Annotated in this window: 61 protein-coding genes and 7 tRNA genes; 13 read left to right on the top strand and 55 right to left on the bottom strand. The window is 61.3% G+C overall.

Annotated features, from left to right (window positions below; all coding sequences use genetic code 11):
- Positions 1–142 precede the first annotated feature (142 nt).
- Positions 143–1432: a hypothetical protein gene (locus QP045_RS00345; protein WP_422512967.1), complete on the top strand. Its 1290-nt coding sequence runs from the start codon at positions 143–145 to the stop codon at positions 1430–1432.
- A 127-nt stretch (positions 1433–1559) separates the two neighbouring features.
- Here QP045_RS00345 and dnaN read toward each other — a convergent pair whose 3' ends face one another.
- The 5 genes from dnaN to QP045_RS00370 form a co-directional block, all read right to left on the bottom strand.
- On the bottom strand, positions 1560–2663 hold the full coding sequence (gene dnaN, locus QP045_RS00350) for a DNA polymerase III subunit beta (protein ID WP_422512968.1): 1104 nt from the start codon (positions 2661–2663) through the stop codon (positions 1560–1562).
- 72 nt (positions 2664–2735) lie between these two features.
- Complete coding sequence (locus QP045_RS00355; RefSeq protein ID WP_422512969.1) at positions 2736–3359, bottom strand: 5' nucleotidase, NT5C type; 624 nt, start codon at positions 3357–3359, stop codon at positions 2736–2738.
- Between the two features lie 68 nt (positions 3360–3427).
- Positions 3428–4354 carry a 3'-5' exonuclease gene (locus QP045_RS00360; RefSeq protein ID WP_422512970.1) on the bottom strand — a complete coding sequence of 309 codons (927 nt, stop codon included), beginning with the start codon at positions 4352–4354 and terminating at the stop codon, positions 3428–3430.
- A gap of 31 nt (positions 4355–4385) precedes the next feature.
- The gene (locus tag QP045_RS00365) at positions 4386–4685 is read right to left on the bottom strand and encodes a hypothetical protein (RefSeq protein ID WP_422512971.1); all 300 of its coding nucleotides are present in this window, start codon (positions 4683–4685) and stop codon (positions 4386–4388) included.
- A gap of 93 nt (positions 4686–4778) precedes the next feature.
- Positions 4779–5330 carry a hypothetical protein gene (locus tag QP045_RS00370; RefSeq protein ID WP_422512972.1) on the bottom strand — a complete coding sequence of 184 codons (552 nt, stop codon included), beginning with the start codon at positions 5328–5330 and terminating at the stop codon, positions 4779–4781.
- 108 nt (positions 5331–5438) lie between these two features.
- On the opposite strand from QP045_RS00370, the gene QP045_RS00375 reads away from it, so the two are divergent.
- Genes QP045_RS00375 through QP045_RS00385 form a run of 3 tightly spaced genes read left to right on the top strand, consistent with a single transcriptional unit; the run spans position 5439 to position 10812 of the window.
- Complete coding sequence (locus QP045_RS00375; protein WP_422512973.1) at positions 5439–5951, top strand: hypothetical protein; 513 nt, start codon at positions 5439–5441, stop codon at positions 5949–5951.
- Positions 5952–5962: 11 nt separating this feature from the next.
- A complete protein-coding gene (locus QP045_RS00380; protein ID WP_422512974.1) occupies positions 5963–9784 on the top strand; it encodes a hypothetical protein in 3822 nt (1273 codons plus the stop codon).
- Positions 9785–9837: 53 nt separating this feature from the next.
- On the top strand, positions 9838–10812 hold the full coding sequence (locus tag QP045_RS00385; RefSeq protein WP_422512975.1) for a hypothetical protein: 975 nt from the start codon (positions 9838–9840) through the stop codon (positions 10810–10812).
- On the opposite strand, the gene QP045_RS00390 is transcribed toward QP045_RS00385, so the two are convergent.
- Positions 10813–11436, bottom strand: a complete 624-nt coding sequence (locus tag QP045_RS00390; protein WP_422512976.1) for a hypothetical protein — start codon at positions 11434–11436, stop codon at positions 10813–10815.
- A gap of 58 nt (positions 11437–11494) precedes the next feature.
- Between QP045_RS00390 and QP045_RS00395 the strand changes: the two genes are divergently transcribed.
- Both QP045_RS00395 and QP045_RS00400 read left to right on the top strand, forming a co-directional pair.
- Entirely contained in the window at positions 11495–12295 is an 801-nt protein-coding gene (locus tag QP045_RS00395; protein WP_422512977.1) for a hypothetical protein, read from the top strand.
- A 56-nt stretch (positions 12296–12351) separates the two neighbouring features.
- Positions 12352–13212 (top strand): hypothetical protein, encoded by an 861-nt coding sequence (locus QP045_RS00400; protein WP_422512978.1) that lies wholly within the window; start codon positions 12352–12354, stop codon positions 13210–13212.
- Here QP045_RS00400 and QP045_RS00405 read toward each other — a convergent pair.
- From QP045_RS00405 to QP045_RS00540, 28 genes are all read right to left on the bottom strand, one after another.
- Positions 13202–13378, bottom strand: coding sequence for a hypothetical protein (locus QP045_RS00405; RefSeq protein ID WP_422512979.1), 177 nt, complete (start codon positions 13376–13378; stop codon positions 13202–13204). The genes QP045_RS00400 and QP045_RS00405 overlap by 11 nt on opposite strands.
- Before the next feature lie 483 nt (positions 13379–13861).
- Positions 13862–14464: a hypothetical protein gene (locus QP045_RS00410; RefSeq protein ID WP_422512980.1), complete on the bottom strand. Its 603-nt coding sequence runs from the start codon at positions 14462–14464 to the stop codon at positions 13862–13864.
- 214 nt (positions 14465–14678) lie between these two features.
- The gene (locus QP045_RS00415) at positions 14679–15101 is read right to left on the bottom strand and encodes a hypothetical protein (RefSeq protein WP_422512981.1); all 423 of its coding nucleotides are present in this window, start codon (positions 15099–15101) and stop codon (positions 14679–14681) included.
- Entirely contained in the window at positions 15098–15757 is a 660-nt protein-coding gene (locus QP045_RS00420; protein WP_422512982.1) for a DUF1643 domain-containing protein, read from the bottom strand. Before QP045_RS00420 ends, QP045_RS00415 begins: the two co-directional genes overlap by 4 nt.
- Positions 15758–15775: 18 nt before the next feature.
- Complete coding sequence (locus tag QP045_RS00425; protein WP_422512983.1) at positions 15776–16465, bottom strand: RES family NAD+ phosphorylase; 690 nt, start codon at positions 16463–16465, stop codon at positions 15776–15778.
- A gap of 23 nt (positions 16466–16488) precedes the next feature.
- Positions 16489–16860 carry a hypothetical protein gene (locus QP045_RS00430; RefSeq protein ID WP_422512984.1) on the bottom strand — a complete coding sequence of 124 codons (372 nt, stop codon included), beginning with the start codon at positions 16858–16860 and terminating at the stop codon, positions 16489–16491.
- A gap of 45 nt (positions 16861–16905) precedes the next feature.
- Positions 16906–18159, bottom strand: coding sequence for a phosphoadenosine phosphosulfate reductase family protein (locus tag QP045_RS00435; RefSeq protein ID WP_422512985.1), 1254 nt, complete (start codon positions 18157–18159; stop codon positions 16906–16908).
- Positions 18152–18442 (bottom strand): hypothetical protein, encoded by a 291-nt coding sequence (locus tag QP045_RS00440; RefSeq protein WP_422512986.1) that lies wholly within the window; start codon positions 18440–18442, stop codon positions 18152–18154. The genes QP045_RS00435 and QP045_RS00440 overlap by 8 nt, the downstream gene beginning before the upstream one ends.
- 132 nt (positions 18443–18574) lie before the next feature.
- Positions 18575–18943 carry a hypothetical protein gene (locus QP045_RS00445; RefSeq protein ID WP_422512987.1) on the bottom strand — a complete coding sequence of 123 codons (369 nt, stop codon included), beginning with the start codon at positions 18941–18943 and terminating at the stop codon, positions 18575–18577.
- Positions 18944–18991: 48 nt separating this feature from the next.
- Positions 18992–19067, bottom strand: a tRNA-Trp gene (locus tag QP045_RS00450).
- 21 nt (positions 19068–19088) lie between these two features.
- Positions 19089–19165: transfer RNA gene (locus QP045_RS00455), tRNA-Trp, on the bottom strand.
- 27 nt (positions 19166–19192) lie between these two features.
- A tRNA-Met gene (locus tag QP045_RS00460) sits at positions 19193–19267 on the bottom strand.
- 18 nt (positions 19268–19285) lie between these two features.
- A tRNA-Thr gene (locus tag QP045_RS00465) sits at positions 19286–19362 on the bottom strand.
- Positions 19363–19506: 144 nt separating this feature from the next.
- The gene (locus QP045_RS00470) at positions 19507–20829 is read right to left on the bottom strand and encodes a hypothetical protein (RefSeq protein WP_422512988.1); all 1323 of its coding nucleotides are present in this window, start codon (positions 20827–20829) and stop codon (positions 19507–19509) included.
- A gap of 268 nt (positions 20830–21097) precedes the next feature.
- Positions 21098–21280: a hypothetical protein gene (locus QP045_RS00475; protein WP_422512989.1), complete on the bottom strand. Its 183-nt coding sequence runs from the start codon at positions 21278–21280 to the stop codon at positions 21098–21100.
- Between the two features lie 48 nt (positions 21281–21328).
- Positions 21329–23053 carry a hypothetical protein gene (locus QP045_RS00480; RefSeq protein ID WP_422512990.1) on the bottom strand — a complete coding sequence of 575 codons (1725 nt, stop codon included), beginning with the start codon at positions 23051–23053 and terminating at the stop codon, positions 21329–21331.
- Positions 23054–23473: 420 nt separating this feature from the next.
- Positions 23474–24343, bottom strand: a complete 870-nt coding sequence (locus QP045_RS00485) for a hypothetical protein (protein WP_422512991.1) — start codon at positions 24341–24343, stop codon at positions 23474–23476.
- Positions 24344–24634: 291 nt separating this feature from the next.
- Complete coding sequence (locus QP045_RS00490) at positions 24635–25828, bottom strand: DNA cytosine methyltransferase (RefSeq protein WP_422512992.1); 1194 nt, start codon at positions 25826–25828, stop codon at positions 24635–24637.
- A gap of 163 nt (positions 25829–25991) precedes the next feature.
- Entirely contained in the window at positions 25992–26663 is a 672-nt protein-coding gene (gene tmk, locus QP045_RS00495; protein WP_422512993.1) for a dTMP kinase, read from the bottom strand.
- 65 nt (positions 26664–26728) lie between these two features.
- Positions 26729–27226: a hypothetical protein gene (locus QP045_RS00500; RefSeq protein ID WP_422512994.1), complete on the bottom strand. Its 498-nt coding sequence runs from the start codon at positions 27224–27226 to the stop codon at positions 26729–26731.
- Positions 27227–27384: 158 nt separating this feature from the next.
- Positions 27385–27792 (bottom strand): hypothetical protein, encoded by a 408-nt coding sequence (locus QP045_RS00505; protein WP_422512995.1) that lies wholly within the window; start codon positions 27790–27792, stop codon positions 27385–27387.
- A 123-nt stretch (positions 27793–27915) separates the two neighbouring features.
- Positions 27916–29490 carry a hypothetical protein gene (locus QP045_RS00510; protein ID WP_422512996.1) on the bottom strand — a complete coding sequence of 525 codons (1575 nt, stop codon included), beginning with the start codon at positions 29488–29490 and terminating at the stop codon, positions 27916–27918.
- 301 nt (positions 29491–29791) lie between these two features.
- Positions 29792–30361 (bottom strand): hypothetical protein, encoded by a 570-nt coding sequence (locus tag QP045_RS00515; protein WP_422512997.1) that lies wholly within the window; start codon positions 30359–30361, stop codon positions 29792–29794.
- 61 nt (positions 30362–30422) lie between these two features.
- Positions 30423–31799, bottom strand: a complete 1377-nt coding sequence (locus QP045_RS00520) for a hypothetical protein (RefSeq protein ID WP_422512998.1) — start codon at positions 31797–31799, stop codon at positions 30423–30425.
- Between the two features lie 749 nt (positions 31800–32548).
- Positions 32549–32716: a hypothetical protein gene (locus QP045_RS00525; protein WP_422512999.1), complete on the bottom strand. Its 168-nt coding sequence runs from the start codon at positions 32714–32716 to the stop codon at positions 32549–32551.
- A 131-nt stretch (positions 32717–32847) separates the two neighbouring features.
- Complete coding sequence (locus tag QP045_RS00530; protein WP_422513000.1) at positions 32848–34092, bottom strand: hypothetical protein; 1245 nt, start codon at positions 34090–34092, stop codon at positions 32848–32850.
- 422 nt (positions 34093–34514) lie between these two features.
- Positions 34515–35909, bottom strand: coding sequence for a hypothetical protein (locus QP045_RS00535; RefSeq protein ID WP_422513001.1), 1395 nt, complete (start codon positions 35907–35909; stop codon positions 34515–34517).
- Between the two features lies 1 nt (position 35910).
- A complete protein-coding gene (locus QP045_RS00540) occupies positions 35911–36186 on the bottom strand; it encodes a hypothetical protein (RefSeq protein ID WP_422513002.1) in 276 nt (91 codons plus the stop codon).
- 582 nt (positions 36187–36768) lie between these two features.
- Here QP045_RS00540 and QP045_RS00545 point away from each other — a divergent pair.
- The 3 genes from QP045_RS00545 to QP045_RS00555 all read left to right on the top strand — a co-directional run bounded on the left by QP045_RS00545 (position 36769) and on the right by QP045_RS00555 (position 37063).
- A tRNA-Ile gene (locus QP045_RS00545) sits at positions 36769–36843 on the top strand.
- Between the two features lie 11 nt (positions 36844–36854).
- Positions 36855–36929, top strand: a tRNA-Phe gene (locus QP045_RS00550).
- Between the two features lie 57 nt (positions 36930–36986).
- Positions 36987–37063, top strand: a tRNA-Cys gene (locus QP045_RS00555).
- 64 nt (positions 37064–37127) lie between these two features.
- On the opposite strand, the gene QP045_RS00560 is transcribed toward QP045_RS00555, so the two are convergent.
- On the bottom strand, positions 37128–37490 hold the full coding sequence (locus QP045_RS00560) for a hypothetical protein (RefSeq protein WP_422513003.1): 363 nt from the start codon (positions 37488–37490) through the stop codon (positions 37128–37130).
- Positions 37491–37670: 180 nt separating this feature from the next.
- Between QP045_RS00560 and QP045_RS00565 the strand changes: the two genes are divergently transcribed.
- On the top strand, positions 37671–37871 hold the full coding sequence (locus QP045_RS00565) for a YdcH family protein (protein WP_422513004.1): 201 nt from the start codon (positions 37671–37673) through the stop codon (positions 37869–37871).
- 25 nt (positions 37872–37896) lie between these two features.
- On the opposite strand, the gene QP045_RS00570 is transcribed toward QP045_RS00565, so the two are convergent.
- The 4 genes from QP045_RS00570 to QP045_RS00585 are packed head-to-tail and all read right to left on the bottom strand — an operon-like array spanning position 37897 to position 41108.
- Positions 37897–38385 carry a zinc-finger-containing protein gene (locus QP045_RS00570; RefSeq protein ID WP_422513005.1) on the bottom strand — a complete coding sequence of 163 codons (489 nt, stop codon included), beginning with the start codon at positions 38383–38385 and terminating at the stop codon, positions 37897–37899.
- 32 nt (positions 38386–38417) lie between these two features.
- Positions 38418–39308: a hypothetical protein gene (locus QP045_RS00575; protein WP_422513006.1), complete on the bottom strand. Its 891-nt coding sequence runs from the start codon at positions 39306–39308 to the stop codon at positions 38418–38420.
- Between the two features lie 33 nt (positions 39309–39341).
- Positions 39342–39914 (bottom strand): hypothetical protein, encoded by a 573-nt coding sequence (locus tag QP045_RS00580; protein ID WP_422513007.1) that lies wholly within the window; start codon positions 39912–39914, stop codon positions 39342–39344.
- Between the two features lie 21 nt (positions 39915–39935).
- Positions 39936–41108: a DNA cytosine methyltransferase gene (locus tag QP045_RS00585; protein WP_422513514.1), complete on the bottom strand. Its 1173-nt coding sequence runs from the start codon at positions 41106–41108 to the stop codon at positions 39936–39938.
- Between QP045_RS00585 and QP045_RS00590 the strand changes: the two genes are divergently transcribed.
- Positions 41031–41786 carry a hypothetical protein gene (locus QP045_RS00590; protein WP_422513525.1) on the top strand — a complete coding sequence of 252 codons (756 nt, stop codon included), beginning with the start codon at positions 41031–41033 and terminating at the stop codon, positions 41784–41786. The genes QP045_RS00585 and QP045_RS00590 overlap by 78 nt on opposite strands.
- Before the next feature lie 229 nt (positions 41787–42015).
- Here the strand turns inward: QP045_RS00590 and QP045_RS00595 are convergent, their stop codons facing one another.
- The 5 genes from QP045_RS00595 to QP045_RS00615 are packed head-to-tail and all read right to left on the bottom strand — an operon-like array spanning position 42016 to position 44680.
- A complete protein-coding gene (locus QP045_RS00595) occupies positions 42016–42534 on the bottom strand; it encodes a hypothetical protein (protein WP_422513008.1) in 519 nt (172 codons plus the stop codon).
- A 21-nt stretch (positions 42535–42555) separates the two neighbouring features.
- Entirely contained in the window at positions 42556–43191 is a 636-nt protein-coding gene (locus QP045_RS00600) for a hypothetical protein (protein WP_422513009.1), read from the bottom strand.
- A 43-nt stretch (positions 43192–43234) separates the two neighbouring features.
- The gene (locus QP045_RS00605) at positions 43235–43519 is read right to left on the bottom strand and encodes a hypothetical protein (protein ID WP_422513010.1); all 285 of its coding nucleotides are present in this window, start codon (positions 43517–43519) and stop codon (positions 43235–43237) included.
- On the bottom strand, positions 43516–44289 hold the full coding sequence (locus QP045_RS00610; protein ID WP_422513011.1) for a PH domain-containing protein: 774 nt from the start codon (positions 44287–44289) through the stop codon (positions 43516–43518). The genes QP045_RS00605 and QP045_RS00610 overlap by 4 nt, the downstream gene beginning before the upstream one ends.
- A gap of 4 nt (positions 44290–44293) precedes the next feature.
- The gene (locus tag QP045_RS00615; protein WP_422513012.1) at positions 44294–44680 is read right to left on the bottom strand and encodes a hypothetical protein; all 387 of its coding nucleotides are present in this window, start codon (positions 44678–44680) and stop codon (positions 44294–44296) included.
- 107 nt (positions 44681–44787) lie between these two features.
- Here QP045_RS00615 and QP045_RS00620 point away from each other — a divergent pair, with 107 nt between their 5' ends.
- The gene (locus tag QP045_RS00620; protein WP_422513013.1) at positions 44788–45288 is read left to right on the top strand and encodes a hypothetical protein; all 501 of its coding nucleotides are present in this window, start codon (positions 44788–44790) and stop codon (positions 45286–45288) included.
- Here QP045_RS00620 and QP045_RS00625 read toward each other — a convergent pair.
- From QP045_RS00625 to QP045_RS00645, 5 genes are all read right to left on the bottom strand, one after another.
- Positions 45285–45518 carry a hypothetical protein gene (locus tag QP045_RS00625; RefSeq protein WP_422513014.1) on the bottom strand — a complete coding sequence of 78 codons (234 nt, stop codon included), beginning with the start codon at positions 45516–45518 and terminating at the stop codon, positions 45285–45287. The two genes, QP045_RS00620 and QP045_RS00625, sit on opposite strands and share 4 nt — an antisense overlap.
- Positions 45519–46132: 614 nt before the next feature.
- Positions 46133–46606 (bottom strand): hypothetical protein, encoded by a 474-nt coding sequence (locus QP045_RS00630; RefSeq protein WP_422513015.1) that lies wholly within the window; start codon positions 46604–46606, stop codon positions 46133–46135.
- Between the two features lie 23 nt (positions 46607–46629).
- The gene (locus QP045_RS00635; protein ID WP_422513016.1) at positions 46630–46953 is read right to left on the bottom strand and encodes a hypothetical protein; all 324 of its coding nucleotides are present in this window, start codon (positions 46951–46953) and stop codon (positions 46630–46632) included.
- Complete coding sequence (locus QP045_RS00640; protein WP_422513017.1) at positions 46950–47333, bottom strand: hypothetical protein; 384 nt, start codon at positions 47331–47333, stop codon at positions 46950–46952. Before QP045_RS00640 ends, QP045_RS00635 begins: the two co-directional genes overlap by 4 nt.
- A 57-nt stretch (positions 47334–47390) precedes the next feature.
- A complete protein-coding gene (locus QP045_RS00645; protein ID WP_422513018.1) occupies positions 47391–48134 on the bottom strand; it encodes a hypothetical protein in 744 nt (247 codons plus the stop codon).
- Between the two features lie 277 nt (positions 48135–48411).
- On the opposite strand from QP045_RS00645, the gene QP045_RS00650 reads away from it, so the two are divergent.
- Complete coding sequence (locus QP045_RS00650) at positions 48412–49545, top strand: hypothetical protein (RefSeq protein WP_422513019.1); 1134 nt, start codon at positions 48412–48414, stop codon at positions 49543–49545.
- A gap of 56 nt (positions 49546–49601) precedes the next feature.
- On the opposite strand, the gene QP045_RS00655 is transcribed toward QP045_RS00650, so the two are convergent.
- The 6 genes from QP045_RS00655 to QP045_RS00680 form a co-directional block, all read right to left on the bottom strand.
- Positions 49602–50138: a hypothetical protein gene (locus QP045_RS00655; protein WP_422513020.1), complete on the bottom strand. Its 537-nt coding sequence runs from the start codon at positions 50136–50138 to the stop codon at positions 49602–49604.
- 51 nt (positions 50139–50189) lie between these two features.
- Positions 50190–51230, bottom strand: a complete 1041-nt coding sequence (locus QP045_RS00660) for a M50 family metallopeptidase (protein ID WP_422513021.1) — start codon at positions 51228–51230, stop codon at positions 50190–50192.
- A gap of 156 nt (positions 51231–51386) precedes the next feature.
- On the bottom strand, positions 51387–51965 hold the full coding sequence (locus QP045_RS00665) for an SOS response-associated peptidase family protein (RefSeq protein WP_422513022.1): 579 nt from the start codon (positions 51963–51965) through the stop codon (positions 51387–51389).
- 83 nt (positions 51966–52048) lie between these two features.
- The gene (locus QP045_RS00670) at positions 52049–52864 is read right to left on the bottom strand and encodes an MT-A70 family methyltransferase (protein ID WP_422513023.1); all 816 of its coding nucleotides are present in this window, start codon (positions 52862–52864) and stop codon (positions 52049–52051) included.
- Positions 52861–53424, bottom strand: a complete 564-nt coding sequence (locus QP045_RS00675) for a hypothetical protein (RefSeq protein ID WP_422513024.1) — start codon at positions 53422–53424, stop codon at positions 52861–52863. Before QP045_RS00675 ends, QP045_RS00670 begins: the two co-directional genes overlap by 4 nt.
- 13 nt (positions 53425–53437) lie before the next feature.
- Positions 53438–54307 (bottom strand): hypothetical protein, encoded by an 870-nt coding sequence (locus tag QP045_RS00680; RefSeq protein WP_422513025.1) that lies wholly within the window; start codon positions 54305–54307, stop codon positions 53438–53440.
- Positions 54308–54444: the final 137 nt, after the last annotated feature.

Here is a 54444-nt window from a genome sequence, read left to right on the forward strand (position 1 = left end):
GCTGGGTGCCGAGGCTTAACCACTTTACATCGCGCTGGATGCATTCAATGTCGCTGCTCAGGGGGAGAGCGTGAGAGTGGCAGCTGACCAAATCTATCTTGGACGTGCCGACGCAGTCGGGCTCGAAGCTGACGGGGTAACCGTGATCGACCTCGACGAAGCGCTTTTTGACGCAGCGGCCGATGCGACGGAGATCACCGTGCTCGGCGGCTACTATCAGAGGGAATGGCTAGTAGGGCTCTTTAGGAACCTGCCAGCTCGCCGCCGCCGGGCCTGCAAGGTGCGGATCGCAGTAGGCTCCGATGCCACGGTGACTCTCCCGCAGATCTTCCGGGACATGCAGGATGTGCGTGAGCGACTGCATCGCCTCGGCTACCGTGACATAGAAGTGGCGGTGGTGGGGCGCTCCCCTGTTCATTTTCACACCAAGCTGTTTCGGTTCCTGCGAACTACCCGCCCGTCGTGGTTTGTTGGGTCGGCTAATCCCGGCAGCGCCCGGCACGAACTGATGGTGAGAATAGCAGGGCGGCACCCGGGGCTCTCGAGCTATATAGAAGCCGTCTTCGCTTGTGCGCAGTCTGTCGAGGGGGTCGTGCCAAAACCCGCGCCGGCGACGACCATTCGGGAGTTTCTTCTGGATGGGTTCCTTTGTCACCGTCCGCCAGCGCAGCGGCTGTTTACGTTCGACGCCTACCGGCTCTCGCCAGAAGATCGGAGGCGGATTGACGCTCGCCTCGGCGAGGGCAGTGGGGTTCAGCACGCAAGCCCAAAGACAGAGGGCTTCGGATTCGGGCTCCGTAGCGCGCTCGCTCTGCCAGTGGAGGACGACGTAGATGGCGACAGCGCGGAGACGCGAACCCGCTTTCGGTCCTTGGGCATGGACACGCTCTTCGGCATGTGGATGCCGCGCGTCTACAAAGAAGAGGCTGAGGCTGCGGTGAGGCAGCGAGAGGACAGCCGGTGCGCTCGTCTGGCCGCGATCGGTGAGGCGCTGGTGGCAGAGGGAGGGAGAGCGCGCGCGTTCGATGCCTTTCGTGCCTACGTGGAATCGATGGATCAGTATCTGAGCGACCTTGGGATCGAGATCAGGCCGGTCCGCGATCGCGACGCCGCCTTCGCCCGCTACATCACGTCCCGCACGCAAAGCTTGTCCGATCCCGCGTTCCAGCGGCGGCATGCCCGGCTGATGACGTTCGCCCCGATGTTCGACGTATGGCAGGACCCCGCCGTAGCTCCGAGGTTCGTGGCGAGCTTCTTTGCGGATTTGGCCTGGCGCTCTTCGCCAAGCGTCACCAGGCGCCCTCGGATCGTAAAGTCGATCATCGAGGGTATGGATGAGGATGCGGAGTGGCAAACCGAGGATGAGCTACGGGACGCCTTTGCTGCGCGTCTTTCGAATGAGCCGTGGTCCGATGAAGAGTGGATATCCTGAAAAGCACTGGGAGCAGCGAAGGCTCCAGCAATGGATATCAGGCTACAGAAGGTGAGCGGACAGTTGAGGTTTAAACAAACCTGAAGCTAAGCCGCCCAACCTTACACTTCACAACTATGACCGCCAGCTACACGCGCATTGGCATAAGAATAAAAGTCTTCTCACGGTCATCGTTGGCCGCTTCCTTCTGCTTGATGAGGACTGGCGACGACTCATCTCCGAAGTGGAACTCCACTTGATCCGTGGAGACCTGGCTCAGGATGTCCTGCAGGTAACGAGCGTTGAAGCCGATCCGGAGTTCGTTTTGGCATTCTGCCGAGATTTCGTCAGTAGCAGTGCCGTTTTCCGGGCTGACCACGCTCAACTCGACGGCAGTGTGGCGAACGTTCATGGTGAGGGCGCGGGTCTTGTCGCTTGAGACGATCGACACGCGCTCCGCGGCCACCTTCAGTGAGGACACGTCCGTCAGCATCACCTTGTCGTTGCTCTTCGGGATGACCCGGGTGTAGTCGGGAAACGTCCCGTCAACGAGCTTCGAGGTGAGAGTGACCTCGCCCAGGTCGAAGCGGATTTTGGCGTTTGACAGGTGGACCTGCAGAACCCCATCCACTTCGCTCAGCAGCTTGCGGACTTCGGCGACCGTTTTGCGCGGAACGATGATGCCGTTCACGTTCTGCCCTTCGTAGGCCACCGCCGACAGTGCCAGGCGGTGACCATCGGTTGCTACCGCCTTCAGCATCTTGTCCTCTACGTGGAAGTAGATGCCGTTGAGGTAGTAGCGGGTCTCGTCGCCCGACATCGCGAAGCGCGTATCGTCGATCATCTCCGACAATTGGCTTGCGGTGATATCGATCTGGTCAGGAAGATCCCCGGATGCGATGACTGGGAAGTCATCGACCGGGAGTACGTTCAGCTTGAAGCGGGACCGGCCGGCGGTGATGATCAACTGAGATCCCTCGACGGCGATCTGCACGCGCGACCCGTCAGGCAGCTTGCGAACGATGTCGGTCAGGGTGCCGGAAGCGACCGTGGTCGACCCTGCCTGTTCAACCTCCGCAACGACGTGCTCGGTTATCTGGATGTCCAGGTCCGTAGCGGTCAAGGTCAGTCGGCCGCTATCGGCGTGCAGCATCACGTTGGATAGGATCGGGATGGTGGTCCGCTTTTCGACGACCGAGTTTGCGTGGGTCAGCGCGCGTAGCAGCACCGAGCGATCGATATTGATCTTCATTTCTGTGTCCCTTTCGAAGGAAATTTTTCGTGTAATTATGAGGCGCGCTTGGTTCCCAGCGTCCGGCACTTCTTACTGTCCGGCGGCATCTTGCATTGCCAGAATGTGATCAACTGCCTCGGTCACAGAGGGTAGGCACAATATGTCCGGGCGGGTCGCCGAAAACAGGCGGCGGGCGTCTCTGCCGACCGGCGCGTCAAGCAGGATGGCTGACAACCCGGCGTCGACTACCCTTTCGACTTCGTTGTAGCTGTCGTCGATGAGGACCGTCGCACCACTTCTAACGCACGCCGCTGTTTTACACGCGGCATAGGAGGTCTTCGGGTCGCTCGTTCCGACAAAGTGGGCCGGAACAGGCGGAAAGTCGCGGCGCAGCCACTCGAGCGTTGCTCGAGCAGTGCTGGGGCCGCGGCGTGTGACGTACGCCTTCAGGAGCCCTGCATCATAGAGCCTCCAGGCGGCCTCGATTGCGCCAGGCATCGGCAGCGCGTCACGCATTACCTCGTCACGCTCCCAAAATGCGTGATCTATGCGTATCCGCGCGTTAACCGCAGGATCGGGGTGCGAGAGAGCGTTGTGATAGACGAAGGTTTGCACGATCTCCTCAGCCGGCACCCCCAAGTCGTCTGCCAGGACGACGCGCGCCTGGCCAACGAGGTCGCACAGAACGTGATCGAGATCGCTAGCAACCTTCATGTGTTCTCCTTGAGCCGTGGCAGCTGCCGGTCGGCCCCATTTCATCCGTAAACGGATGCTACCAGATTTCAGATCTCCGTCGCTACGTTTGTCGCTTCAACCCGGGTCGAGTATCGTGAGAAGGCGCTGACCCGGGAGCATAGTGGATCTCGCCTGCCGCGATAGACCTCGTTCCGGAGGAACGTCAGCTCGGCTTCTGCCTCCTCCCGCAGGACATCCATTTGCCAAGCCTTCTGCGGCTCGCGTTCTTGACCCGTCCAACGGTATCCTCGCTGTTTCAGGAGGTCCTTGGCTTCGAACGGCGCGCCGACCGCGCTGATCCTGATCTGGGTGCGGCGAGCGCGTTCAAGGAGGAGGGACATGCCGCTGCGCCCGGAACCGGGCAGAGGCCGCGCCAGGAGCTCGATCGCTGCGTGGCAGTCGGAGGTCGCCCTGTGACCGGTGTGGAATAGGCCCGACTGCATCAGAAGAAGACCGAGCTTCATCCCCTCGAACCCTTCGGATTTCCAGTCGATCTCAGTCATGGTGCAGGCCCAGCACTTCGACACGAAGATCGGCCAGAACCGCTCTACCATGGGTCGGTCGTACGCAGCGTTATGCGCGATGATGAGATCAGCGTCGCCGGCGAATTCCTCTACCTCCGCGGGGTCGATCGTAGCGCCCCGCACCATCTCGTCTGTGATCCCCGTCAGCTTTGTAATTTCGGCCGTGATCGGGGAGCTCGGCTCGTTGAACCACGAGCAGACACCCAGCACACCTAGAATCTCACCTTCGGGAGAGTATGCAAAGGACACCATTCCAAGTTCGAGGATCTCGTCCTTGGAGATGTCGATCCCAGTTGCTTCAACGTCGAGCACGACCGCTTTCTTGGCGCCCAACGGCATCCGGGTGAGCAGCGGGCGCTCTGTCAGGCGGCGCAACACTCGATAGTCGGGGTGAGCGTCGAGGAGGCGTGCAGCCTGCTCAATCTCGCCATGTGCTTGGTCGATCGACATTACGGTCTCCACAACTGATCCAAGGGCAAGGTCACGCCGCCCTTAGCTGCTGAGTGACGTCTTCGAGCACTTTCTTGCACACGAAAGTATTGCTCTGAGAGTACACGCCTTCGAGCATCAGGCTTCGCCCGGTGTACATGTGTGGAACCATCGCTTCGAAGTTTCCGCCGTTGACGAAAACATTGAAAGGCATCTCGGTGCCGTCGACGCTTGTCGTGCACCGGAGAGTCGCGCTCTTCACACCATTCTTCTGATGCCGGTGATCGACGTGGAGGATCGTGAACACCGCGCTGCTGCTCTTCTTGCGCTGCGCGACTGGCTTATAGGACATCTGCTTTTCCTTGATACAATACTTCGACTCTGCCCCGCCCCGCTTGGTCGACGCGCACCGGCCGGGCCGCGGGACGTTGCTCTCTTTGGCGCTTTAGGCAGCGGCTCTCCGGACACGTCCGGCGCATGCTTGCTCAAGCGCCTTCCCCATTGCTTCGAGAGCGCGTTCGGGCTCGTCAGGGCCGATGCCGCCAACTTGCACGATGACGCAGCGATCCTGGGGGTCGCTACGTGAGACGAGGTGCGTCTGGTAGGCATTGAAGTATATAAGAGCGCCGACTTCCAGTCGATGGTGGCGGTAGGCGTCTTCGGTTTCCCGTACGAGGAGCATCTGATCGCCGTCAACGTCCACGACTGCGTTCCAGCAGTGTCCGTGCTGATCGGGGAAGTCGCTTAGCATGTGGCGGTCACTATGCAGGTACTGTGCCCCTTTCATTCCCAGCAGCGAACAGGCGTCGCCCAGGTCGACGAACCATGCTCCTTCGATCTCAGGCGGGCGCTGGTTACAGGCCCAATGACCTTTTCGGCGCGCCCATTCGAGCCCCTCCCATCGGTCGGGATCAAAGGTTAGGCATACAGAAGGTGGCAGGCCTCGGGCATAGGAGAGTTCGTCTTCGTCGTCGAATTCGAGAGGGCTGCTGAGCACTTCTGCGTTCTCCTGTTCAGAATTGGTTTTGGGTGAGGTGGCGCTCTTTGACGCGTCATCCTATAACCCATCCGTAAACCGTTTATCCACGTCAGGTGAGCTATCGTCATGAGCGCTAAGAAGGGCTTCTCGAAGAAGGAACTCGCGGACCAGCACGCGAAAGTCGCGGAGCTCGTCAAGGAAGAGGGCAAGGTGCTCGCTGCGATCGAGCGTGCGGAACGGACGCTTCTGGAAAACCGCGAGAAGCTCAAACAGGTTCAACGTTCTCGCGCCGCTGAGAACGCCAAGCTTGATCAGGTCATCCAGAAGGGCATCAGGGCTGCAGCGAAAGGTGACGCGGACCAGCGGGCTGCCCTCATCCAGGCTCTCCTGCTCGGTGCGGACGGCGAAGACGGTGATCCTGAGCCTCAGCCGAAGGAGCAGCCGGGTGCAACCGGGGCGAATGTAGCGGATGACCAGGGGAAGGGGACCTCCGGCCGGCAGGTAGCTCCACCTGCCGCACCTGGAGCAGGAGGCGCGGCTTTGCCCCCCAGCACGTCCACCGAAGCCGCGGGCCTCGAGGCGAGCCAGTCGCCGGACGGAGCCCCGATGGGCAACGATGATCAGAACAAAGCCGCCTGAGGACACTGCAGATGAAGCATTCGAATGTGTCCGCCGAGATGCGTGACAAGTCCATCGAGGACGCTGACCTCGGCGTTGCCGGGTGGGCGCGGAAGTCCGTCCGTCGTGTGGCGAAGTTTCGTGATAAGAAGGACGGGTACGGGCTTGTCGGCGAGATAGCCATTCGATTTGCACAGATGCTCCTTGGCCTTGCCGTGTTCTGCGTCGCCAAGGCAACTTTTGGCATACCCTTCAACTTCGTTTCCGGCGTCGCGCTTTTGGGCATGCTCGTCGGTTCGTCGTTCGGGGCCGTCCGGTTTTCCCTCTTCTCGCTCCTCTACTGGGCGGTTGTCGGAGCGGTGTTTGGTTTTGCGTTCGGAGTATGGCCGCTCAGCCCGTCGTGGTGGTCGGCCGCAGCCGAAGGCTGGGAGAGCGGCGAGGCAGTGCCAAAGGTGGTGGTGGGCGGAGCTGTGATCGCCACTATCGTCTGGGTGGCGGCTGGGCGCCTGGCTTCGAAGGCACTGGGCAAGGCCTTCGTCAACGCGCTTGAACTCTGGACGTTCAAGCGCAGCGAAGATGTCCGAAGACAGCGGCAGGAGGACGTCCTCTCGGAGTTCGAGAAGGTCGGGGTTAGCCGCGCCGAAGTAGACGATCTCGCTCGTCGCAGTGAGTTCGACGGGCGACGCGCCGTTGTTTTCGGCGGGGTTCGGGCACGAAGCGCACAGACAGAAAGTGAAGCCGTATCCCTCGCCAAAATGGAGCCGTCGGAGGCCGAGCCGGATGCCGATGATGCTGCGCAGCGAGTTGCGGATCTGGCTGGGCATGTGGACAGCCAGGACGCCGAATTGCTCGCTGGATTGGCCGATGGTCCCGATCTGGGCGCAATGTTTGGCGGGACTCTGGCCGTACCGAACCCTGTGGAGGAGTCGGCTGGTGCAGTCTCACATGAGGACGAGGTCGTCCTGCATTCGTCCGACTCCATGGATCTGGCCGGTAGTAGGCAGGAAGATGAGCCCGGTGTGTCGCATGCGACCCTGATGAGCCCATCTACGGCGCTTGCTGACATTACCGAGAAGGTGGATGCGCCGGCTCCGATCGTTTCTGCTCCTCAGGTGAATCCTGAAGCATCGCGTGGGCGCAGGCGCCGGGCGCGCGAGGAGCTGGGCAAGATGATTGACCTGTTTGCGGTCATGTCCCGCGAAGCCCAGGTCGATGTCTTCGTGAACATCAGCAAGAACAAGCTGATTCGTCTGACCGACGAGGATTATGAAGAACTAAGGACCCTCGACGGCGGCGAGGTTCTGATCACTCTAAGCCAGGACCTGAAGCTTAAAGACCAGGCGCGCGGACGTAGTGCCGTGAAGCCCGCCGAGATGAACGCTCGGGCGGAAGGAACCATCATGGGGAGCAATTCGAACATGGCCGACAGCGACAGCAATCATGGCCTTTCATCTGCAGGGGCGATGCTTGTCGATGCGATGGAGCATCTCCGCGGTGCTGCTTCAGGCCGCGTGCCTTTGGGGGCTCCGGCACCGCATGCGTCGACCACCGAGGCGCATGTCGAAGGCGATGCCGAAGACTTTGAGAAGGGCATCCTTCAACCCGCTCCGGTCCGGACCTCGGCCGTAGCGGCGCCTTCGAGCGGAGAACGTCCGAACGAGATCAGCGCTGTCACCGCCGAAGGCGAAAACGTCTCGTTCGAGGTCGCTATCCCCGGGAATGAAAGCAATGAAGCTGAAATGAGGCGCTATCCCACTCCGTATGCCAGCGCGCGGGTATCCATCCTCGGAAACAGCGCACTCGCTGATAAATTGAAGATCGAGAAGCTGCGTGAACTGGATCGCCTGCAGGGGGTGTCCACAATCGAGATGTTCGAGGGGGATGACATCGTCTCTCTTCTGAACCTGCCGCCAAAGGTTATGACCGCGCTGCGGGAAAAGGTTCGTGCCTTGCTCGGTGAAAAGCCGTCGGACATGACCCGTCTCCAGACCCTCTACGAGAAGCGCGTCGAACTGGTGCAGAAGGATATGTTCGAGCGTCCGCACGAGTACCAGCGTATTCTCAGCGCGTTCATGGCCGCTGCCGGAGACATGCAGGAACTAGTGGACCGGGTGGACACGCCGCAGGCTCGTGAAATCCTTGAGAACTCGATCCGTCTCGATCCATGGTTCGAGCAGAACCTTACCGGCCTGCGCGCCGGCCGCCTCAAGACGGCTCTGCCTCTGCCCGCGAAGGGTCCTGGCGTTCTCGATCGCTTCTCAGGAACCGTCGATGCGGCGATGCGTGGGGCTGGCTTTGCAGGCACAAACCCCCAGGCTCCGCCCGCACCCCAGGAGCCTGCTCCCGCTAAGGCGCCGAAGCCGTCGGATGTCGCCGTTGACGCTCCTACGCGGCGGGTTAACGTGCCTGAGCCGGCACAGGAGCCGCGTGCGGATGCCCGCACTTTCCAGAAGGGCGTGGATGGTCAGTGGACCCCTGATGCTCCGAAGGATTCGGACGTCTTCAACAAGGAGATGGCGGAGCATTTTGCGATGATGGTCCAGCGTAATGCGGCGATCAAAGCTGATGAACGTCGCGAAGCGGAAGCGGCCGCAGAGCTCGCACAGCGTGAAGAAGCTGAGCGCGTCGAGCGTGAGCGCGTGGCCCTCGAGCACCAGGCTCGCGAGAACGAAGAGAATGAGCGGAACCTGCGCGTCTCCGCGTTTTTCGCTGGCCTTCCTCAGACGGATACTGGCCCGTTCGTCACGGTGTTACCGCGTCGTTTTGCCACTGAGGAGATCATGGCAGCGATCGCGAGCATCGCCGACGGTCACGCCATTATGTCGCGAGATCACCACGAGTATGTTGCTCAGAAGATCGCTTTCCTCAAGGACTGGGAAGCTGAGAAGGGGTCGCAGCCGGACGTGGTCGACGAGCTGTCCGCTCCAGGGCAGAAGCTGCAGGCAGATATCAGCGTCCGCAATGGTGAGATTGCCCGCGATCTCATTGCACGGGTAGCCGTCGCGTGCGGGCTGACCGAGGATGCCATCGGCGATGAGCTGAACGCGCGACTGGCAGATGAGCAAGAACGCGAGTTCGTTCGCGCTGTCGAGAAAGTGCGCCTTCGGGGCGAAGAACTGCGCCGCCTGGTTGAGGCATGGAACAAGCGCAGGATGGCCGTGGTCGCAGAAGAAGCTCGCGATGAGGTTCGCCGACACATGAGTGAAGCTGCACCGAGCGATCCAGCGCCTTCTCAGGAGCTTTTGGACCTGCAGGCTCGGCTCGAGCAGCAGGAGCGAGAAGCCGAGGAACTGCGTCGGGCGAATGAAGAGGCTGCAAGGCGGGCGGCAGCGGCTGAACGGAGCGCTGCAGAGCGGCAGGCGGCTGCCGATGCCGCTATCCTTACCGCTGAGGGATTGGCCGCTCGGGTCCGGGAACTTGAGGCGTCGCTTGCCGACGGCGGTGCGTCGAACACTGATGACGAGGAAGGCGGTGTCGAGCAGGATATCTCGGAGATCCTGAGCGATCGTATGCGCCCCTTCGAGGCGAGTGTGGATCTCAAAGCATATCTCGGTCGCAATGACCGTGAGGATATGCTCGCCATCGATCTGCCGGACGCGATTGTCGAAGCAAATGAGATCACCTTGGGCGAGCATCGCATGCCGCTTGTGGAGGGCATCAAGCGGGGGGTCCTCCGCCCCGCCTTCACTGCAAATCCGATGATGGACACGGTTGCGGTGCTGCTGGTGACCAGCGCCCCGCTCGCTTCTGATTTCACGGCGGCCGCTCTAGGGTCGGATGCGTCGCGCCTGATGCTATGCGCGCGTGACTCCAAACGGCTGGACCGCATCCTCAAGGCAATGGGGGCCGCGTAATGTGGGGATTGCTCTTGTTGGCAGCGACCTCGGCCGCTGCTCCGCAGCCGGAAATGGCTCTGCGCTGTGCGGTGACCGAGGACGCCCCACTGCTCGCCCGAAACGCTTCCACGCTGAGTGGCGGAGTGACCGGCGGGCCGGCGCCCGCCCCGGTTATGATGCCACTCCCGCGGATGATGGTGGACGGTTGGACCGTCAGCGGCATGCCGGTGGCCGAAGCACTCAGCCAACTGGGCGCCGAGGGTGGCTTCCGGGTTGAGGCGGATAGCGGCCTCGCACCCGTCTCCTGGAACGGGGAAGCCGCCTCTCTGACATCCGTCGTAACCCGCTTGGCGCACAGCGCGGGTGGCGCGCCCTCTTTCGATGGCAAAGTGCTTCGCATCTCGAAGCCCGTAGCCCCGGCTCCGTGGCGCTTTCAGCGTCCGGCGGGCCGGGATGCCACTCTTGCACTCCTGGATGCTCTGCGCGGCTATGGCGCGACGGAGGTGGCGCTTGGCGCGGAGGATGTAACCTTTCATGCGACGCCTGCCTCTGTGGCTCGGATCCGGAAGGGGCTGGCGCCTTCGACCAACGTGATCGCGTTTGACGTATGGACCTATCGCCTGGAGAAGACCTCCACGGTGGACTGGAAGGCTCTTGATGAGATCGCGCCGGTGCTGCAGCGAAAGCCAACGGTCGACGGTGAGCGTTTTGTCCTGGGCTACGTAGCCTCGGAGAAGGTCGCTGACTTCCTGGCGCGTTTCGGGCGCGTCTCGCATTTGGGCAGTCAGACGGTCGCTGGCCCTCAGGGCTGGGCGTTGGAGGTTCCGCTCACCCAATGCGGCCAGAGCAGTGAGAAGCTGGGGTCGATAACGATCAAGCCGACGTGGGAACGGCAGACAATGGCGCTCGACCTTTCGGGCTCGCCGCTGGGTGGAGGGAAGATCGATGCGATCGCTCCTGGTTCGTCCGCCATCATCACCAGCGGTGCAGCCGCTGGCGCCACTGTGGTTGCCGTGGTTCGGCCGCGTGTGCTGGTGGCGCGCTGATCAGGCGCTGACTTCGACGATTGCGTCTCGACACGTCAGTCGAACGCGGTCGTCGATTTCGCACATCCGCACTTCATTCCAGCGCACGCGTTCGTCCACAAAGGGTGAGCGGAAGCCATCCTCGTCGATGATCACCCCTTCCGTCAGCTTCGCTCCCTGCAGCTGACGATGAATGGTGACCGATGGACTGCGTCCTAAGTACGATGCCATCTTCTTGAGGGTGCTTAGTCCGTCGGTGAGCGCCTCGCGGATGTGACGCCCGGGCTCAACGTCATCGTCACGCGCAATCATGCCAAAAACCCGGTCTGGCCCTGAGACGAAGCAGAATGCTGTTCTTCGGAACGCCGTCGGCGGTTGTGCGGGCATTCTGAAGTGGTCGGGGGCTTCCAGCGAGAGCATGAGATGATGATCGAACGGGACCAGTAGAGGTGTACCCACGGCCCCGATGCCGCTCGGCCCGATCAGTAGGTCCTTGACCTCCACCAGGGCGGTTGTACCTCCGGACTTGAAGACATAACGGTTGCCGAGTTCTAGCACCTCCTCCAGCGCGGAGAGAAACTCCCCTGTTCGGCGATCTCCTTCGGCGCGCAGGAAGGGGATCGCCTGCATCAGGAAGTTACTCATCTACTCGGTTTCCCATCTCATTGTTCCGGTTTTGGATGAGTCATCCTATAACCGCTGCATGAAGCTGTTTTGGTGGATCTTGGCGGCCCTGCTACTAGGAGCCATGGGCGTGGCTGAATGGCAGTTGCTAGCGGCCCTTCGCGCGGAAATCCGCGAGCCCGGCAAACTTCAGCCACGGAGCGCGCCCTATAGCATTTCGATATCAGGGCCCGCCCTGCAGGCCCGGGCCAGGGAAGAGCTATTGGCAGCGAACGCCGCGCGGATGGCGCGCGCCGATCGAGCTGTGGGCGACGCCGTGGTCCTCGAAGGTATCACGTACGAACGAAATGGTGGCGTGGTCCGCGCCCAGGGCAAAGTCCGCGATCTGGCGGACGGCCGCAAGGTTCTTGCGGTCATCGACGCTTACGACGACGAGATGCATTACCTCACAAGCGCGGCGGTTCCTCTCCAGACGGTTCGGGCGTCGCCGTCCGCTTTCACCATCCACATGCCTGATCGTGCTGATCTCTCATCACTTTCCTTCCGCGTGCTCTCCGAGGCTGACCGTTCAGAGATCGTCGCGTTCAATGAACAAGACTTGCAGAAGCGGAGAACTGCCTTCGAAGATCGTGCCACGTTGCTGCCGGACGACGCGGTCCTGCCTGTTGATATCCAGGAGGCTGAGGAGCGTCTGCGGCACCTTGGGTATGTGACCGCCTCTCGCGATGTTGGCCTGGGGGAGCCGGCGATGCGGGTGGTCTTCAATCGCTTTCGCAGAGACCACGGGCTGCCGCCTTCCCGGACCGTGGATCTCGAGACCTTTCTCGCCTTGAGGATTGTTACCCCTGGCCTGCAAACAAGGTACCGCGCTGAACTCTGACGGTGGCGGACGACCACCGCCGCTGATATCATTCATTTTCGGATAGGAGATTGGTCGTGATGGGATTTCTTGGTGGTCGTTCTCAGGCGCAGACGTCGCCCTCGGCGTCAGAGCTCGCCAAGGCAGTCCCAGGCGGCGGGGAAGCACTGCGTGATGAGGCAGAGATCGTCGCAGCCGCTTCGGATCCTGTTCTGCGACGTCGGTTCGCGACTGTTTGGGCGAAGGACTTCGCTATCCCGGTTGATCTGGAAAAGCGGGTCGAGGCTGTACAGACCGCGATCATCACCCAAGAGCGGGAGGATCTCGCGGAGCTGAGTGGCCGCGCGGATCGCATCGGACGTTTGTCTGACGAAGAGCGTACCCGGATATTCGGAGCGGGACCTCTTCCTTCGGACCAGCTTGCAAGAACGCAGGCGACGGTCGACCTGGCCTTGCTTGAGGCCGAAGGTTTTGAATCGCCGCGTGTGGCAGCGGAGCGAGCATTGCAGAAGGCTCGCGCGGTTCGTGATGCGCTCTCGCTGGATAGGGGTGGGGCGGACCGTTTCGAGGACGTATCGCCTCTTGCGCGTCTGACGTGGAAACATGTGCCTGAGATGGCGGCGCGGTTGGGCGTGCAGATCGGCCCACAGGAGGGCTATTCCAAGACGGACCCCGAATATAGCGATGCGGGTCTGGCTATCCACAACTCGGGTTCAGACGCCCGCGCGGCAAGCAGGTTTCGGCCTGGCTTCTCCCGGACCGTCAACCACGATCTGGATATGCTCATTGGGCCCCAGGGAGCGGGTGGCATCGTCGAGAGGATGGTAGAGAACGCAGCAGGCCGAGAGCGGCGCCGCGCTGTTGAGAACGCCCCGCCTCGTGCCTTGGTGAGAGACATGTCAGCTGCGGCCTTCCTATCTGGGATTATCAGTCGGTAAGCTTCCCAATCAGCTGGCGAAGCGCATCGTCCATATTCGGCCCCCAGACCGTTACGCGTCTGGATGCGTCCGTCAGGGCCAACCGGATCTCCCCCTTGCCTTTGATCGGCATATCAACGGTAAGGCGGGCATCCGGCGTTGCGATGCTGGAAAGCTGAGACGCCATGTCCAGCGTCTTCTGACCGGCGGTCCGAAGGGCAGTGCGCCCAGGCTTCTTTTTCGTCTTCCCGCCCATAGGGCCGGCGACTTTCTCTTGGTGCATGTCCCTGATGGGTCCTTCTGATAAGGGCTCTAGCCGCGGATCCCACGTGTCACGCGAGACGGTTCTGTTCGCAGCGAGTGCGGTCGCCATGATGTTCGGCTTTACGTTTATTGAGATTACCCCGCCCCGGGACCCCGGCGCTGCTGCATCAGCGGCCGCGCCGTTCGATTGCAGTTAGCACTTGGGGCGGACGAAAAGCACAACGTCACACGTCACGTTGACATGCCGCGCCGGCTGGAAGCTCTGCTTCTTCTAAGATGCTGCCCCTGGAACAGAAGTACGCCGAGGCGTCGGCAGCAGTTGCCTTCGGGGTGCAGGAGTTGGGGTCGCAGGAGCGTCCGGCGTTACAGTCCGTGTCGTGACGGTACGTTGGCGCCGGCGCTCAGATCAAAGAACGTAGGCTTCCTTGGCGCGACCTTGCGCATCATAGGCGATCGCCTGGATGTCCCGACGATTGTCAATCTTCTCGAAAAGCACCGCCATCTCGCTCTCAACGGGAACGGAGAACATGGCGATCTGCACGGCACCGACCTTGCGCATCGAGATGAGCTTGAAGCTCGGGCACAGGTCGTCGCAGTGACTCGGAAGGCACTTGGGCCCTGCCAGTTTTCCCATGATGAGGAGCGTGGTTACCCGGGTCGACTGAGCGACCTCCCGCGCGATTTGCCGGTCGAGAAGGCCCGGCAGGTCGTCGTTGATCCCTGCCTCAGGGATCGGTCCGCTTCCGAAGAGGAGCGCGTCGATGTCCAGATCTAGCATCTTGTCCATGCTCTCCCCGTTTCTATCGTTATTCTGCGTCGCGCCCGACGGCATGCCGGAGCGCTTCACGCCCTTTCGGGCGAGTGAATCACGAGAGCCGTCGCTACGGCCGCAACGTCTGAATCTAGACGTTGGGTTCGTCCTGATGACGTCCTTACGGCGTCCTGGATTGTCCTGAAAGATCGAGGGCGCATGCCCCGTCTTGGCTTCAAGTTGCGAGGGGGCGTCCATGAAGCTGTATTATAGGATGCTTTGGTAAATCGCCACAAGAGCAACCTTCCCGATTAATTTGTACCCGGACGCCGCAGAAGTCTCGATTCTCCGGCAATAAAAGGTTGACCGTTGCTTCCGGGTACCTTCCCATTTTGCCAGACCGCCTTCCGGGCAGGGCCGCGATGGTTAATGTTCTACATTCGTTCTTCTGCGGAATCAAGGCCGGCCAGTTTCAGAACCGGTTTTTGATCCTCTCAAGCCGCCGCCGGACAAACGCCGGGAGATACATCGCTTTGTACCATGGGCCGAACGGCAGCTTATACCAGGGCACTCTCATCAGATTGGCCAGCCTCGTCACCTCATCGGGATGTCGTTCGGCAACCTCCTCGAGAACTTCCATCGCGGTGTACCGCGTCTGGACCACCACGTACCAAAGCAGGCCGGCCGCGATCGCCCAGAGCGTTAGGTACGCGACCATCATCGACAGGAATTGGCCCGGTGTCTGGGTCCGGATAGCAATTGGCAGCCAAACACACAGGGCAAGTGCCAACGTGAGCGCGCCGTTGCGGATCTTGACGATCGTGCGGACCCGCCGGGCAATGCTCTCAGGAAGAAAGTCCCGCTCATAGCGAACCAGCTCAATGGCGCGTTTCATTTCCGGAGGGAAGAAATAGACCAAGGTTCAGGCTTTCTGGAATAGGGCAGATAGAGTGGATGCTCCGGATGGCCCGACGAAACCATCCCGAGGCAGTGGAGCTGAATGCCACGGTTCTCCAGTTGTGTTGCCACGGCCGCTGCACGGCCTAAGTGGTCGCCGTTGGCGCCCCATCCGCAGACGATGAGTGTCGCATCGTCAATAACCAGGTCGATCGCGGCGTCGTTGGCTGGCCCGACCGGATCCATTGCCTGCCTCATGTCCTTGGGGAGTGTGTCGCGCCAGGCGAAGACGTTGACGACGATCAAGCCGTGGTAACCGAGTTGGTGTGCTCGTTTGGTCATGCGATCGATGGTGGGATCATCGTCCAGATGGGTCGCGGTGCTCGGGTTCAGCATGACTGCTACCAGGTACCGTCCGCCAGGCTGCCAAATACGCCAGAGGACGTATCTGTAAAGCGAGCTATCGATGTCCTTACCCGGCTGGATCGGCCCAAAGACCGCCCCGTGGACGCTACGATCGAGCCGCTGGACCTCTCGGAGCACTAGATCTGGGTACCTCTGCAACAATGCGATGACGCTATCCGGGCGCATCATGGCACCTGCTTCTGCGTCAGCAGGCACAACCTGGACGAACGAGGGGGTCTGTTGTGTCATGAAGCAAGTCTTCCACGTTCAAAGCGTCAGGCTGCGGCCCTGCGTGCGCACTAGATGCTGAGGAATGATGTTCCGGTAGCCATAGCGCATCTGACCATCCCGTTCGTATGGTTCAAATGCGAGCATTTGCCCGAGGCGAATTGAAGATATCGAGCGCCGGTCGAAGGCGGCAAGGCAGACGCCCTCGACGTGGCGAGCACTCGGGTAAATGATACCGTCCCATCCTCCTTCCCGCGCCGACTTCGCGATCCGGCGCCCCTCTGGGTAGGATGTTGCAGTGTCTGGCACGAGGGCAGGGCTGTCTGCTCGGCGGAGATCGAGGAATGTGCCACGCAGATCGGCAAGAACAGCTCGATAGGCCCTGGTTCGGTCGAATTGCGGAGCGCCGGCCGGGTTCTCGAGATGCCACTGAATCTCGGCTATGCTGGCTGGCAGGGTGGTGCCCGCATAGTAGACGCCGTCGTCTCCGGGCGCGTTGAAGCGATTGAGCTGCTGGCGAGATGCTTCGAACGAGTAGAGCACCCGCTGAGCGATAACGCCCTCTACCGGCACGTTGATATGCTCGGAAGGAGAGGCTGCTTCCTCGGTGATATTGGAGAGAGAGAAGGCCGGGCCGGTAATCAGACGATCGCCGTCCACCAGGCGGATACGGGGCTGAAGAATGGCAGCCGGGATCAATCTGACCGTCGTCTGACGAGTCAGTTCCACGGTCCGCGATCCCGGGACGCCCCTCATCCCATCCATGTGTGGGCAGCCGCCAGGACCTCAGTTGTTCCGTCTGTGTCGCTCGACAGCAGCTCGACGGAGCTGCGACCGTCCAGGGGGACGATCCCAGCCTTGAACCACTGCGCCATCTTCGCAGGCGTGTAGCCATCGGACAGCAACGACTGCGTGGCAACCATTCGGTCGATTTGAACTGCTCTCTCCGTCGTCACCAGGAGCGGCGCTCCGTCGCGGACTGCCTCCAGTGCATCCTGGGTAAGATGGAACTGTCGAGACATCGATTGTTCGCCCAGCACGTCCCAATCGAGGAGCCAACGCAGAGCTCTCGAGCGGGTTACGGCCGCCTCCGCTGCATCGGCATAGTGAATGGTAGCGTCCATGACGGAATTGTCCCTCAGTTCCTTTTCGGATACCAGCGTTTTTGATCACGCGTACAGGTATGTGTTCGCCTGACTCTTCGCCGCGTTTCGAGCGGCCGCCGCAATTTTTCGCTCGCTGGCTGCAATCATGGCCCTGCGGATCTCGACCGTCTTGTCGATGATCGCACCCGCATCGAGGTAGCGTGCCTCGATGCCATGAAGCCTGGAAACCTCCCGGCGGATGCCGGCCATGGTCTCAGCCATGTTGAGGTCTGGAACGATCGGCAACTCGCCCTGCTTGAAGCGCATGACAGGAGGTATCTCGGATTCGATCTCCCGCCGGCGCTGCGCCAGCAACTTTGCCGCGGCCAGCCGCGTGCGCAGATCAGCGCCAAGAAGGGATGGGGAGATGTCTCCTAACCATCGCGTAGGCTGGAACGAAAATCCGTAGGAGGCCTCCATCGCAACCTGGGTGCGATAGAGGTCCTGGTTCTGCTCGGCAGCTGCTGACACGCTCAAGTCGTTCAGGCTGCCGAGAACACAAAAAGCACAGCTAAGGCGGGTGCTTCCAAAGCCATAAGCCTCGTGCAAAGGGATGTCGCGGTCGCGGTGGAATGCGAACACATCATCGGTGGACCACGCAGCGATTGGATTCCAGATGAGCGCGTCCTGCTTGAGCTTAGCCTTCAGGTCGGCGTCCTGGGCCCAGACCGGGGTATTCTTCCGTCCGCTACTCTCCTCCCGCCGCAATCCGATGATGCTGACGACAGGGGCACCCAGCTTCTTCTTGAAGTCATCAAGGGGGACCTTCTTCAACTCCTTTCGGCAGAAGAGGAGCCCGGATGCCGACCACGGACCGAAGTGGCGAATGGTCTCGTACGCGGCATATCGGATGCGGCCGAGATCGCCGCGACGCTGCCACCTTGAGATCATATCGTGAGTAGGATTACGAGCCACCTCCAGCGGAACACCTAAGCGGTCACACACACGCTGAGCATGGGCATGGGTCGAGCGCCACTCTGCTCTGCCGAGATCAGCGTGAAGGGCTAGGCGGCGCTCACGCGGATGACCGATCGCATCCAGCATCGGGATCGTCGCGGCCATCGCGGCCGAGCTATCCTTTCCTCCGCTAACCGACCAAACTGCCCAGGCTCCGGCCTTGAGGAGGGCCTCGATTTCCGGCGTCCACTCCGCCCGCAGTTTTCCAGCCTCGATGTTCGGTACGTCGTTCCCCGGTGTTGCCGGCGCGTGAGAAGGTGCTTCCAACTGAGCGGAGCGGGAGGCCGCGCGATCGTCGGCTTTCGTGGTCGCGTCAATCATGTTCTGGATCCTGTTCAGGCAAGCGCATCACAAACGGCCCCTTTTCGGATAGAACAAAGCATCCTAAAAGGAGCGACAAAGGAGACACCCGATGATCGTTGCCGCCATGCTCATGATGCTTGCTGCTGGCGAGCCCCAGGGCTCTGCGGAGTGCGCAGCTTCTGCGTCCCGGGGTCCCGATTTTATGGCGATGCTCGCCGGCGAGCCGAAGCACGCCGGAAAAAAGCTCCATGAACGTCTCGGCGGGAAGATTGTCGATCCGCCGGCACGCATAGAGGATCATCGCGCCGGTTTGCTGGAGTTCAAGGAGGGGTTCACCCCGCTCCCCGTTGACCTACCTCAGGACCGGGCGCGACCAGGCGCTGGTGAGCATGCGAGCCACGAATCCGGTGGGACGTGCAGCGCCGCGTAGAACTTATCGTGCTTCCGACGAGTGAAAGGGCGGGTCGACGCGCGGGTCTACTGCTACACCAAATGCTTGTAGCGTCGCCGTTACCGCGGCGATCGCTACATGCTCGCGAGTGAAGCGCTCATAAGCCCCGAATGCATCCTCTCGGTTGATCGATTTGAAGACGCAGTTGCCGTACGTGCCGCTGCGTGGATCACGGAAATCGCGGACGTGATGGGGGACGGGATCCCCGTAGTCACTATAGTCGAATAACCCGAACGGACCTTCCTTGCCCGGTGTTTGGGCTGCTTCGATCGCCGCGTATACAGCTTCGAGTCGCGGATCTGCCGGACCGAGGTCGATCTCTATTCCGGTTCCTGTATCCGACACGTTCATGGTCTTGTCCCATGGCAAGTTCCGCCGTCGATAGGCGGAGGTTGTTAATGGCAGGAGCACTCGGGTTCGAACCGAGGACCTTCGGTTTTGGAGACCGACGCTCTTCCAGCTGAGCTATGCCCCTCCAGATTTTCAAGACGGTTGCTGGCGGTGAGCACCCGGGTTCGAACCGAGGACCTTCGGTTTTGGAGACCGACGCTCTTCCAGCTGAGCTATACTCCCGTGCAGCAGAGTCTTGGACGTGTACAATGGTGGCGGTGGTAGGAATTGAACCTACGACCTTGAGACTATGATTCCCCTGCTCTACCGCTGAGCCACACCGCCGGCATTTCTTTGAGTCGATGGTGCTCCCGGAGAGAATTGAACTCCCGACCTTCCGCTTACAAGGCGGCTGCTCTACCGGACTAAGCTACAAGAGCGATCATCGACATTACTTTGTGGCACGTACTCCGAACGCACGTGCGGGAACGGCTCAGGAGAGCCGTGTGGTCATTCGCCAAAGATGTGCGCTTGTCGTCATGTTGGAAATGGTAAGGGCACATCTTCGCCGATGCAACCAGATTCTACGCGGCCATGGGAAGAGGATACTGTTCCTTCTCGGGGGCGACCTCGTCGGTTTCCGGCTCAGCCTCCGCCTCTACGTTCTTTGCATTGCCGTAGAAGTAGCTGTTCACGTAGCCACACATGTCGGAGGGCGAGTACCGTGCCGCAGTTAGCAAGCCGTCCTCCGGCCGCACGACGATTTCATCTATGACGGGCCCGTCGAAGTGCGTCCCATTGATAGGACCGTGCGCGCAGACGTGCACGTTGCGTAGGGTGATCGGTCGATTCACCTCCAGAGCGAGGATGTCGCTGATTGGCACCTGCACATAGAGGCCAAGGTGGAAATAGCTGTCACCCCCGTTATCGAGGATCTCCATCAGTTCACCCGGCGTCACAAGGGCCCTAGGAAGGGGCCTGAGATCCGCGTCTAGGTCACAAGCCGCGTCCTTCCTGTTGCCGGAGAAGCGCCGGAACTCGCCGATCGTGTATCCGAGCCTTGAAAGCGCGAACTGCAAAGCGTGATCGATATTCACGTTCTCAGCCGAGCTCGATCGGTAGTCCGCGGTGATCATCATGTCGCCCATGCAACCGCCTCTGGGCGCGAACAGGAAGAGAAGCTCGGCCCGATCGCCTGACTGGATCATGTCCTCGACGCTGCTGTCATCTTCAGCCTCGAGGTGCTGGCGGACCGCGTCTTGAAGTGGCTCCCGCCATTCCTCCTCGTCGAATTCAGCGCCGACCTCGTCGGCCAGCCGTTCGAGCGCGCTCAACGCCGCCTCGATCTCATCTTCGTGTTCGTCAAGCGCATCATAAGAGGAGCGAGGTTCTCCGTAGAATTCCTCCAGGGTTTCATCGTGGGGCCCGGGGGAGGCGAGTACGGTCGTTGCCAGCTCGTTCCCATGCTTAAGGCTAAGCCCGTTGTCGCTGCGATCGGGATAGTATGCGGAATGGTACATGTTGCGGGCGATGACCGCTATAGCGTCCTTGGCTCGAGGGCCATGGAGGAATGAGGTTGGATCCGAGATCTCGGCGAACGTGATCTCGAATGAATCCGCGTTCCGCCCTTCACCGACCGCGCAATCCAGTAGTTCGGGCATCGCTACAGCTGAGGCGCAGTCAACAATGATCTCGACAGCGTCAGGCCGCATACGTTCGGCCACGGCGGTCAGCATCTTGGTGTCGGCGAAACTCGGGACCGTATAAGGTTGCTTCAGCAACTCGCGATTACGTAGGCCACGTGCCGCTGCAATGAGATCATAAACCTGGGTTTGCTTTACCGAGACACCAAGTTTGTTGAGCGCCGACCTGAGTGTGTCGGCGGTGCTTTGATCTTGCTTGTTCACTGTGTTCTCCTTGGGGCCGGTCGGGCATGATCCGGGCGGTGCCGGAGAGTGCGCGCATTGCTCCGCCCGGCCGGCTCACGGAGTCGGTCGAAAGGGGGCGGTGTTCGAGATGTTCAGCGTTGGAACGTCATCGTGCAGATCTCCCGTGACGCATGACGCGTCGCGCGCGAGCGGCTCTGCAGGGCCGGGCCGAGGCCGGAGGAACCGTCCTTCGCGGGCGGTTCGTCGGGCGTCGGCCGGCGGGCATAGCCCGCCGGTCCGTTTTACCTCACAGCGCGCTGTCGCCGATCTGTCCGATCCGGTTGAAGACAGCAACGGTGAGTGTCGCTGCTACAGCATCAACATGCTCTGCAGCCACGTCCTCGGCAATCAGGCCATCCCGCATCCCTTCGAAGGTCGAGAGGACGCCCTGAGTTGTCTGCCGGGTGATCGTGATAAGTACGTCGTTCATGATTGCCCTACTTTTCTGCGCGCGCTGTGCGCTATCCGCCCGGGGCTATTACTTGATATGGTAGAGGCGTCTCAGTTCGACTTTGTCAATAATGAGATCCCAGTCCTCTTTGGTTATCCACCAAAAGTTGTGGCGCCCGAAGAAGGCCTTGGCGAGACGCATGGTTGCATCCCAGCCCATTTCTCCACGCAAGTATAAATCCGCTTGTTTGCGTCCTGCGCGCAAAATGTCGAAAGTCGCATCCCACGTGACCCTTAGCCAAGGCATCTCAAACGTCGCGGTGACTACCTTGAGCTTATGTCGGGAATCCGAGGGGCAGAGTAACCATTGCAGTGCCTGAGCCCACGCCTCGGGCCCATCGAACTCTTTCGCGAGGGACATCGGAAGGAAGACGTAAGCGAGATGCTCATGTCCGGACGCATTCACCTCCATCTCGACCTCTCCTCCCAGTTCAGTGACGGCGCGCTTGATTTGGGAGACATAGTGAAAGAGACGCAGATACCCCTCCTCGCTTGCCCCTTCATCGAACGGGAAAGCGACTAACGGAACGAGCCATTTCTGTCCCTTCCGAACGCAGGAGGCCCCAAGCTGGACCTCCATTGCGTCCCCGCTCGTAGGAACGTCCAGGAACTTGCCGCTCCACGAATCGCTGGGAATTGCGGATCCTGGTTGGAGAAGCTCTAATTCAACGTCGGTTAGTGGCCACCAAGGGTTGCGACCGTCTGTCGGTGCATAGTCGAGGCCAAGCGCGGTGAGTTGTTCTCGGGAGATGTCGCCGGTAACCTCCCCATCTGAATCAGTGAGCCAGATCGTTTCGTCATCGGCCGATGGGGAGTTCGGTTGCTTGCGCTGTGGGGGCTGCTTTGCAGCTTGTAGCAACTCAACGCTCTCCGCCATAAAGGCGATTGAGTTGGCGCGTTCATCCGTCGTGAGATAGGTGTCCATGTGGAGAACTGACGCGGACTGGCTTAGTGTGATATCGTCAATCGCCTTTTCCAGATCGGCGACCCACTCGTTCTTGGATGCTTCGTAATAATGTTCGGCCACTCCAGACTGCGCATCTGCCAGATGGCTTCGAGCTGCGCGCATGACCGAGATGAGTGAGGCGTTGCGCACCAGGCTGAACGGCGCCCCCTCGTATGTTTGGGGTGACCAGGAAACATCCCGTAGCGATTGAGAGGCGCCGCTGGCAGTGGCGGCCCTTGCATCGATCACGGCGGCATCCAGGCCGGCGAGTGTTTCCTCGATTGCGTTCAGATGGTCCGTAGACAGTGCGTCGTCTTCCAGATCTTCCCGGAGTGAAGCCGCGTGTGCGTCCGCTGCTTCGATCAACGCTCCCAGGGTCGAGAGGTCGATCGCAGCATATCCTGCGGAGCCGCCGGACCGGCTAGCGCGGGTTGCCGAGTGCGACTTGCTCATCATGGTGGTCACTTCACCATTTTCGGGGAGCGTGACAATCCCACCATATGGAGTGATGCCGACGGAGCTGGAACGTCCTTGGCCCAAGGCTGAGGGGAGCACCGCGTAGGGCAAGTCTTGCGCGTCGCGCAGGACCAGCAGGCTGGTTCCGTTCGCAAGAGTGACGTTACCCAGAGGGGCAGCCTTCGGCGGGGTGAGGTCGCCGGCCTTGGCAGCTGCCTCGAACTCATTGGAGTTGTGGAAACCGAACGCCGCGGCGGCGATCTCGATCACCTTGCTGCGTTTCAGATCGATGCCTTGCGCTTTGAGCGCTTGGGCGAGACGGTCGACATGGACCGGTGCAGAAGTCTTCATACCATTCTCCGAGGGCGGCGCGGCTCTTTGGTGCGGGGGTTCCTCTGACCGCATGGCCGGCCGCCGTCGGTGAACGGAGGACTGATCGGTGGCATGCGATATTGCTACGGAGGTTCGCCTGAGGCTTGCGGCCTCACCGACACAGGTCGGCTGGAACCGGCGGGCTTTCCGTGGCCCGGAAGTCTTGCGGCTTCCTCGTTGCCGTCGCGTGCAGCGGCGGCGACGAGGAGGTCGAGGGAGGCCGAAGCCTCCCGTTCATCGCTAACGACCGGAATACATACGTCCGGTCTCGCAGCGAATACGACGGTTGCTGGGGCGGCCGCCAGCAAGAATCTGAGCTTCACGCTGGATCCACCGGATATTCTGCATTGGTCCCCGGAGCGGTCGCACCATGGTCACCTGTGGCGTATTCTCCGGTAATCAGGCCGCGAGATCGAACAGGCTGGCCTGCCGGCCCGGCTCCCGGCTCGCGGCCTCGACAAAGGCTTGAGCGTCTGACTTGCGGCGTGCCGCCGCCTTAGTGAAGTCGGCGAGAACGATCTCGACTGTGATTGAGACATCCCGCCACTCTTCCTTATAGAAATCTGTGTCGATGCCACAATTGAAGGCGAACTCGATGCCCGTCTGCTTTCTGAACAGATGGTATCGTTCGCACGCGGAAGGATGCACCTCGGAATAACTGGCGCGGCCGGAAAAGCGAAACGGAGTAGCCGTTTGGGGGATCAGGAATACGCCGTAGCGCGACACCTCAGACGCCACGTCGATCACGGCATAGTGGCAGTCGGAGCCGGTGTAACGGGGGGATTTCCCGGAGGCCGTATTGTAGCTTCCGTAGGGCGGATTGGAGATGGTAAGGTCGAAGTCGCGAGAGCGCAGTTCTGCTATCAGCACTGGGTCGAACACCGACCCTACGATGACCTCAGCCCCAGGCATTAGTCGCCGCGCGACTGCTGCATAGTCCGGGTTCATCTCGACCAGCGTGTATTTTTCCTGTCCCTCGGTAGGGGTGCGCGCGCAAGCGTTCATGTGACGGTAGTGCGCAACCGACAGGGTGCCGATACCAGCGCACAGGTCGAGGATGCGTCCTTGCGTGGCCCCTTCAATCGCCATGTCGCGGGCTAGGCCATAGGGCGTGAAGTGAGCGCCCATCCGAGAGTTCGCGTGCCCTGCGCCTTCGTGCCAGCCTTCCAGAACCTGATCGATCTCCTCCATCGTCAGTGGACGGTCCAGTGCCAGCAGCGCGCACGCGTCATCATGGCGACGCAGGTTGCGGCGAGAAATCTTGGCCATGTCAGTGTCTCCTGGTTGCCGGACTCGAACGGCAGACAAGTTGAGGGAGCGACGCATCCGCCGGCGCGGGTCGCCTCCTAATGTGTTGGGGTAGGGCTGGGTGGCGTCGGGCGAGCGCGTCTGGTTGCGGCGCCAGGCCGGCCAGCATCCTGCATCTCGGACGTCGGGTGGATCGTGCAGCTGCCGCGGCGCGGACTAGCTGACGGTAGCGCTGTCCATAGATCCTGATGTCGGAACCTGGATCGTTGGTGCGTTAGCCTATGAAGTCGGCTGGGTTGTTCGCTTGTCAGGTCAGGAAAGTACTCGTGCGATCGATCGACCGACCGCCTCTCCGAGCCCTACGGGCACGGCATTTCCAAGTTGCTTTAGGCCATCCGACCACGTCCCCGGGAAACGATAGTCGTCATCGAAACTCTGGATTCTAGCCGCTTCGCGAACCGTGAAGTGTCGATAGCGCGGCCCGGCAGCCCCCTCGCCGAAATCGATCATGTTCTCGCCTCCGGACACGCCGTGCACGCCGGCACGAAGGGTCTTCGAAGGCTCGTCAATCGGCGATCCCGTGTGGCCCTTGTAAGCGCGAGCTTCACGCGGGGCCGCGACATGATCGTGGTGCTTTTCCGATCCCTCTGCGGATGGCGCGCCCAGCCCGATCAGTGCATCTCGCACGGTAAGGTGCGGTTGAAGGCGCGGTGCGAAGAGATCCTCACTTCCGCCATACTGATTGTGGCGACGCAGGAAGGCGACGGCGGACGCGTCCATTTCGGGGGTCGGAAGCCCGTGACGGCTCCAATATTCTCCGGTGATCCACTTCGCTACGTTCAGCTCGCGCGCGCCGTGTGACGCCGTCGGCGCCTCCCAGCTCCGCGCGACGTCATCGCGGATGCCGACAAGAAAGATCCGCGAGCGCTTCTGAGCCACGCCATAGTCTGTTGCAGTCAATGTGGCGACGGACACCCGATATGTTGGCACGGACCTGACACCTTCATCCAGACACCGGCGGAGGAACACAGCGTCGTCCCTGTAGTCAGCGTGAGGCGACGCGACATCCGGCAGGGTGAGTGCCATCGTGAGATAGTCGAGATAGTCGCGGTGCTTTGTGGCGAGACCGGTGACGTTCTCAAACGCGAAGGCCCGGGGGCGCAGAACGCGAACCGCGTCGATCGTCCAGGGCCACATGTTTCGCTCACCATGTGCGCCCGCATGCTTGCCGCCGAGGCTGAACTCCTGGCAGGGTGGGCCGCCGGACAGAAGGTCAGGCTCAGGGGCGACCGCGGAGAGATCGACGCTTTCAACGTCTGCTTCCAGAACCTTCCACCCTTGCACTGCGGGATGGTTGTTGGCCTGGTTGAATCGGATGGTCTCACAGGCGGCGTGGTTGTTCTCGACCACGATCTCGTGGTGGAACCCTGCACGCGCTAGCCCAAGCCCGAGGCCTGCAGCGCCGGCGAATAGCTCAATCGACCGAAGCGGTGGGGTCGGTAGCATCTCAAACCTCCTGGGTGATCTGATAGAAGGGGGTGACGGGCGCCTGTTCTTGCGCCGCCGTCCGTCGAAGGTTGCCGGATCACGGCAACGGCCCCGCCCACCGGGGTCGGCGCGACCTTATCGGTTGCTGGCGATCGAACTCCGGCACGCAGAGGCCGGCGTCTTACTTGCGGCGTGGCGCCGTCCGGCCTTGCTGCGTCTCGATCCAAGCGGAAAGCCGGTTCGAGATCTCTTCGCGAACCTCAGGGATGCTTCTGGAGGCGTCGACGACGATGTGGCGCGCCGGATCGTTCGCGGCGATGGTAAGGTAGCCCCTGCGCACGCGCTGATGGAACTCCATTGCCAGGCCTTCCATGCGCCCTTCGTCGACGCAGTCTTCTTCCAGCCGTCGTTTCGCGCGAGCGATGCCGATCTCAGGGTCAATGTCGAGGATGATCGTGAGGTCGGGCATATCGCCACCGACGGCTTCCTGGTGGAGCCGTTCGATGAAGTCGATCGGACCTTCGTGGCCATACCCCTGGTAGGCGAGCGTGGAGTGCACGTAGCGATCGCACAAGACCGAAGTGCCCGCCGCGAGGTGTGGCCTGATCACCCGGGAAACATGCTGTACACGAGATGTCGTCATCAGCATGATCTCGGATGTCTTTTCCCAGACATGGCCCGATTCCCCAAGAAGCATGCGTCGGAGGTCCTCCCCCTCGGGGGTGCCGCCAGGTTCGCGCGTCTTGATAAATGGCATCTGTCGGTCGTTGAACAGATCTTGGACGACGCCTCCCGCGATACCCTTGCCGGCGCCATCGCCGCCTTCGAGAACGATCCAGAGAGGCTTATTCATAACTTTTCCTTTTGATCAGGGGCTTCCCTCGCGTCGTCCACGTCCAGTGTCGCCTTGCAGGATCTTCAGCGGGCGTCGAGCACCAGATCCGTGATGTTCTTCCCAGCTTGCGCTTCTATCTGGATTTGGATTTTCTTCGCGGGAGAGAGGCGCGGCCAGGCAATGCCGGCCGCTCGTTGGCGCATTTCAGCAGACCCGCCGACAGTCACGGGTTCGCCAGCCCACGCTTCAAGGGCTGAAGGATCGGTGATCTCGGTCACGACCCAGCCAAACAGGCGCTCCGAACGGGCTACCTGGCCCACGAGGACGAACTCATCCGCATCGTAGAAGCCGAAGGCAACGATCGGTGCGCGGTCGATCAGGCGCCCGGCCGCATGCTGGATCTTATCCTCGAAGGACATTTTCTGCCCATGCACGGCCCCCTCGTAATAGACCTCGATTCTACCCGTATCGGCGCACGGGAGACCTACGATTGCCGATCCCTTGGCCACGCCGCAGGAGCCATCAGCTTTCGGCACGTAAAGGTTCAGCGTTGTGTCACGCGGGAGGGTGGTTCTCGGCATGGTGGTCTCCGGTGTGGTGGACGAGCGTGTCGGAAAGCTTTTTTGCAAATCGCAGGTACGAGAGGACTGAGCCCGTGCTAAAGCCTGCGTACCCCCGCCGTGGCCGGTGTAAACAGGCCGCTGGTCCAGATCAGGCTCCATTCTGGCAGCTACAGAGATCAAGCGAATATGTTAGAGGTGTCGGCGCGGTAGCCGGCAATCTGGTCTCTAAAGAAGGGCATCAGCAGGAAATGCTCTGATCCGTCAGGCGCTGTCGCGTCGAAGTGCAACCCGTTCCACCTGAGCCACACGTGCGTCGCGCTGCCGATCAGTAGTGAAAGCTCTGCATCGGTAATATCGGCCGGTATAGGTGCGCCCTCGGTGCGGAGCCGATCGATGTCTGCTTCGAAGGCGAGGGCGGAGCCGGTGTCGCAACCGCTCTCGTCGAGAGCCCTGATCCACCAGTCATCGGTATACCCAAGACCTATGTCCCTTTCCGCCTCCGGGTAGTGTTGGAGTATCTGGCTGAGGACCAGCTCGGCAAACTCTTCACAAAGGCCATCGCCGATCTCCTTCACTGCGGCCACGATACCGCCTTCCACCCATCTTGCAGTTGTGCAGCGTATCGTGTGCGAGATGACGGCTCGGTAATCATTCATCTGGCCATCTCCGGTGGAATGCGCTCCCGACCGTAGCCGGGAGCGCTTGTTTTAACCCACGTCAGAATCGAAGCCAAAGTGGTTGGCGATCGCTTCTCTCGCCTCGATGCCGAAAGGTCCGGACCATTCCTTGATCCAAGCGGGGGCACGAACCGCATCCTTGAGGCTTTCGCCCTCAAGGTCGGTGTCGTGCATCGTTCGTGTGGCCTCCTCACCCATGAGCTTCACCTCGTAGGTGATGTCGATGAGGGTTTCGCCGAGCGGATCGGCATCGTAGCACGCGCCCGATACCATGGCCTGTGGTCGGAAGTTTGCGAGCACACGCGGGCCCAGGCCGTTCGGCGTTAGCAGCTCCTGCAGTGCCTCTTTCCACGTTTCCAGGTCCGGGGCGCGGCGCGCTTCGGTCAGAGGGATGAAGATCGTAAGCGTGACCGCCTCTCCGTCTTCTTCAAACATTGTTAGACCGCCAACAGCCTCAAGCGATCGTTCGATCGCGTTGGCATACTCCTCCAGCTCCCTGCGGTTTTCGAGCATCACTCGTACCGGGTTTTCTGCGTCGAAATGGAAAGCTTTGATCGTCGGAGCGAGATAGACCTCTCCGACAACCATAGCTGAATAGCCAAGTTCTGCACGTCGGTTCGTTCCCAATCCGACATCCATCTCGGCCGCTTCCACCCACGGCAGGGCCTCTGCCGCGCGATCCTGAGGGCCCTGGACGTCACAGTCACGGTTGGTCAGGAAGACGACGTCCATGCTGCGTACGTCGTGACGGGGATAATCAGGAACACTCGGACGGGCCGGCAGGGGAATAACGGCTAAGGTGCCGGGGTCGATGCCGGCGGTCGGCCAGGCAGCCAACGGCGCGTCAAACACCGTCGCGCTCTGGCCGCATACCCAGCCATTGTCGGTCGACCAGTACAGATAGGGCTCTTCGGCGTCTCCGGTCATCCGCGAGATGATGTAGGCGCTGCGCTGGTCGAAACCCTCCGGGATGTAGATATCTGCGCGGGAAGCGGCGCTCCCTGGAACCAGGGGCCCGTGCTCCTCTGGAAAGTAGGTGACGCCATCCTCCTCCGCGTGTTCGAAATACGCCTCGCATACTTCATCATCGCTGAGACCTTCGTAGGAACCGGGGACAGACTCTGCCGACCAATACTCTCGACACCAATCTGCAATCTCGCGCTTGAGTCCCTCCTCAGTAGGAGCCCAGAATAGGTTTGCGCCATATTCGTGTGTCACGGTAGCGAAGTGAAGGCGGCTGGCGGCTGCCCCGCTCAGCTCGCTACGATCTTCGAGACAGCGAAGGTCAACCAGTCCGCCGTAGGGCGTCGTGACAAATGCGTTTGCCTTGTCCTTGGCCTGGATGATGGTGGCATCGATGGCGAAAGGGCGGCCCTTTTCGTCTTCGAGCATTACCATCTGCCTGCCGGCGGCGGTGATCAGACCGAGGCCGCGTGCAGGTACCGGATCCAGATCTCCTGTTTTGGCAGCGGCGGTGAACTGGTTCTCGTTGTGGTAGCCAAAGGCTGCGGCAGCTACTTCGATAAGGTTGTGCCGCTTAAGGCTGACGCCCTTTGCCTTGAGGGCGGCGTCCAGACGTTCGAGATGAATGGGTAGGGTACGCATGGTTGTTAGCTCCTCGTTCGGGCATGGCCGGCATGAGGTTGCGGGTGTTCCGTTGACCGCGAAGCGCCGGCCGCCCGTTGAAGAAGCGGTTGATGGTCGTGTTCGCGTAGGATCTTCGATCCGGAGATTCGCCTGCGGTTAGAAGCCGCGCGCCACCCGAGAGGAGGCGTGGAACCAGCTGGTCCATCCGGGACCAAGGACGTGCACTGTGGCGGCGTCCATGTCGCGGCCGCGTGGAGCGGCGGCGACATGGAGGTCGTCGGGCGCCCGTCGTACCGAAGAACGACGGGCGCTGTAAGATTCATCGGCGGCGAGAGGCTTCCTTGATCGCCACCAGCGCATTCGAAATCACCTCGCGGAGCGCTTCCGTGCGCACTTGTCCATTGAGGTTCTCGAGCTCACCGAGGGTCGGCGCGATCATCAGCAGATCCGTGGTCAGCCTGTTTTCCCCTGTCTCCTCTACCGGGATCATGTCGGCGATCAGGGCGCGGTACACCGTATCGTTTTCCTCCTCGAGGTTGAGCGCGCACCAGCGGTTGAACCGGGTGATGATCTGGTCGAGATTCTCGTGGGTGACGAACTCGAAGGCGTCGATGTCGTCGGCCAGATCCTCGCCCTCGATATAGGACGCGCGCGCGAGGATGCCGTCGCGCTTGCGCCGCAGCAGGAGGTGGATGTCCTGGTCTTCGCTCTCGAGGGCGAGAACGTCGAACTCGGAGGCGTCCGGCGCGCCCCAGATAGAGCGAAGTAGCATCTCAGCCACTTCCACGGCGGTGCTGCACGACCGGGGTTTACGGTCTTCCGCGATCGCGTCCGACACCTCGATCAGCTGCGCGATGGCGAGATGGCCTTCGGCAATGGCATAGTACATAGGTTTCCCCGTTGGTTTCTTTGCAGATAGGAGGAGGCCGGCATCGCCGGCCTCCGGACGTTCAGTCCTTATCGGGGCGCGGCATGGCATCCATGACTTGCTGGCGGATGCGCTCCCGTAGCGGGTCTCCCTCAGGAAGCCGGTGCCCGGCTTCCCACGACATCTCCAGGGCCGCCTTCAGATTGGCATCGAAGTCGGCTCGGTAAATCTCGATACCATCGAGATCTCCGTCGAAGACGGAGAGGTCCTCGTCCCCATCGCCCCCATGATAGTCCTCGAGCTTCAGCCCGAACGACCGCGCAGCAAGGATGCGCCCTTCCTTTTCGGGGTCTGCATCGGGTGCCACTCGGAAGACGGTCCGGAAGGTATCACCGTCACGTGCCGCGAAGATCTCCCACAGGTCGTCTGGAACGCCAGGGAAGGGCTCGGCTGCAGAGGCGGAAGCGGAGAGGGCCTCGACTGCCGCCGTCACGTCGGAGGCGTCCTGGCCGGGGCCGCTGCCATCGGCCTTGATAACCTCGTACTCAACGTAGTCCGTTGGGTCGAACAGCGACATGGCGGCGAAGTACATCTCCTCGGCCTTGTCATCGTCCAGCCCCTCGTGCTCCTCGGGCAGACCGATGCGGTCCTTACGCTCGGCAGCCTGATCTTTCTCCCATGCCTCGAACCAGTTTTCGCGGACATACTCCCCCACCTGGCGCGAGACGCTGGCGAGGGTGGTTCCGAGCCGCAGGTCGATGCCGTGCTTGTGGTGGATGATCGCCACGTGAATGCTGGTGCCCCCGCTGTCGCGCAGCGCCTCGCGCGGCTGCCCGGGGAAATCGCCGCTCGTCCGCCCCTCCGGTGTCGTGTCGCGGGGGAGAACGCGGGTCATGATCTCTCCGACGAAGCCTTCGTCATCGTCGGCCGACAGGCCGGCCGCGCCTCGCCAGTTATGGATCGCCTGGTGGACGTTCGAGCGCACGACCTCCGCGGTGACGACCCCTTCGGTCTCGAGCTCGACGAGGATCCGCAGGACGCCATCCTCAGACGAGGTGATCCGGCCCGCGGTCGATCTCCACGCTGTCGCGGCATGATCGGCGAGCCGGCTGAGGTCGAGCAGGCGCCCATAGGGGCTGGGACCATAGGTCTCGCGGCGTTCCTCCTCGACCACCTGCTCGATGAAGCTCTCGTCGATGGCATAGGGAGCATTGGTCACGGGGTCGCGCAGGACGATCAGCGCCTCCCCGCTGGGGATCTCCACGCGGCAGACCGGCTCGGCCGCCGCTGGCGAGAGGTCGCCGCGTTGCGAGGCGGCGGTGCATTCGTGGGTGTTGTGGTACCCGAAGGCGGCTGCGGCCAGCTCCAGGATCTTCGTGCGCTTGATGTCAATGCCCTGTTCGGCGAGGGCGCCGGCGAGACGATCAACGTGGACGGCGATTGGCTTGGTGATCTTCATGATGTGGCTCTCCGTGCGGGCGGGGCCGGCGTTTTGGCTGCGGGGGTTCCACTGACCGCGATCGCCGGCCGCCCGTTCGAAGAATGGGCGGTTTGGTCGTCGCGTCATGATCTTGGAGTTTGCCTGCGAGGTGGCACCTCGCGCGCCGAAGCGCTGGAACCGACGGGCCTTCCAAGAGCCCGGAAGCGTAACACGGCTTCCTCGAAGCAGTCGTGGTGACGGCTGCTTCGGGGAGGTCGTGCATCGCGGCCCGACGTGATCGGGCCGCCATTTTTTATTCCATCTATCGTACTGACACCGACGCCAGCGACATCCTCGCCCCCACCCCGTGGTAGAGGACACGATGCTCCATAGCGTTAGTAAGCGGCACGACCTCTTGGTCGTACTGGAGTTCGAACGCCTGAAGCCCAGAGCCTGGAGCGAAGTCCGTTCGCGTCACCGTCCGAGCCGCTATCTGTCGGCCTTCGGTAGCGTCCCAGACGTCCAGCGTGACCGCGCTATTGGCGTCACGCGTGGCATCGTCCATCGATGTTCCAGGTCACCGTTCGCCGGTGCGGGGTGATGCGGTAGACCTAAGGGCTGTACCGCATGTGGTTGGCGCCGTCCGCCGGCGTCACCACCCAGGAGTCGCCTTCCGCATGGCCCATGATCTGGCCGAGCGCGGGATCTGTTCCGGTCCAACTCTTCTGCGTGTTGCAGGAGATAGCATTCTTGATTGGCTCTTGGAATCCTGATCGAGATTTCCACGGTCAGGACCCTGCCTTTTCCTCGATGTCGTCGAGCTGGGCTATCACGCGGTCCATCGCGACGAAGTCGCCATCGACATGATCGGTGTGCTCGGGCAACTCGGTGAGGACGATCTCCGCGTCGTCGGGAATGCCCATCAGATAGGCCTTGAGGGTGCGCGCCTTCGCCATGATCGTGTCTCCGGTTGGCAGGGCCGGCCTATGCCGGCCCTGGTTGAGTGGTCAGTTTGCCCCGCGATGGTCTCCGTCGACAACCGCTGCCGCCAGCGTCACCCCGAAGCCGAGACGGCGCTGAAGACGGGCTATCGCCTCATCCTTGCCGATGATGCCGTCCTCGAGACAAACGAGGATCGCGTGCTGGATACGAGCCGCCCGCAGGGGGGCATTCCTTCCGGCGGCTGCCAACGCGCACCGACGTCGGGGTCCATCTCGGGATGACCAGACCAGCCGCGGTTCTTCGTCTCCCCCTGATTGTACCCGTCGTCGATCATGTCGCCGAGACGGCGCAGTTCGTCGGCGAGCTCGTTCTGGACGAGGTCCTTCGCGTCGAGGTGGAACGTGGTGATGTCAGGATTGTCGGAAACTGCCAGCTCGGGCATGTCTTGCGGCTTCCACCCATATGAGGCGCGCCAGTACTTCCGCGCGACATGGTCTGCTACTGCGGAGTCCTGATATTCGGCCGCGTTGGCCTGGCAGGCCGCGATCGCTTCCGCCAGCGTGTCGTGCGAGGAGAGATAATCCTTCTCCTCGGGCATGTCGCTGGGCTGGCTCGTACGCGGGTAGGCGCGGAAGCGGCCATCGCGCACGAAAGCATCGGAGCGGGCGACAGCCGGACGTGGTGCCCCTTCCTCGGCGATGCCGTTGCGGAGCGCTTCGATGATGTCGGTCAGGCTTTCCTGGTCCTCCATGAGCAGGCATTCGATGCTCGCAAATGCCTCGAAATAGCCCTGGATCACCTCGAGGTCGGTCAGCCTGGAGCGGCCGGCGCGGGAAGGAAGATGGGGATCGCGGTCGCGCGCTGAATCCCAGTGCTCGACGCACCACGACGCGATCTCGGTCGCCAGCGCCGAGGCAGAATTCGCGTGGAAGAAGGTGTGCCCGTGGAAGCCGTATCCGGTCTGGATGACTGCACGCCAGTCTTCGTCGTCCCGTGCCACGGGAACGCCGGCCGAGAGGGGCGGGACCTCGCTGATCGCGACGCGGCGGAGATCCGCCAGGCCGCCGTAAGGCGTGGGAGCGAAGTGCTTCGACCTGTCGTCGGCGACCGCGTCGAGGAACGACTGAGCGATCGCGTAGGGGAGGTCGGTGCCTGCGTCGCGCACCAGCATGACGCTGTCCTCGCCGAGGTCGATGCGGCCGATGGGCTGGGCGCTCGGCGGCGTCAGCACGCCGGTCGCGGACAGCTTGGACGTCTCGTTCGACGCGCGGTGTCCGAAGGCGGCGGCCGCCACCTCGAGCAGCTGCGATCTTTTCAGGGCGACCCCCTGCTCCGCAAGCGCGGCGGCGAGACGGTCGAGGTGGATGGCGATGGGCTTTGCGTTCTTCATGATATGGCTCTCCGTGCGGGCGGGGCCGGCTTGATGCGCGGGGGTTCCGTTGCCGCTGACGCCGGCCGCCCGTTCGAAGAGTGGGTGGTCAGATATTCAGCGCGTCGAGTTCCCCATGATTCGCCTGCGGATGCGACACCGCACGCCCGAGGGCGCTGGAACCGGCCGGCTCATGGGAGCCACTGGAAGTTATACGGCTTCCATGGAGCCGTCGCCAACGCGGCGGCTTCAGGGAGGTCGTACCGGAGCGATTTGCTATCGGAGGGAGCTGGCGGGGCCGTACTACATCATGATGGGGCCCGACTCTGCCGGGCCGCCCCCTCTCTCTTCCCTAGTGTGCGATCTGGGATACCCTAAGGGCAGTGAGGACCTTTCTCACCTTTGCGGATAAGGCCATCCGGCTGCCCAGATCGCTGGTCCATTTACCTCTCTGGCAGGTGGAGTGCTTGGAAGCCGCGCACGGCGCCGTGACGCGCCACATGATCGTCGAGTTGCTGGCAGAGAGAGATACCAGCAGTGGTCAGCGAGAATTCGCCCCGGACTGTGGAAACGATGTGAAGGAGATCCTCGTCCTCCATTTCCTCCAGGCAGTCGACATCGTCGTGATAGCGACGCTGGAGTTCAGGATCGCGAGCTTTTTCGGGGTCCTCGTCCGGCGCCAGTTCCTCGTAACCGGCTAGCCGCGTGCCATTGCACTCTGACCAGGTGGGGAACGATGAGCCGCATTTCACCGCCGCAGCCGCGTGGACGATATGGTGTTGCGGATTGATCCGAAGGCGCTGCCATTCGATGGTCGGGAGCCCGCCGCCGCCCGGGTTGCGAGAACGGCCATAGAGGTAAAGCAGCAAGGCCCAGTGATCGTCGCTCCATTGCGCGATGTCTATGTGACCGCTGCTCCGCCCAGGGGGGAGAGACGTCGGCGGACCATCTATAAGGAGCAACTCGGCCAGCGTGACATCCTGCCAATGCTCCTCGCCTGTGACGGTTTCCAGGCGAGCAAGACACACGGCCATGTCGTATGTCGCTGCCGTCGGCGCGACACCGCTCGCGAGCGTTCGACGAAGACCCAGCTCGTTCTCGAATGTCAGCCGGTGAAAGACCTGGCGCGAGCCCGTACCGGATATGAGAACGACAAGGCAGGGCCGATCGTCACCCGTCGCGGCTCTTCCCAGATAAACGACGGGCTGATCCCACCAGTAAATTATCTGATCTACAATGATCCCGTCGTTCTCATAGCGATCCATGGTTTCTTCAACTTTCTTCGAGTTTTGCATATGCAGTTCATGGTCCGCGTGGGCTGCCGCCAGCTGATCGATCACATCCGGATCAACATGCACACTCTCGCGGCGGACGGTTGCAAGACTCGTCTCATCACCGTCCCGTGGGACGGTGAGCAGTCTCTCGGGCTCGACGCCGTCCGTGTCGTGATCAACCACGAACATTTCCAATTCGATGTCGCTGACAGCACCGGCAACTAGGCCGTCTTGTAGGCTAACAACCGCCCGCGGCGCAGGAGTTTCGATGTCTACGATCGCCACGTAGAAGCCAGCAAGCTCGGCAAGATCGTCTTCGCTTTCGTTGCCGGTGAGCTCGGCTCCTGCCGAGGCGGCGATCAGGCATTGGAGATCGGAAAGGAACTGACGCCACCGCGTTGGATCCCGCGGTACTGCGCGGGCCCCGGCTACATCGGCAGCTATCAGCGCGACCATATCGGACGCTGCTTGATCAGCGGCAGCCTTCGTGAAGTGCACGGACAAGCGACGTCCCGGCACGGTGGGATGAATCCCCTCAACAACGTGGACCTGAATACGGTGCATGTTATTCTTCCTCTACCGTCTCGATGTGCTTGGGACGATGATGTTCGGAGACGGTCACGCCGTAGATGGTATCCATCGCTGAGACGAAGTCCTGCCACTCGGCGAGCCCAGTCGGACCGTGCGTGCAAAAGAGGCACTGCCCCTTTTCGGATTGCTCGGATAAAGGGCGATGGATGTCGATGCCCTGCCAGCCGAATCTGCCGATGCAACTGCCATCTTCAGCGTCATGAACCCAGACTGTCCGTCCATCGGACTGTACTTGATCGACTTCGGACATCTGTCCTCCTTAATGATGGTGCGAGCCGCCACATGGCTGCTGACCCTACAGGCGATCCGGTCGTGATAAAGCCTCTTCGCCGATAGAACGCGACCAGCGCTTCTTGCGACAGTCCTGGGACACGTGGGCCGTCTTCGCGGACCGCACGTGCGTCAAGATCAAGCGTGATGTCGTGCAGATCTGCTGATCGCACGATCTCATCCATCACTATGCCCGCATGTCCCCGTCGCTTGTGCAACGTACGGATGAAGACGATGCTTGCCGCACGCGGGCGGCGGATCTCCAAGAGGAGGGTTACATCGTACCGTATGTCAGGCCGCCTTTGATAAAACGCTTTCAGGTCCGATGCGAGCGCGTCACTCGGATGAAAGGCTTCCGGCATATGAGGAAGGCGCAAGACTTCTATCGTCATACATCCCCTTCAAGTCCCGATAACTTTGTGCTTGTCTCATCAAATGGCGATCGGTACACGGCCGCTATGACTATTCGCCTCACCTCTTCGATCTGTCGATTTATCAGCTGACGTCGTCGCTACCCTTCCGGAGCGGCGGCGTTCGGGATCTTGTGATCCCTGGTCCGGAAGCTCGGGTAGCTCAGTGGTAGAGCGATCGCCTGATAAGCGATAGGTCAGAGGTTCAACTCCTCTTCCGAGCACCAGGACACCCCAAGGGGCGGTAGCTCAGCGGTAGAGCGGTACGTTGAAGCCGTACGCGTCGGGAGTTCAAATCTCTCCCGCGCCACCAGGAACTTTCGCTAGTCGACTTTCCGCCAATCTGATGCGGACTGTTGGCATATCATGAGCCTCGGTAGCACAGTTGGTAGTTGCGCGGGTCTGCAAAACCCGAGGTCGCCGGTTCGAAACCGGCTCGAGGCTCCACTTCAAGGTTGCATTATCCGTTAGCGCGGAGCTTCGCAGGCGGTACCGAGTCCGGACTGATGGATTACTGCGCCAGCGCTCGCGCTCGTAATGCTGCCTCGGCAAGGATCGGGATCACGCCACGTAGTTGCCCCGACAACGCCAGTTCGCTGACGTTGCTCAATCCTGAGCACAGGGAGATGCCAGGTGCACGTAGCATCGCGATGATGTCATGATCTTGCTGATCCATTCCGCACCGCCGTGTGATTAGCGCATGCTTCGCATATTCCACCTCGAGATGGACACTGCCTGCATCGTTATTTCGAGCTGCATCCATAGCATTTCGGATCGCTTCTTCGGCTGCAAGGGCAGGGTGTCGGTCCTCGGAGGCCAGCCGTTCGTGGAAGGCGCGATACCGGTTGGTCTGCTGGTTTTCACCCGCGTTCATTCGTGATTCCTCATCCCTAGGGGTTGCAGCGCGTAGACCCGTTTCAAGGTGAAACACGTAGCTTCGCGTTGACGGGCGACGTCCTCTGGTCCTGCGATTGCAGCGCATGGCGCAACCGTCGTCCAGGAAGTACACAGGAGGTCATTCAGGGAAACAGGACCTCGACAATGGTCCTGAACAATGCTCTTCTCGATCTCCGGACAATCGGAAAAGGAAGCAGATATGCCTCAGCCAGGTTCTCCCGCATCTCTCCAGGCCCGTCATTCCATGATCGACAGCCGCATCAAGGAGGAGCAAGGACGGCCACTTCCGGATGCTTCGGCGATCGCCGCCCTCAAGAAGCAGAAGCTGCATATCAAGGACGCTCTGCGGACGGGGTGAGCGCTCGGGGCGGCTTAGGCCGCCCTCATTTCTGACGTGTCGGGCGAACGTTCATCTTCTCGAGGTGGGGTCCGCATAGGTCGACGACTTGCCGGGCCTCGTCTGCCGTCATCATCCCGATGTGGCATCGCTCGATCGGGATGCCGAGTTGTTTCGAGAGCCACTCATAGCCGCGGACACGGGCGTGAACTTGCCGGCGTGGGTGATCCCGCGGGAGGTGTTTCTGGGATGCCTGTATCGCCAGCCAGATCGGGTCAAAGTGCCCGTGTGCCTTGCGTCGCATCATCCGGGTGTGTTCGAGCGCCGGCGTCCCATAAGGCTGCCAGGTACCAGCGTGACAGCCGACGTAAGCTCCGCACTTTCGGCAGAGATAGAAGCGCTTGTTGGCAAGGTCTCGGCGTCCGGCGTCTATTTGCTCGCCGGTGACCGCCTCAGCGGAACTTCCGCACTCTCCGCAGGTGGTGGGGACGGGATGGAGAGAATTCCCGTGACGGTCTGTTTTGTTAGATGACATGGGGCGCTCCAATATTCTCTGAGGCAGGGCGCTCACGCCGCTAGAGCGTATTTCGCGCGCGCGGTTCTACGGAAACCGCTGCGTAGCTGCTTGCGGACCTGCTCCTGCCAGTGCTGAGTCTGCGTCGGCCGGCGTGGGGCTATCTCCGCGCAAACTTCCTGGACCGTTGCTTCTCCCCCGAGGCGCTCGATCGCGGCTTCGACGACCGCCTTCCACCCGGAGCGGCCTTCTCGAAGTGCAGCTGCGTACACGTCGGGCATCTCCTCGATCTCCCGGCTCTCGTGGTAGAGGAGAAATCCGTGCAGCCGCCGCTCATATGTCTTGCCGAATGTCACAAGCGCGAGTGGCAGCCGGATGCCCGGAAAGAGCGTTCGTGGAAGCATGGTCTGTGCAATGCTCCAGCGAGCATTCCATCGCGTCACGCGCGAGCTCGACTGCAGTGCGTAGCAGGGCAGGATCCACGTCGCTTGCCCTTCTTCGACGAGCAGATCGTGGGATCGGTTGAGCATTCCCTCGAAGACGTCCAGCTGGAAAGGAGGGTTGCCGATGATGTGCGTTGCGTAGGCGGTCGGCAGGTCAACCGTCCGAAAGTCGCCTGTCACGACCTGGCGCCCGGTTTCTTCGCGCGCGATCGCTGCCAAGCGAGGGTCGATCTCTACTCCAATGACGTTGATGTTGGAGGGCAGAGCCTGGAGGAACCGGCCGACACCGCAGCTTGGTTCGATGACGACGTCGTCGGCGGTTAGATTCGGAAGAGCCTTCTCGCAAATAGCTTCGGCCGCCCATGAGGGGGTCATCCATTGTCCGAGCGTCTCGTCAAACTCGACCTCACGCGTCGGGTTAGTGGCCTTTCGCGTAGGCAGTAGCTCAAACTGCATGTCTTTCTCGTCCTCGTTCCAACCCCGGCGGTCTCCCCAGGGCATGCTGAAAACCTCCGCCCCGGCCGTTCGCGACGATCATTCAGCCGCTTCTCGTTCCTTGAGCCCGCTCTGAAGGATCGCATTCAGGCGGGCCATCTGGGAAAGGATCCGGTCTGCATGGGGGACGACATGCGCCCCGTTGCCAGCGAGCATATCGATGCTGGTCTCGATCTCACGAAGCGAACGTTCTACAATGATCCTGCTTGTTTTCGTGCCGGCGACTGACATGATTGCGTCGCCCGCGGCTTCGTCTTCGTAGAAGGCGATCACGCCCTCGAACGTGCCGCCATCGCGACTCTCGTATGCTGTTGTCAGTACGCCCCACATGACGATGCCTGGGCATTCCGAACCCGGGACATCCGTCGGCGCGCGGCGAAGCAAGACCGTTTCGTCAAACTCAGCAGCGCCTTCACGCGGCTCCAGCGGGAACACCGTGCCCTCAGCTTCGCCGGCCTGAAAACCCGGCAACAGATCGCCGACGATCCGCGGGGTGCTGCCTAGGGTGACCTGCCAGAGCTCAAGCATCGTCGGAACCGGATCGATGGATTCGACCGTCCAGGAGTTCAGGCTGCTGATAAGGGCGCGGGCTGTTTCGATGGTAGAGGCCATGTTCTTTCCTTCTTCTGTTTGTCAGGCGGCGAGGCGAGTTGCTGTTGAGGTACCGTACTGAACGACATCCGAGGGTGCTGCGGGAGCAATCCCTGCAGCTCGTGCTACGGCTTTGCCCACCGCGCGCGCGAGAAGCGGTGCGACGGAGTTTCCGATCTGACGGTAAGCCAGGATCTTCGAAGGATTGAGGATCACCCAGTCCGGGATGCTGTGCAGCCTGGCAGCTTCACGCACGGTGATGACGCGCGAGCCCTTTGGATGGATCGGAACCACGGCGGTGAAGGACCCCTTTTCTGCTCCAGTGCCGGCCCGCAGGGTCAAAGATTGACCTGCGGGATCGAGACGATGGCGCCGGCTGATCTTCTCGGATCCTCCCGGTGGCGTCGCGAGAAAACGCTCGATCGAAGCAGGTTCGTGCTGCGTCCGCTGGGAACAGGTCAGAAGGTCCGGGCGCCAGGCTCGCCGGTAGCCGAGATCTTCTGGATCGTTCTCCAGGCCCCGCATCACGCGACCGTACCAGCTTTCCGGAGCGGGGTGGTCGGCGCGGACCCAGTCCCGGGTCCAGAGCTCGTCATACCGATCTGCGTCTGGCAGACCTGACAAGGCGTCTCCGACCGTGGGTGTCGGCTTCGACCACATGTCTCCCCCTGGGCCGTGCGTCGGCGTGGGATATTCCGGCGGCGTCTGGTCGAGCCGGTAAATCAGGAGGAACACGCGTTCCCGCCGCTGGGGCACCCCGAAGTCGATCGCCCGGAGGACCTTGGGCTCCACCACCCCGTAACCACCTGCATGCAAAGTCTCGCGCAGATGATCGAGATGCTCAGCGTTCCGGCTCTCCATTAGCGTTGGAACCTGCTCCATAACCCCATAGCGAGCCCCGAGGCGAACAAGATGCTGTGCGAAGCTATCCATCAGCTTGTTACGAGGATCGGCCGGGTCGCGGCGGCCCATACTGCTGATCCCCTGGCACGGCGGCCCGCCTACGACGACATCGGGGAGCGTCGAGAATGCCAGAGCGTCGATCTCGGTATTATTGCCAAGGATCGCCCGCATCTCCCTGGAGCGGTCTTCGTTGAGATCCATGGCTCGGTGCTGTCCATAGGAGAACATCGAGCCGTGGGTTTCGACGTTCTCAGGGAGAACGTCTACTGCCAGGTCAATGTCGAAGCCCGCCTGTTCGATCCCCAGCGACAGGCCGCCCCACCCAGCGAAAAGGTCGACGCACGTTCCGCGTCCGCTGCTTTTAGTCATCCGCACATTCCCTCGATTGTTTGTACCGATTTGTTGGGAGCCGCGCCGTGTCTTTGGCTGACGCTGCTTTTTCCGATCTTTTTGCTCGCCGGGCGGCCACCTTGGCGGAATACGGTTCCCATCCTAAAACCGATGGAGTCTGCAAAGGAGTACACGGTGAAGAAGCTGTCCGAAATTATGGCGGAGAAGTCCCTCAAGAAGGAGCTGCGACGCGCTGAGGCTGAAGCCAGGAAAATCGAGCAAGATGCCGGCCTTCTCATCGACCGGCTCTCGCGTCTACCCGTCCGAGTTCCGGCGTACGCGATAGAGCAAATGATCCGCGCGTTCGCCTCGCCCGAAGGTCGTCAGCAGCTTCGCACGAAGATCGCCAAGAGCCAGGTGCGTTTGCTGGATTCGATCGAGAACAAGATTGATGATGTGTGGCTCGGCTCGGCAGCCGATCTCCTGAAGGCGATCCCGCAAGAAGATCTGCGCGACGTCCGCTTCATCACTGCCAAGCAGTGGTTCGAGCTCGCTGCAGGCGTGGGGATGCGGCAGCTGGATCTCTTTAACGTGCTGACGCTCGTCTACGTCTTCGGCGGGAATGTGACGGAGGCGGCACAGCCGGTCGCCGCGGCCTAAGGGCATCAACCAGCGCGCCCAGCCGTCTGACGTATGGGACAGAAGGCGGCTTCGGCCGCCTTCCTTTTGCGCTTCTTCACCGGGATCACCGACCGGCTGGCAGCCGACTGACGTCGCTTTTCGAATTCCGGTCAAGTGGACGCTGGCCTTCGCCTTAGGCCCCCGACTTTCGATTTCTCAGAAGAAGTGCCTGGCCGCCGCTCCTACCTGAAGCGGCGGCCGGCCTCGCTTACGAGTTTGCGGCCTTCACGCCGTTGGCCGGTATGCCCTCGAAGCGAATGCTGGTCTCCTGGAAGGGCGCCGTGATGCCAGGAAGCTGCTTGGGGGCGCCGACCATCTTGTCCACCAGCCCCTTGAGCGTCTCGAGCCCCGCGGCCTGAGACAGGTTGCCGATGCCGTCTCCGGTCAGGGAGTGGAGGCTGAACGGACCATCGGCGTAATGCCAATGGAGGAACACCGTCGGCTGGCCGCCTTCGACGAGGTAACCGGCAGCGACGCCTTTACCGGCCGGGAAGAATACGGCCATCGTGTCGACCGGACCATCGTTGAAGAGCTTCACGAGGCCGGTTTCGACCTCCATCCAGTGGGCCGAATTGTCTGCTTGGGCTGACCAGGCGCTCTGGCGAATGGTGTCGCCCGACTGGGCCAGGCCGATGATGTTGACCTTGTCCTCCGGCATGCCGGCGCGAGCCTCGCTGAAGCTCGCAAGGTAGGAAACGTAGGCAAGAGGAATGCGGGTATAAGACACGTGTATCTCCTTTTTGGGTTTCTAGAAGGGGCAATCGCTGAAGGGGACGGGCGCCTGCACCGGCCTTCTCGCCGGTGCAGGACGCTTCTTTTCTTCAGGGCCTAGGAAGGTGCGCGCGACCAGTCGTCGAGCACCAAGGGGCATTCCACGCGCAGCCATGCGACCGGTAGACGCGTCTACGCACCATGCCGACCAGAGGCCGGTGGAAGGGTCTAACATCGCGTGCAAGATGCCGGTCCGATCCACGTCGAGGCCGGCGCACTTGCCGATTTCTCCGGACCAGCGAAAGCGGACTGGAGCGCCAGCAAGCTGTGGCTTCCAGTGGCGCAGCGTCTTCGTCGCGGTCGAGATGGAGCCGAGTGTCGCCGAGATCTGGTCGAGAACGGGATCCTCGACGTGCTCATCAACCATGAGATCGGCTTCGATGTGGTCGACCAGGATGGCGTCCCGCCCGAGATCTCCGTCGATCAGCACGACGCTCCCGAGCTTCGGCTTCCAGCCGCACTTGCTGTAGTGGCGGTTGGTTGCGAGGACGACGTGCTTACGCGTCGAGAAGCCGATCTCCCGTCCTTCGACCTGGAGGCGACCGCTGACCCGGTTGTCGAGCGCATGAGTGAATTCCGTGATGGTCGCTGGCATGCAGTATACGTAAGCCATGGCGGTGATCCTTTCTGGGGAGGGCGCCCCCCACGAGGAAGGGTCATTCGCCCATGAGAAACATCCTCTCGAGGTGAGCGTCGATCGAGAGGAACAAAGAAGTGCGCTGCCACAGCCACGAACCCACGATTGATCCGAGGATCGGGAGGGACAGCATCCAGATGTATTCGAAACCAAGGCTCCAGATCGCCCAGCCCCCAACTGCGAAGCTGACGACCACTGGCCACCAACCCCAGAGCAGTTTGAAGATGATGCCGAACAGGAAGTAGCAGATCACGCCGCCAACCAGCGCGAGGGCTGCGATCGCCGCAACGACACCTGGGTTCATCGAACCAGAGCCTGTATCTGACGCTCGTATTCAGCCTCGCCTATAGCGCCGGCGTTACGCAGACGGTCGAGCCTCGCCCGAACGGCGGCAGGTTCCACTTGATCAGCAAGGTGAGACGGCATCGCCGCAGGCGCATCCGTGGCGCCGATCGGGTGGGGCGGGGCCGCATCTGGCAGCGAGTTGAGGTAGTCGCGCAACGGGCCGGCTACGGGGGGAGTTGGCGCCTCGGCGGCCGGGCCCGGCTCGCGATTATGCTCGAAAGGTGGCGCAGGCTCCCAAGGATCGGGCGCAGACGGCTGGGGCGCGATATCCCAAGGGTAAACCGGCGGGGGTATAGGGACTCCGGAACGGGCCGAACGTTCGAACTCTTCGATCGCCTGATCGAGCCGGTTCGTGAACGGAATGATCGATTTCTTCCACACGTTCCTGATCGCGTACTCACGGCTACCGTCGTGCAACACGATGTTGCCGAACATGATTCCGCTTTTCTTTTGTACGCTGTTGATCTTCCCGAGGCCGATGGAAGTTTCGTCGTGGCCCCACAGGAGATGTTTGTCGAGGAAGATCACCCGCTTGCTGGTGAGCACGATGAGCCACGTCGAATTGTTCATGTACCCAGACGAAAAGCCGTACAGCCACTCGTCCGGGGACATTATCTTCGGAAGGAGTGCGAGTTCCTTGGTCGTGAAGAAACGATCGTCGTTCATCTGAAGAGCGATATGATCGTACAGGCGCTTGAGCTCGTCCGGAGTGGCTGTGGTGACGTCCATCAGCTTAATGCCTCATACCAGGGACGAGGGCCATCGCTTCTCGACGCATATAGGGGAGGGCAAGCATCAACTCGCAGTAGAGGTGGTCCCAGAAGCCGGCGCCGATATCCATATTGGCACCCCTCTGCGACACCTTCACCGAGGGAGCAGGCTCAAGGACATGCTCGATCACCGTTTGCGCATTGTCCCCCAGCTTTTCGCGGGGGGTTCTCCCGCTGATCCGTTGGCGCACGCTCAGCAGATAGGCGCACAGGATCTCGGCTGAGAATGCGTCGAGGCGGATTACGTCGGGTTGCTGACCGTCGACACGCTTCAGCGTGAGGGTGCCGCCGCGTTCGCCGACCATCTCGAGATCCTGCGCGAGCGGATTTTTAATGAGCCTCTTTCTCATGAAGCGGGTTATAGGATGGCGAGCCAATTCCACACAGGGGGCAAAGAACGAATTTGGCAGTTCACCCCCGTCATCCTAAAACCACTCCATCATACGGAGGAGAAGTCATGATCAAGAAGATGGTTCTCGCACTGTTGCCGGTCGCTGTCCTTGCGGGCTGTGGAGACGGAGCTGAGCAAAAGAAGGCGCCTGACGCCCCCAAGGAGAAGGGGCTGCCCCTCGACGACGTGAGCAAGTTGCCGGAGAACGCGCAGAAGGGGGCGAACGCGGAAGTGATGCGCATGCGCAAGGTCGCCGGGCGCTGGCAGTCGCAGCCCGGTATACTGCCGTCAGCGGACCAGTGGCTTGTCCTCGACATTTCAAACGACAAGAAGTTCACGCTGGACGTACGCGGGAAGAGCCCGGACGCGAAGCTCGACGCCGTCTATGTCGAGGTCCAGGGAGACATCTCTTGGGCGCCGGACGGGCTTGTTCAGGCGAAGGGCAAGGGCGCGAAGGAGCCGATCAAGGGGTTCGACGCTTGGACCGGCAGCTTCCCGTCGGCAGGCAAGATGTCGGTGCGCGGTTCCGACGGCAAGGCGTATGAACTGAGCTATCGCGGACTTTAAAAGCCTGCGTCCTCCGCGAGAGTGGCGAGGTCGTCGTTCGTGGCGACCTCGTCCTCCTGGAATGCGCGTCGGCCGATGATCGAGTCCGCAAACGCGTCCAGCTCACAGATCCTCTTGCTCTCGTCATAAAACCCCGACAGCGCGAGTTCAGAGGCCAGTTCCAGAGCCACTTCCTCGGACACCTCTGCGATTTCGGAGAGTTCTACGAGGCGTCCTATCTTCGATCCCATGGCAACCTCCTTGAGCTACTCGCTTGAGCGATCCAGCGAAGCTGATGTCGTCAGCGCGGCCTGGTTTGTGTCTGTGGGTGGTGTCGCCTCAAGCGACGCGGAACCGCACGGTTCTTGATGTCGTGGGGCTTGCTGATGTCGTGGGGCTTGCGTCGGTACTGCCCCCCATCCGTGTAGGCACGTCGCCTTTCTCAGGGGAGGGTGCCAGACGATGGCGAGACGGCGAGCAGCCCTAGACGAACCGATGTTGGTCGAAGGTTACATCGACCGCCTGCGGAATCATGCGCCGCGAGTAAGGCTATGCAGCATGTTCGACCCGGCATCGAGCGAGCCGGGGCCGGATTTCCGCGTGGCCGATACTTACGCTGCGGGGCTGGAGGGGGAGTGGAATGCATCACAAGCCGCGAACGCCCGTTCGGTATCGTCAGGATGGACGAACGTCCCTACTCCTCCGGGTGCGGTACGATGCCGAATACCGCCGGCCTCTTTGAACACAGCCGAGTCTTCCGCGAACCATGCCCAGCGTTTGCCGCCGATCGTTCGGTAACAAGCCGCCCCGTCCTTCACTCCGAAAGAGTTCTTAACCCAACGCTCGTGCATGATACCCATCTCCGTCAGTATTCGTCGCCGGCTCCGCTCCATTCAACCTGGGGCTGCACCTCGCGTTCGGCGATGATCAGCTGTTCATGTTCGATGAAATCGCGCAGATAGGTTTCGCTCATGCGATACCATTCGCCGCCGATCTGAATCTCGTAGTGGACTTCCTGGAACTCAAGTTCCCGCGCCCGCGTCTGGAAAGTCCACTCCTCGCCGTCGATCTCGATCTGTACGGGCAGCGTCGTTCGCTCATCCGCCTCAGCAGCTTCAAAAGTCTCGAGAAGGATGCGCGACCGTAGCTTCGGAGGAATCACCTCGACGATCAAAACGTCGTTGAATTCGATCATTTCATGATCGCGGTAGAGACGCCAGAAGACGATCCCAAAGCTTCCACCCCGGCCGGAGCCGTATGGAATAATCTCGAAGTGCCCGTAGCGCTGCTCTTTGCAGCTAACGTCTACCTGAACGGTAATGGGGATGGGATAGGCCACAGCTAGCTCCGTTTCGACGGCTCTTATTGTCCGCCCGTGGGGCAGACCGCGTAGGCTGCGAGGGCCGCGGCGGTCATGGTCGGGGATGCAGGCGACTTGTCGACCTCTTCGGCAAACGCCTTCTCGAATGCTTCAGGCGTCAGCTGCGAGCATCCGCTGAAGTATGGATTGAGCTTGAGAGCCTGAACGCTCGCTTCTGCATGAAGCCGGCGGGCGACGGCCCCCTGATCTCGCCAATCACTCCCCTTGGGGAGTTTGTTCACCAGTATGGTTTGGTCTGGCTGCTGCTCCGCGAGGACGGTCGGCCCGGCCTGGGAGGCAATGAGCAGGAGGGCGAAAGCAATCACTCCCCGGCTCCCCGGCGGGCGCACTGATCGATCGTGATGAGCCCTTGCGCCAGACTCTGAGCCGGGAATGCGCGCGCCTTTGCGAGCAGCGCACTCTCGAGAAACTCGGGCGTCTGGGTGTTGAAGCAGTCGGTGTTCACTGGAACGGACAGACCATTTACCGCCGATGTAGCAAGGAGAACGCCTTCGACAGCGCCGACCAATGCAAGCCGGCGAGACTGAGCGTCCTGCGCCGCCCAAGTTTCGAGCGTCGGGCTGGACTGACCGGCAGTTGCCACGGCCATCGCGGTCGTAAGCAGAATTCCAAACAAGGGCGCATCTCCAGTTGCGTTGATGCGGTTATAGGATGGAATGTTGAAAGCCGCAAAGAGCCGCGACACCGTCTAGTGCCGATCGGCGTGCATAGCCCCCATTGTCGGTATCCGCTTCCAACGCCGTCAAAGGCCCAGGGTAGCGGCCGCCGTATTCTGGGGCTCCCGCTTCCCGAAAACCACCGGTGACCGACGAATAATGCCATTCGGATGCCGTGTGACAGTACCTCGTACAGGGACTCCCCGGGGAGACGTCGTCGGACCGCTCTCCCGGTCGATTCCGGGTAAATCCTCAAAACGGTGCTCTGCCCTGGGATCAGGGAGATCGAGCACTTTTGCGAGCCGTTCCTGCTGTGCCTTTCCAGTCCGATGGAAAGCTCCTACCGACATCTGGGTGAGCTCCATGTCTGTAGCTTGTCCGTACAGCCCGACGAGATCGACCTTCCTAGCTTCCAGGCGGCTCATTGCCCTGATCCCGTTTGACGTGACCCGATCCCCCATCCACTGGCGGTAGGTGTCCATCTTGCCGGTGCGTGCCTCGTATTCGTAAGCAGCGGCCTCCTGAACGAGCACGCTGTTCACCGCCGATCTCGAGATGTCGTACTTCTCAAACGTCGCGAGCCGCCCCTGCTGACGGACTGCCGTCTCGCGCATGAGCGCTTCGGTCAGCCGGTGGGAGCTGGCCTTGCTCGCTCCAACGTCGATCCCCGACTTGGCGAGGATATCTACCGTGAAGTTTGCTAGCTCAGGGAGGTCGCGATGTAGGCGCGCGAGCTTTGCCTCGGCTTTTCGAGCCGCACCAGGAATGCCAGCCGAATGGACCACCGCAATTGCCTGGACGTCCGCGGCATAGCTTTCGTCGTAGCTCATTTTCCCTCCTTGGGCGCCGCTGGCGCTGGCGGAAAGTGTAACACTCAAAAACGGACAATCGTTAGTGATTTTGTTGCTCGCTGCAGTTTCATCCGAAAAACCTAACCGCCTCTCACGGCGCGGGGTAGCGAGACACACACTCTGTGAGAGGTCAGCCTCCGGCGTCAGGCTCCAACATCGACAGCGTGCCCTCGGTGCCAAGATTGGTGCTATCCTGCTTTTGCTGGTGGTCGGTTCTTCCTATAACAAGGAGAAATCGTTCCTAGGAGACATCGAGATGGTTGCGGAAGTCAGTCCCGAACCCATGAGCAGGACTCAGTTCCAGCCATTCATTGACCTGGCACGTCAAGCCTGCGCCAGGTGGGAAGTCAGTTTCGCTGTGAACGATGCCTCAGTTCGTGACGCCGCAATCTCCGTTCGGGACGCGTTGACGAAAGCGGCGCACGTGGCCGCAGAAAGCGAGACGGAGCTCAGCTATCCCGGCGACACCCCCGGCCTTATCGGTGCGCTCCCGGGTATCACCCTGGCTTCGCTGCGCGATGATATCGCAGAGGGCGGCAACTATAGCGACGAGTGGGGCATCTGCTTCCGCATCACCGCCGGGGAAACCGTGTTCGACGTACCTCTCGTCTTCGGATTGGAGGAGGAGAGCGCAACGAGCATCGTATCGCGGATCAGCGGGCGCGAGCACGAGTTCGTCTGCATCGAGGATATCGCCGAAATGACGGGCGCTGACTCCGTCGACGTCCAGGTGCACGCCGACTCTTGGCGTTACCTGAAGGGGCTTTCCAAGGATCTCGCACTGGACCTCATCACCGCGCTCCCGTACCGGCGCCCCGGGGTGTGGGACGTGTTCCGCGGAGAGCTCAGCGGCTTCGAGCCAAAGTCGCTTCCTCTTTGGTCCGAGGACGACTTCCAGGCCCGCTTTCTGCTGTCGGTGCGGTACGACATGGACAACATGGCAGAAGCGCGCAGCATGCTGAAGGTCTATGCGGCGTGGTCGCCGGAGCCGTTCTCCGCTGATTGGACGGCTTGGTTCCCGCAGGTGACCGACCTGCTTCACGCGATCGGCACCCCGCGGCCGATTTCCGGCCTGTCTGTGGTGCTGCATTTCGCGGTCGAGGAAGAGAACGGCTTTGATTGGGAAGCTGTGAACGCGCGTAACGTGGTCGTGGCGTGCGGGCTTGATCCAATCCAGGCACACGCCCTTCTAAACCTCGTTCGCACAGATCCCCATGCGTTCTACGATCTGCCGGATACTGCTGAGAAGCGCTTCACCTTGCTTGCCTCGAGCGTCATTCCTGACGCGCAGCTGGCCTCGATACGCGCCACCTCTAGCGGCCGCTCCACCGCCTATGATCACATCGCCGCTGACCTAGCCGCGAAGGCGGAGGAAGGATTGGCAGCCTGAGCCGGGTGCGATCGTCCGGTTAAGGTAGAGTCGTGAGGCCGCCGTTTTTGGCGGCCTCACTTGTTTTTGGAGGTCGCCGTTTTTGCGGCGAGCGGGTCCGTCTCCGCCTTGGCGCCGTCAGCAACGCCCTTCAGGACCTCGCCTCCCTGGACAGTCACGGACGAGGCGGCCTCACGAACGCTGGTCGAGGTCGAGACGTGCTGCTGAAGCCGGTAGCCCGCCCAGATGAGGGTTGGGATAAGGACGATGATGGCTGCAACCTTCAGGATGCCGAGCAGGCCCATGAGGATGGCTTCGAGCAGGCGCCCCAGCAACCGCGGGACGAAGAGGAGGCCGTTACCCAGCGCGGACAGAACCCCCCGCTTGGCCCACTCGCCAAAGGAAAGGTGAGGACTGGGGGCGCTGACGTTGACGCTGATGTTCTGCCCCGTCATCGGAGTGATCCCGGCGAGGGCCTGGGCGACATGGTCGCCCATCTGAACGACCTGTCCAGTGGCGGCCGGCTTGGACGGAACGCCGATATCGCCGCCGAGAACAGGCGGTGAAAAGGTGCCGATCGGAGCGGCTTCGAGCGTCTTCCTATTGATTTTCATTCCGTGAACTCCTTCGCCAGCGGCTCCGGAGTCCCGGGTACTGGCTTTTCGTTAAGCGAAGAATATCATTCTGATGTCGTTGGAAAGCGCAAAGAGGCTAAGCACCACGACACATCCGATCCCGGCTTTCACTGCCCACGTGAAGGCGACCTTGGACAGGTCACGCTGAACGGCGGTCTCGATTGCGTACAGCGTCAGATAGCCACCATCGAGGCCGGGGATCGGGAGCAGGTTCATGAACGCCAGGGCGCACGAGAGGATCGCCGAGAACACCAGCAGGGGAATGATCCCGTTCGACGCCTGCTGACCGGACATGCGAGCAAGACGCAAAGGACCCGAAATCTCGTCCACCGACCGCTCGCCACGCACCATCTGATTCAGCGTCGTGAGCTGGACTCTGAACATGTCGCGTGTCTCGTTTGCAGCCAAAGCGATGGCCCGGATTGGGTCGCGCTCTCGTACGTTTTCCGCATCGAAGTTGATCCCCACACGGCCAATGGTCGCTTGGTTTCCGAACCGGTCAGAAACTGTCGAGGGTGCGATGGCCAACGTGCGGTCGATACGCTCGCCGTCACGCTCGATGGTCACATCGATCTTTCCGTTCGGATGGAGTTTGATGTAGCGGAAGAAGTCCTGCCGGCCATCATATGGGTTGCCGTTGTAGGAGATCAGGCGGTCACCATTTCGCAGCCCAGCCTGCTCAGCGGGACTGCCCGGAACCACTTGTTCGAAGCGGTTCGACATGATTGGATAGCCGGTCGTTGCGAAAATGCCGTAGAAGATCGCTCCGCAGATCAGCAGATTGGTAAATGGGCCAGCGAAAATGATGACTGCCCTCTTCCAGCGTGCAAGACGGGCGAAGCTTTCCGGGTGGCCTGCTTCTTCCGCGGTTCCAGTGCCCGGGTGCATCTCCCCGTGAAACTTGACGTAGCCTCCCAACGGGAACGGGGCGATCTTCCAGCGCGTGCCGTGCTTGTCTGTGAAGCCGGCGAGTTCGGGCCCCATGCCTACCGAAAACGCCTGAGGCTTCAACCCGAAGGCGCGCGCGGCCAGATAGTGCCCGAGCTCATGCAGCACGATGAGCACCAGCACGACCGACAAGAAGCTGATTGCAGCGAAAAGTGGAAACGGGATTATTGTCATTACTGCTGAAACCCCCACACCCGGAGGCGTTTCCGGATCAAAATCGTTCTATGATCAAAATTTCCGAAACCCAAGCGCCATTTCGGGAGGACTGTCCTCTGCAGGTCAGGCCACGCTACGCCTTGGATGGCGGACATCGACAGATAGTCGCTTGCTCTCGAACAGGTCGAGTTGGCTGTACTGGACACGCGCGACCCCTGACATGGTGTTCGCGAGGTCCCATTGCTGCGCATGAAGCCATGCAAGAGCACCGGCTTCATTGGTGACGATCGGGCGTCGCCCCGTGGCTGTGCCGTCTGATTCCGTCAGCGAGACGAGGCCGCCATCCCGCTCGTCGGTGTCGTAGAGCCCAAGTAGATAGGCGTCGGGTCCGCTCATCCACGTCTCGGCGGGACGGTTCTCGCAGTAGCCCGAGATCGGGACCACGCACCGTTGCCGGTTCAGTCGGGTCCAGAGGCTCACCTTGTCGATCTTCTCAGATCGCGCGTTCCAGAACATGTCACGCCGCCCCATCCGCCCCGGAGGGATCATCCCGTACCGCATCGCCGTCGCAACGATATGGCCACCCTGAAGGTGGATGGCGAAAGTCCCGCGCCCAGACCCGACGGTCAGGCTATTGTGAGCCGCGATGAGAGGATCGTCTCTCAGGATGCCTGAAAGAGAGGTGCGAATTGCCCAGCACATAGCTAAGTCCCTTGATGACTGAGAGCGCCGCCCTGGGCACGCCTCATTTTCCCTTGTTCAATTCCCAGGTTAATCGACCGCCGTCAGTCGAAGAGTGGAGTGGGGGCGAGGACCTTGGCCTTCTTGGTCTTGACCGCTCCGTCATCCAGTAAGCCGACCTGATTGCCCCAAGCGGCCCACCCGGGCCGGGTAGTTCGGGTGAACAACTCGAGATACGGGCCGTCGTAGATCCGCTCGACGATCTTCCTGAACTTTTCCGGCTTACACGAATGCTGCATTCGCTTGGCGAACTGAAGCCGTCGGATCCCTTCGTCCGGCTTTCGATGACCGTTGATCATATGTAGCCGACGCTGGGGCTCGCCGCGGGTGCATAGCCAAAGCTGCTCAGGGTTTGCTCGAGTTCCGTACCCGTTTCCGATCGGGAAATCATCGACCTCGTGCATAGACGAGAGGTCTGTGCCCTTGCAGGTCTTGGCCCAGTATGCGAGTACGCTCTTGTACTCGAACCCCCACGCCTCGACGAGCTTCATTGCTTGAGCGAGGCATGGGTCAGTAACCCAAAGGGCCAAAACGCAATCTGGAGCTGCGAGGTCTCGCACGGGCATCGCGATCAGCTCATCGAGGCTCATCGTGTTATAGTGCTGGTTGGCGTTGCGATCTTCCCCCTTCTCCGATCGATTTTGGAACTGCCAGGGTGGATCCGCATAGATCACGCTCCACAGGCGCGACATCTTCCCGAACAGATCGTACGTCAGCGGACGGTCTGTGATGATCTCGTCGAAAAAGTGTGGGGAGACAAACTGACGTTGATCGAAAAGCTGGCTACGGGCCTCGAACCCTCGAGCCTCGGACTGTTCGACCCCTTCTGCATCGGGCGTTGGGTCTAGGAGAAGAGTCATACATGCTCCTCGTGGTATTCGCCTTCGTCAGCGTCCCCAACATGGGAGATGCCGAGTTCGGCGTCGTGATCGGGGTCGCCGAGATCCGTGTCGGCCTGGCCGATCTCGCTGCCTGGATCAGCTTCGGTAGCGATTTCGTCTTCCCGAAAGACAGCGCCCGGGCGGTCCGGGTGAACGTGCGCGCGGTCGTCCTCGCGAGCAGCTTCTTCTTCCGTCAGTGTAGGATTGTCGACACCCCTACAGTCCACGGAATCGTCTCCCGTCAGAATGGCGATGATGCCGGCAGCATCGGCAAGGTCGAATCCGGCGGGGAAGGTGACCGTGCCTGGTGCGTCATCCAGCCCTAGCTCGGTCAGGATCTCGTGAAGGATGTCGTTTTCCTGCGCGAGATGCCCCTCGTGTTCGGCAATGCGATAGGCGGCTTCTAGCGTTCGCTTCCGTTTGCCAGCGGTAAGAGGATCGACGCGGGGGCTGCCGTTTGCAGGCCACACTTCGGGATCGATCAGCTGCGCGTACACGAGGACGCGGTGTTGATCCGCGCCGACTGGATCGTCGTGCATGTAGAGGTCCTGACTAGGCGGCATGCCGCATGATCTCGAGGGCGGTGACGTCGTAGGGCTGGGTCAGATCCGCCTGAGGGTAATCGTACTTCACCAGCGGAACTGCCGCGATTTTCGCCGACCTTGTAAGCGGGAAGAGGTACTTGTGCGTCCCAGGGTGGCGGATGCGCGTGAAGAAGCCACGTGCGCGTAGCCGTTGCACCCAGGCTTCTGCGTCTTCATCAGCGCGCATCTCATCGGCCCCGGCCGACAGGAGTTGCCGCAAGGCATATTCGGATCCCGTCTCACCCGCGCGCAGCTTGCTCAGGGCGCGGGGTGAGAAAACCAGGCCGTTGGGCATGATGTCCAGCGTGCGGGCGGAAGCGCGTCCGAGGTATAGCGCGTCCATGATCTGATAGATGCGGCCGATATGGCCGCCATGGATGAACCCAGATCCGAGTACCCTGCGCTTGATTGGATCCGCATAGGAGATCACGGAAACAACCTCAGGCTTGTGCTGCCTGAGAAGGCGGAGGGCGCGCGACACCAGAAAGGTTTCTCCGTTGCAGCCGACGTCGTCCAGTAGTACCAGTCGTCCAAGATCCACCGCATGAGTGTGGTGCGCGAGGTTGGCGGTTTTCGCGACGCTACGGTTGTTGGACGGCTGGGCGAATGTGCAGACACCGACAAGGCTGGATGTTCCTCCTGGCCCATTTCGAAAGAGCCCTGCCGAAAAGCGACTGGCCGGAAAACTACCTGAATAATGGTGCTGTTCTACAAACGGCTTCGCGAGTGCCCAGCAATCGATCGCGTCTACTGAGTGAACCGAGGGGTCGAACTCCGCATCACCGGGAACGAACATCTCCCTGCGCTCCCGCCACCGCTGGGAACGGTCTGTTTTCATTTTTAGCTCCGATGGTATCTATCCTCGCTCAGACCTCCGAAACGAGAGACGGGTTCTGATCCGCGAGATAGAGGGAGTAACATCCTGGCCCCAGGTAGCGCATGACGCGCTTTCCGGATAGCAGCAAAAGGCTTGCG

Source organism: Sphingomonas sp. 3-13AW, from assembly GCF_049311085.1.
Taxonomy (GTDB): Bacteria; Pseudomonadota; Alphaproteobacteria; order Sphingomonadales; family Sphingomonadaceae; genus Sphingomonas.

Excerpts from the sequence above, each read along its gene's own strand:
- QP045_RS00390 (WP_422512976.1), bottom strand. The coding sequence starts at position 11,436 with ATGAGTAACTTCCTGATGCAGGCGATCCCCTTCCTGCGCGCCGAAGGA.
- QP045_RS00575 (WP_422513006.1), bottom strand. The coding sequence starts at position 39,308 with ATGCCCTGGGGAGACCGCCGGGGTTGGAACGAGGACGAGAAAGACATG.
- QP045_RS00600 (WP_422513009.1), bottom strand. The coding sequence starts at position 43,191 with ATGGCTTACGTATACTGCATGCCAGCGACCATCACGGAATTCACTCAT.
- QP045_RS00415 (WP_422512981.1), bottom strand. The coding sequence starts at position 15,101 with ATGAAACGCGCCATTGAGCTGGTTCGCTATGAGCGGGACTTTCTTCCT.
- QP045_RS00355 (WP_422512969.1), bottom strand. The coding sequence starts at position 3,359 with ATGAAGGTTGCTAGCGATCTCGATCACGTTCTGTGCGACCTCGTTGGC.
- QP045_RS00625 (WP_422513014.1), bottom strand. The coding sequence starts at position 45,518 with ATGGGATCGAAGATAGGACGCCTCGTAGAACTCTCCGAAATCGCAGAG.
- tmk (WP_422512993.1), bottom strand. The coding sequence starts at position 26,663 with ATGAATAAGCCTCTCTGGATCGTTCTCGAAGGCGGCGATGGCGCCGGC.
- QP045_RS00605 (WP_422513010.1), bottom strand. The coding sequence starts at position 43,519 with ATGAACCCAGGTGTCGTTGCGGCGATCGCAGCCCTCGCGCTGGTTGGC.
- QP045_RS00535 (WP_422513001.1), bottom strand. The coding sequence starts at position 35,909 with ATGCACCGTATTCAGGTCCACGTTGTTGAGGGGATTCATCCCACCGTG.
- QP045_RS00360 (WP_422512970.1), bottom strand. The coding sequence starts at position 4,354 with ATGTCGATCGACCAAGCACATGGCGAGATTGAGCAGGCTGCACGCCTC.
- QP045_RS00490 (WP_422512992.1), bottom strand. The coding sequence starts at position 25,828 with ATGCTACCGACCCCACCGCTTCGGTCGATTGAGCTATTCGCCGGCGCT.
- QP045_RS00510 (WP_422512996.1), bottom strand. The coding sequence starts at position 29,490 with ATGCGTACCCTACCCATTCATCTCGAACGTCTGGACGCCGCCCTCAAG.
- QP045_RS00440 (WP_422512986.1), bottom strand. The coding sequence starts at position 18,442 with ATGATCCTCTATGCGTGCCGGCGGATCGACAATCTTCCCGCCGAGACG.
- QP045_RS00475 (WP_422512989.1), bottom strand. The coding sequence starts at position 21,280 with ATGAACGACGTACTTATCACGATCACCCGGCAGACAACTCAGGGCGTC.
- QP045_RS00570 (WP_422513005.1), bottom strand. The coding sequence starts at position 38,385 with ATGTCATCTAACAAAACAGACCGTCACGGGAATTCTCTCCATCCCGTC.
- QP045_RS00435 (WP_422512985.1), bottom strand. The coding sequence starts at position 18,159 with ATGATTGACGCGACCACGAAAGCCGACGATCGCGCGGCCTCCCGCTCC.
- QP045_RS00620 (WP_422513013.1), top strand. The coding sequence starts at position 44,788 with ATGATCAAGAAGATGGTTCTCGCACTGTTGCCGGTCGCTGTCCTTGCG.
- QP045_RS00540 (WP_422513002.1), bottom strand. The coding sequence starts at position 36,186 with ATGTCCGAAGTCGATCAAGTACAGTCCGATGGACGGACAGTCTGGGTT.
- QP045_RS00375 (WP_422512973.1), top strand. The coding sequence starts at position 5,439 with ATGAGCGCTAAGAAGGGCTTCTCGAAGAAGGAACTCGCGGACCAGCAC.
- QP045_RS00485 (WP_422512991.1), bottom strand. The coding sequence starts at position 24,343 with ATGGCCAAGATTTCTCGCCGCAACCTGCGTCGCCATGATGACGCGTGC.
- QP045_RS00515 (WP_422512997.1), bottom strand. The coding sequence starts at position 30,361 with ATGTACTATGCCATTGCCGAAGGCCATCTCGCCATCGCGCAGCTGATC.
- QP045_RS00395 (WP_422512977.1), top strand. The coding sequence starts at position 11,495 with ATGAAGCTGTTTTGGTGGATCTTGGCGGCCCTGCTACTAGGAGCCATG.
- QP045_RS00565 (WP_422513004.1), top strand. The coding sequence starts at position 37,671 with ATGCTCTTCTCGATCTCCGGACAATCGGAAAAGGAAGCAGATATGCCT.
- QP045_RS00615 (WP_422513012.1), bottom strand. The coding sequence starts at position 44,680 with ATGAGAAAGAGGCTCATTAAAAATCCGCTCGCGCAGGATCTCGAGATG.
- QP045_RS00520 (WP_422512998.1), bottom strand. The coding sequence starts at position 31,799 with ATGAAGATCACCAAGCCAATCGCCGTCCACGTTGATCGTCTCGCCGGC.
- QP045_RS00365 (WP_422512971.1), bottom strand. The coding sequence starts at position 4,685 with ATGTCCTATAAGCCAGTCGCGCAGCGCAAGAAGAGCAGCAGCGCGGTG.
- QP045_RS00650 (WP_422513019.1), top strand. The coding sequence starts at position 48,412 with ATGGTTGCGGAAGTCAGTCCCGAACCCATGAGCAGGACTCAGTTCCAG.
- QP045_RS00525 (WP_422512999.1), bottom strand. The coding sequence starts at position 32,716 with ATGGCGAAGGCGCGCACCCTCAAGGCCTATCTGATGGGCATTCCCGAC.
- dnaN (WP_422512968.1), bottom strand. The coding sequence starts at position 2,663 with ATGAAGATCAATATCGATCGCTCGGTGCTGCTACGCGCGCTGACCCAC.
- QP045_RS00445 (WP_422512987.1), bottom strand. The coding sequence starts at position 18,943 with ATGAACGTGTCGGATACAGGAACCGGAATAGAGATCGACCTCGGTCCG.
- QP045_RS00680 (WP_422513025.1), bottom strand. The coding sequence starts at position 54,307 with ATGAAAACAGACCGTTCCCAGCGGTGGCGGGAGCGCAGGGAGATGTTC.
- QP045_RS00530 (WP_422513000.1), bottom strand. The coding sequence starts at position 34,092 with ATGAAGAACGCAAAGCCCATCGCCATCCACCTCGACCGTCTCGCCGCC.
- QP045_RS00675 (WP_422513024.1), bottom strand. The coding sequence starts at position 53,424 with ATGCACGACGATCCAGTCGGCGCGGATCAACACCGCGTCCTCGTGTAC.
- QP045_RS00380 (WP_422512974.1), top strand. The coding sequence starts at position 5,963 with ATGAAGCATTCGAATGTGTCCGCCGAGATGCGTGACAAGTCCATCGAG.
- QP045_RS00420 (WP_422512982.1), bottom strand. The coding sequence starts at position 15,757 with ATGACACAACAGACCCCCTCGTTCGTCCAGGTTGTGCCTGCTGACGCA.
- QP045_RS00610 (WP_422513011.1), bottom strand. The coding sequence starts at position 44,289 with ATGGACGTCACCACAGCCACTCCGGACGAGCTCAAGCGCCTGTACGAT.
- QP045_RS00410 (WP_422512980.1), bottom strand. The coding sequence starts at position 14,464 with ATGGACGCCCCCTCGCAACTTGAAGCCAAGACGGGGCATGCGCCCTCG.
- QP045_RS00655 (WP_422513020.1), bottom strand. The coding sequence starts at position 50,138 with ATGAAAATCAATAGGAAGACGCTCGAAGCCGCTCCGATCGGCACCTTT.
- QP045_RS00580 (WP_422513007.1), bottom strand. The coding sequence starts at position 39,914 with ATGGCCTCTACCATCGAAACAGCCCGCGCCCTTATCAGCAGCCTGAAC.
- QP045_RS00385 (WP_422512975.1), top strand. The coding sequence starts at position 9,838 with ATGGCTCTGCGCTGTGCGGTGACCGAGGACGCCCCACTGCTCGCCCGA.
- QP045_RS00405 (WP_422512979.1), bottom strand. The coding sequence starts at position 13,378 with ATGGCGTCTCAGCTTTCCAGCATCGCAACGCCGGATGCCCGCCTTACC.
- QP045_RS00480 (WP_422512990.1), bottom strand. The coding sequence starts at position 23,053 with ATGAAGACTTCTGCACCGGTCCATGTCGACCGTCTCGCCCAAGCGCTC.
- QP045_RS00560 (WP_422513003.1), bottom strand. The coding sequence starts at position 37,490 with ATGAACGCGGGTGAAAACCAGCAGACCAACCGGTATCGCGCCTTCCAC.
- QP045_RS00430 (WP_422512984.1), bottom strand. The coding sequence starts at position 16,860 with ATGGACGCTACCATTCACTATGCCGATGCAGCGGAGGCGGCCGTAACC.
- QP045_RS00665 (WP_422513022.1), bottom strand. The coding sequence starts at position 51,965 with ATGTGCTGGGCAATTCGCACCTCTCTTTCAGGCATCCTGAGAGACGAT.
- QP045_RS00500 (WP_422512994.1), bottom strand. The coding sequence starts at position 27,226 with ATGCCGAGAACCACCCTCCCGCGTGACACAACGCTGAACCTTTACGTG.
- QP045_RS00645 (WP_422513018.1), bottom strand. The coding sequence starts at position 48,134 with ATGAGCTACGACGAAAGCTATGCCGCGGACGTCCAGGCAATTGCGGTG.
- QP045_RS00670 (WP_422513023.1), bottom strand. The coding sequence starts at position 52,864 with ATGACTCTTCTCCTAGACCCAACGCCCGATGCAGAAGGGGTCGAACAG.